A 56,579-nucleotide genomic window follows, 5' to 3' on the forward strand; every position below is an offset into this window, starting at 1 on the left:
TTGGCCAGGGTCAGGGCATAGTGGTCATCCTCGCCGCGGCGCAGGGTCGGGGCCCCCATGTGGATATGGGCCTGCTCGGAAGGGAAGTCGATACGTTCCTCGACCGGGTCCTCGCGCGGCTCCACCGCGGGCAGCGGTTCCACCGCAGGCCCCTGCGGCAGGGCGGCGGAGATGCGTGCCGCCGCAGCCTCGGCCTCACTGCGGCTCAGCCCGCCCGTGATCGCCAGGGCGCCGTTGGCCGTGGTGTAGTGGCGCTCGTAGAACGCGCGGGCATCCGCGGGCTGCAACGCCTCCAGGGTCTCGCGCTCGCCGCCCGGCCAGTTGGCGTAGGGGTGATCGCCATACATCAGCTCGTAGAAACGCCGGGTGGCAACGCTCCCGGGATCCTGGCGCTCGCGCTGCAGCCCCTGCAGGGCCTGGCGCCGGGCTCGATCGAAATCGGCCTCCGGGAAGGCGGGCTCGGCCAGGACTGCGGACATAGTCTCCAGCGCCGCGTCCATCCAGTCCGGCTCGGTCAGGCTACGCAGGCTGACGATGGCCATGTCGCGCAGTGCCGTGGTGCTGAACTGCGCGCCCACCGACTCGAAACCCTCGGCCAGCGCGTCCGCATCCATCTCCGCCGTGCCATGCTGCAGGGCGCTGCTGGTCAACGAGGCCAGGCCATTCTGGTCGCCGTCGCGCGAGGCCCCGCCGTCGAAGGTAAGGCGCAGGTCGACCATCGGCAAATCCGGCGCCGCCACATACAGCACGCGCAGCCCCTCGTCGGTCTCCCACTCCTCGATCTCCACTGCCTGGACCGGCAGCGCCAGCGCCAGCAGCCCGACCAGGGCTACCAGGAATCCCGTTCGCATCATGTTGCCTCCCGTCATTACATGCCCCCCGCGGTATCGCCATAGGGCTCTACCGCACCCGGATCGGGCGGGTCGTCACCATCCAGGGGCTGCGGATCGAGAATGCCGACCGTGCGTCGTTCCGGCACCAGGTACTCGCGCACCACGCGCTGCACATCCTCGGCAGTCACCGCACGCACGCGCTCGACGAAGCGATCGCCTTCCTGCCAGCCGACGCCGATGATCTGCAGCATGCCCAGCTGGAAGGCCTGGGAGCGCACCGAGTCACGCTGATACACCTCGGAGGCGATCACCCGCGCCTGCACCCGTTCCAGTTCGCTGTCGCTGACCGGCTCGTCCTTCAGCCGCTCCACCTGCTCCAGCAGGGCCGCCTCCAGCGTCTCCACATCCGTGGCAGCCGTGGGCACCGCCGCAATCATGAACAGGTCATCCAGCCGGCTGAACGGGCTGTAGCGGGCCGAGGTCGCGCCGGCCAGTTCTTCGCCCCGTACGATCTCGCGGGCAAAGCGCGAGGCCTCACCGGAATCCAGGATCCCGGCCGCCACCATCAGTGCGTAGACATCCACCGGGTCGTCCACGGTATTCAGAACCGGCGCCTTCCAGCCCATCAGCAGGTAGGGTAGCTCTGCGGGGGCCTCGACGATGATGCGGCGTTCGCCCTTTTGCGGCGTCTCGGCGCGCGGCTTCGTCTCCGGGAGATCACCCGCCGGGATGTCCCCAAAATGCTCCCGGGCCGCCTCGATGACCCGCTCGGCATCGACATCGCCGACCACCACGACCACCGCGTTGTTCGGGTGGTAATAGCGGTCATACCACGCCTGATTGTCTTCCAGGGTGTAGGCCTCGATATCGCTCATCCAGCCGATCACCGGATTGCCATACGGATGATTGAGGAAAGCGGTGGCCATCAACTGCTCGCGCACCAGAGAGTTGGGCTGGTCCTCCACGCGCAGACGGCGCTCTTCCTTTACAACGTTCAATTCCGGACGGAACTCGTCTTCCTGCAGCTTCAGGTGCTGCATGCGCTCCGCCTCCATCGCCATCATGGTCTCCCAGTGATCACGCCCGATGATCTGGAAATAACCCGTGTAGTCACGGCCGGTAAAGGCATTCTCGCGCCCGCCCAGACGCGAAACGATGCGCGAAAACTCGCCGGGCTCATACTGCTCGGTCCCGCGAAACATCATGTGCTCCAGCATGTGCGAGATGCCGGTCACGCCGCTGTGCTCGTCGGCCGACCCGACCCGGTACCAGACCATGTTGGCCACCACCGGGGCACGCCGGTCCTCCAGCACCAGGACCGTCAGGCCGTTGTCCAGCGTAGTTTCGACCACCTTCGATTCGATCTCGGGCGTCGCGGCCAGGACCCCGACGGGCCAGGCAAAGACAAACGCCGTAACGAGCACTGTGACCAGGTTTTTACCGCGCATGATTCATGAATCCTCGTGCTAGCATTGGCGAACTCTCTACTTGACCACATCGAGCATGTTCGGTTTCCGCAAAAAGAAGTCCGAAGACCCGGCCACCCCCGACGCGGAGGCACCTGGCAGCGAGCCGGAGAAGCCCGCCCGCGGCGGCTGGTTCCAGCGCCTGCGCAAGGGCCTGGCCAAGACCGGGCAGGTCCTGGGCGGCGACCTGGGGTCGCTGCTCCGGCGCAAGATCGACGACGAACTGTTCGAGGAGCTGGAAGAACGCCTGCTCCTCGCGGACGTGGGCCTGGATGCGACCCAGCGGATCATGGATCGTATCACCCGCGAGGTGAAACGCGGACAACTGGATGATGCCGAGGCCCTGATGGACGCCCTGGAGGCGGCCATGATCGAGATCCTCGAGCCGGTCTCGCGCCCCCTGGAGATCCCGGAGGCCGAACGCCCCTTCTCCATCCTCGTCGTCGGCATCAACGGCGCCGGCAAGACCACCACCATCGGCAAGCTGGCCCACCACCTGCAGGCGGACGATCGCTCCGTGCTGCTGGCGGCCGGCGACACCTTCCGCGCCGCGGCGGTGGAACAACTGCAGACCTGGGGCGAGCGCAATGGCGCTCCGGTGATCGCCCAGGGCACCGGGGCGGATTCCGCCTCGGTGGTCTACGACGGCCTGCAGGCCGCGCAGGCGCGCGGCATCGACGTGATGATTGCCGACACCGCCGGGCGCCTGCACACCCAGACCAACCTGATGGACGAGGTCCGCAAGGTGAAGCGCGTAATGGGCCGGCTGGACGAACACGCCCCGGACGAGGTCCTGCTGGTGGTCGACGGCGGCACCGGCCAGAACGCCCTGAACCAGGCCCGTCAGTTCCACGAGGCCCTGGGCCTGACCGGAATCGTCGTGACCAAGCTGGACGGCACGGCCAAGGGCGGCGTGCTGTTCGCGCTGGCCGAACAGCTGGGCATTCCGGTGCGCTTCATCGGGGTCGGGGAAAAGGCCGAGGATCTACAGGTCTTCGATGCCCGCGCCTTTGTGCGCGCCCTGCTCGGCCGCGATAGCGACTGACGAGCACACCGGATGATTCGTCTGCAACGCGTCACCAAGCGATTCGGCAGCGCGTCCGAGGCGCTCAGTAACGTCAGCCTGCGCGTGGACCCGGGTGCGATGGCCTTCATCACCGGGCCCTCCGGCGCCGGCAAGAGCACCCTGCTGCGCCTGATCGCCGGGCTCGAGCGCCCGACTCGCGGGCGCATCCGGGTCAACGGCCACGACCTCGACCGCCTCTCCAACCGCGCGATTCCGGGGTTTCGCCGCAGTATCGGGCTGGTGTTCCAGGATCATCGCCTGCTGTTCGACCGCCCGGTGTTCGACAACGTCGCCCTGCCGCTGGAGATCCTCGCCTACCGCCGCCCGGAGATGCGCAAACGCGTGCGCGCAGCGCTCGACAAGGTCGGGCTGCTGCACAAGGAGGGGGTCAACCCGCGCACCCTGTCGGCGGGCGAACAACAACGCGTGGGCATTGCCCGGGCCATCGTCCACCGGCCGGTCCTGCTGCTGGCAGACGAGCCCACCGGCAACCTCGATCCGGCGTTGTCGCGCGAGATCCTGCAACTGTTCGACGACTTCAACCGGGTCGGCATGACCGCCCTGATCGCCAGCCATGACCTCGGCCTGGTCGAGCGCATGGGCAAGCCGGTCCTGCACCTGGAAGACGGACGCATCGAGGCCCGTGCGGCCGCGGGGGCCCCGGCATGAAGCCGGGCCGTCGCCTGCAGGACACCGTGCCGGCCTGGCTGGAGGCCCATCGGGATGCCGCCCGGCGCAGCCTGCAGCGCCGCCTGCAGGCCCCGGTTCTGAGCCTGATCAGCATTGCCGTGCTGGGCTTCATCCTCGCCCTGCCGGCCTACCTCTGGGTTCTGCTGGACAACGCCCGCGCCCTGTCCGCCCACGTGGACCATGACCCACGCATCGCCCTCTACCTCGACGGCGTGGAGGCGGCCACGGTCGCGGATCTGGAACGCCACCTGGAGACCGATGCCCGGGTAGAACGCTGGATCTGGATCGATGCCGACGAGGCCCTGGCCCGCTATCGCGAGGGCCTGGCCGACCCGGGCCTGCTGGACTGGCTGGACGAAAACCCGCTGCCGGACGTGGTGGATGTGATCCCCGCGACCGCGGATCCCGAGACGGTTGCGGCGCTCCGCGAGGCGCTTGCGGCCACCGTACCGGGTGCGACGGTGGTCAGCGACGACGACTGGGTGCGGCAGTTGAACAGCCTGCACCAGCTGGGGCTGCGCATCCTGTCGGTGGTGGGCGCCCTGCTGGGGCTGGGGGCGTTGCTGATCCTGGCCCTGGCGACTGCCTCGGAGCTGCGCGAACGCCGGGAAGAGATCGCCATCTCGCGAATCAGCGGGGCTACCCACCGGTTCCTGCGGCGCCCCTCCCTCTACGGCGGCGTGATGACCGGCCTGGGCGGCGGTATTTTCGCCGGCATCCTGCTGCTCATCGGGATCGGCCTGAGCCGGGCGCCACTGGAACAGGCCGCGGCCGCGTTCGATCTCGAATTCGGGCTGTCCCTGCCTGGGGCCACCCATCTCCTGGCCCTGCTCCTGGCCGGACTCCTCCTCGGCTGGCTGGGCGCCCGGCTGGGCAGCGGCCATGCCCTGCGGGATGCCCCTTAGGGAGACGCGTCCCGGACGAAACGTCCGGAACCTTTGCAGGGTTTAGCACTCTTATTCACAGACTGCTAATGTAGAGTCATGAATCGGGAGGAAACACCACGCATGAACCAGGCCCTGACCACTCCACGCATCGACATGCCCGTACCGGTGGGCAACCTCGATCACTACATGCAGGCCGTTGGCCGCATCGAGGTGCTGGACGCCGAGCACGAGCGTGAACTGGCCGTGGCGCTGCACGAGCGCCAGGACCTGGATGCGGCACGCCAGCTGATCCTGCACAACCTGCGGTTCGTGATCCACGTTGCGCGCGGCTACAAGGGGTACGGCCTGCCTCTGGGGGATCTGATCCAGGAAGGCAACGTGGGCCTGATGAAGGCCGTCCGCCGTTTCGACCCGAATCAGGGCGTGCGCCTGGTGTCCTTTGCCGTGCACTGGATTCGCGCCGAGATCCACGAGTTCATCCTGCGCAACTGGCGCATCGTGAAGGTCGCGACCACCAAGGCCCAGCGCAAGCTGTTCTTCAACCTGCGCAGTGCCAAGCAGCGTCTCGGCTGGCTGTCCAATGCCGAGGTCTCCGCCGTGGCGCAGGATCTGGGCGTCTCCGAAAAGGACGTCTGGGAGATGGAACGCCGCCTCTCGAGCCAGGATGCGAGTTTCGACCCGGGCCCCGAAGCCGACGATGAATACGGCTATCAGGCCCCGTCGGAACGCCTGAGCCTGGAGGACCTGAGCGACGACCCCGCCAATGTGACCGAGGACGAGGACTGGGACCGTCATTATCAGGAACGCCTTAGCGAGACCCTGGGCGAACTGGACGAGCGTTCGCGCACCATCCTGATGCGCCGCTACATGGCCGACCAGAAGGCGACACTGCACGAGCTGGCCGCGGAGTACGGCGTTTCGGCCGAGCGCATCCGCCAGATCGAGAACAGCGCGATCAAGCGCATCCGGGCCGCCTTCGACGACTGACGCTTTCGCACCCTCGCGAAACCAGGGCCCCGAACGAAAAAGGCCCCGGCATCAGCCGGGGCCTTTTTGTTGCCGGGTGCAGCGGGACCAAGCCCGGCACCCGGCACGGTTCCATGCCCGATCAGCCGAACAGGATCACCGAGAAGAAGCTAATCCAGGACCAGATGATCAGGCCGACCGTGAACGTCAGCGGAAAGTTGGGGAAAGTAAACCACTCGCGCATCTCGAAGTCCTCGGGAAATTTCAACCAGAATAAGCAAAGGGTAAGCGGGTCCGCAGCGCGGTGCAAGTTCGACCGAGGTCAGCGCTGGGACTTTTTCCGACCCCCACCGGTCGCGTCGGGAGGGGCCTCCTCGCCGGATCCGGTCGGGATACGCGGGTCATCATCGTCCATCAGGATGCGATGCGCCGGGCCCTGAAGATCGTCGTACTGCCCCGAGCGGATGGCCCAGAACAGCACCACGCCCACCACCAGGGCGAACAGCATGGCCAGCGGGATCAACAGGTAGAGGATTGACATGCTTCCAGTGTACCCAGGCGCGCGAACGGCTTAAACCGGGGGTGGCCGTGACGCCGGATCGCGCACGGCCTCTCCGGACGGCACCGACGACTCGGCGCCTGTGTCCATCACGTCGCGCCCCGGACGCAGGCGCAGCGCATTGCCAACCACCAGCAACGAGCTGAGCGACATGCCCAGCGCTGCCAGCCAGGGAGTCAGCAGCCCCGCCGCGGCCACCGGGAGGGCCACCAGGTTGTAGCCGATTGCCCAGGCGATGTTCTGCCGGATCACGCGCCGCGTGTGGCGCGCCTGGTCCAGCGCCTGCGGCAGGTGTTCCAGGCGATCCGAGAGCAGGACCAGGTCGGCCTGATTCTGCGCCAGCTGGGTGCCGCCACCCATCGCCAGCGATACGTCGGCCCCGGCCAGCACCGGGGCATCGTTGATGCCCTCGCCGGCCATCAGGACCACCCGGCCCTCTGCCTGGCGAGCGTGCACATAGGCGAGCTTCCCCTCCGGGGTCAGGCCACCCTCGGCTTCGGCGATGCCCATTTCCGCCGCGAAGGCCTGCGCGGCCTGCGGGCGGTCCCCGGTCAGCAAGACCACCCGCAACCCACGCCGCTGCAGATCGGCGATCACCTTCCGCGCCCCGGGACGCGGAGTGTCGGCCAGCCAGAACAGGGCGACCGGTTGGTCGTCGACCACTAGCCAGACCGGGGTGGCCAGCGGATAGCCCAGGGGTGGCTCCGGGCTGGGCGTACCGCGCTGCGGCAACATCGACGATCCACCAATGGCCACACGGTGGCCCTCTATGTGGCCAACCAGGCCACGCCCGGGGAGGTTGCGAACCTCGCTAGCGACCACCGATGAGGACTTGGCCGGAGCGACCAGGGCGCGTGCCAGGGGGTGCTCGGAATGGGCCTCGAGCGCGGCGGCCCAGTTCAGCCAGTCAGCCCCCTCGGGCGCGGGCTGCAGCTCGGATTGTGCCACCAGACGCGGCATGCCGACGGTCAGGGTTCCGGTCTTGTCGAGACAGACCATATCGACGCGCGGCAAGGTCTCCAGGGCACTGCCGCGCGTAACCAGCAGACCGAGGCGCGACAACGCGCCGGTGGTGGCTGTCAGCGCGACCGGCGTCGCGAGCGCCAGGGCACAGGGGCAGGTGGCGACCAGCATGGCGACCATGACCCAGAGGGCCCGCGTCGGATCGATCCACGCATACCAGACCAGACCCGCCAGCGCCGTCAGGACCAGGACGGCACCCACAAACCAGCCGGTACCGGCCTCGGCGATCCGGGCCATCCGCGGCTTCTCGGTCTGGGCGCGATCGAGCAGCCGCTGGATCGCCGCCAGGGTCGTCTCGGCACCGACGCGCTGGACCTCGATGGCGAGTGGGCCATCGACGTTCACGGTCCCGCCGGTCACGGGATCCCCGATGCGCACCGCGTGCGGCTCGGGCTCGCCGGTCAACAGGGCACGATTGACCGTCGACTCGCCTTCGCACACCACGCCGTCCGTGGGCATGGTCTCGCCCGGGCGAACACGTACCCGATCCCCCGGCACCAGCTCGCCGACCGGGACCGCCTCGACGCGCCCGGCTGCATCCAGACGATTGGCGATGGCGGGAACCAGGCGATCCAGGCGGTCAATGGCATGGCTGGCGTGCTGGCGCGCGATCAGCTCCAGATAGCGGCTGGTGAGCAGGAAGAAGACAAACATCACGACCGATTCGAAATAGACGTGCTCGCCGGTCCCGAGGATGACCGCGTACAGGCTGGCCAGGTAGGTCACGATGATCGCCAGACTCACGGGCACGTCCATCCCCAGCTGGCGATGGCGCAGGTCGCGCCAGGCGCTTTGATAGAACGGGATCGCGGAATACAGGACGACCGGCGTGGTCAGCGCCGCCGCCACCCAGCGCATGAACTGGAGCAGGTCTTCGTGCTCGGTGTCCTCGGCGCCCAGCCAGAGCGCCACGGCCAGCATCATCACCTGCATCATCCCCAGGGCGGCAACGGCGATCCGGCGCAAGGCGAGGCCCCGTTCGCGGGCGATCGCCTGCTCGCGGGTTCCGGGGTCGTAGGGATGGGCGTGGTACCCGATGTCGCGGATCGCCTTGAGGATATCCGACAGGGCAATCCGCTCGGGGTCCCAGACGGCCTGCGCGCGATGGGTGGAGTAATTCACGCGAAAGCTCTCCACGCCCGGAAGGGCCTGGACATGACGCTCGTTCAACCATACGCAGGCCGCACAGGTAATGCCCTCGAGCATCAGGGCGGCCTCACGGCGGTCGCCCTCTGCGCCGGCGGGCGCGACGAACTGTTGCTGGACGCCGGGGTGATCGAACAGTTCGAGCTCGCGGAGCTCGTCGGGGATCAGGGGGCTGCCGGTGTCCGCCGGGGGGGCATCACGGTGATGGTAATAGGCCCCCAGGCCACGCTCGATGATCGCGCTGGCCACGGCCTGGCAGCCGGGGCAGCAGGTGGGTTCCTCGCGGCCCTCGAACGTCACCGGGTAGCAGGCGCCTACCGGTACCTCCAGGCCGCAGTGGAAACAACGGGCCTCGGCCTCGGGCGTTGCCGGGCCCTGCGAGTCGGACGCGAGCGCCACGGCGGGAGCGCGGTGGGCTAACCGGGCTGGGCGCTACGCACGCGCGTGCGTGCCTGTTGCTCCAGAAGCTGCCCATCGTGCTGGACCTGGAAGCGCAGATCCCAGCGCCCCGGTGCCGGCAGCGCCACTTCGACCTGATACATGCCCTCGCCCATCGCCTGCATCTCGAAACCCTGGTCGCGCCGTTCGTCGGCCAGCCACATGAAGAGGCCGCGGATGCTGGCATCGTCGATCGGCTCGCCGTCCGCATCGCGCACCTCGACCTGCAGGGTAGCGGTCTCGCCCTCGGTGGGTCGGTCAACCCAGCCCTGACGCACCTGCCAGCCCTTCTGTCGCTGCTCCTGCAGCTCCGAGACGCGGTGCACGGCGAGCGCTTGCTTGCGGCTCTCCATTCCGGCCACAGTGCCTGGGAAGGCGGAGGTCACGCGCTCGGCCCGGTTCTCCGGCTCCGGCAGGATCGAGCCGATGAACTGCTGCGGCATCCCGTTATGGGCGAGTGTGATCAGGACCGCCTGCACCGAGGCGACCATGGTAAAGAAACCCACCAACACCAACGGGGCCCAGTGCAGGCGCCCAATCTTGGCCTTGCCACCACTTTCGACCTCGGCCTCCTTCTGGGTGAACACGATCCCCAGGCCGTAAGGCACGATGATGTAGAGTGCCAGATGAATGGCGAAGACGTCGGCCCCCTGCCAGGTCAGGATCGAATAGGGGATAAACACGAACAGCATGAGCGCGACCACCACGGCCGAGGTGCTGTAGGCCTTGAACCGCGTGAAGCGGTAGATCAGGGCGAACAGGATGGCCAGTGCCGCACTGCCGATGCCGAGGGTAATGACGAGATTGCTCATATGCTTTTCTTCGTTTCCTGCGTGAACGCAAGCTAGGCGCTTGCGGTGTGCCGCGCGAGTTCCGGCAGCTCGGTTACTGTTTCTTCGCCGGTGGCTGACGGCAACGCTTGCTAGCGGTGACTGAACTGCGAGGTCACCTCGAGCGGTTCGATATGGCCCTCGCGGTCGGTGATCACGAAGCGGAAAGGCTGCGGCGAGGGAGTACCGGCGGGCACGTCGTGGCGCACACGCGCCACGACGGTCAGCCGCTCACCGGGCTCCAGACGGATGCGTTCCACCTGGCCCAGATCCAGTTCGGCGCCCTCCAGCCCCGCCAGGCCGATCTCGAAGTCCAGCTCCCGATCCGCGGTGTTGTTCAGGCGGATCTCGTAGCCGTTCTGGGTGCGACCATCGGACATCTGGACGTAGAGCGGCTGGCGCACCTGGTTGACGTTGGCGTCCACCGGCGGGCGCCCGAGAATACTGCCGACCAGCGCCACGACCACGATCAGCACGGCGGCCCCGTAGCCAAGGGTCTTGCCCCGCAGGACATGGGTCTTCCCGCCCTCCTGCTCGCGCTCGGAGGTATAGGTGATCAGGCCGCGGGGCCAGCCCTGCTTGTCCATGATGGTGTCGCAGGCATCGATACAAAGTGCGCAGTGGATGCACTGGAACTGCAGCCCGTCGCGGATATCGATGCCCGTCGGGCACACCTGCACGCAGTAGCCGCAGTCGATGCAGTCACCCACCCCGGCGGCCTGGCGTTCCTCGCGGGTCTTCAGACCGGCCTTGACCTTGGAGCGCCCGGCGGTACCTTCCCCGCGCGCCTCTTCATACGACACGATCATGGTGTCGCGGTCGAACATCACGCTCTGGAACCGGGCGTAGGGGCACATGAAGGTGCAGACCTGTTCGCGCGCCAATCCGGCAAAGGTGTAGGTCGTGGCCGTCAGGATGCCCGCAGTCAGGTAGGCCGCGTAGACCGCCTGACCGGTAAAGAAGTCGCTCACGATCGAGGGGGCATTCCCCCAGTACAGGATGAAACCGAGGCCGGTGGCAAAGGCCACGAGCAGCCAGGACAGGTGGGTCAACCCATACTTGAACAGCTTTTCGCCAGTCCAGGGCTGCTTGGCCAGGCGCAGGCGGGCGGGCCGTTCACCCTGGATCTTGCGCTCCAGCCACATGAAGACGTCGGTCCACAGAGTCTGGAAGCAGAAATAGCCACAGAACACCCGTCCGGCGACGCCCGTGACGAAAAACAGCAGCAAGGCGGCCACAAGCAGGAAACCGGCCAGCCAGAAGATGTCCTGCGGGTAGACGACCAGATCGAAGATGTGAAACTGCCGGCCCGGGATGTCGAACAAGACCGCCTGATTGGGGCCGTATTCGCGCTCCCAACGAATCCAGGGCAGGCCGAAAAACACACCGTAGGCGAGCAACAGGATGCCGGTCTTCAGATTGCGGAAACGCCCCTTGACCGACCGCGGATGGATCGGGATGCGTGCCTCGTACAACGGCTGGGCCTGGGACATCAAAACCTCCCGGAGTTCAATCCGGCAGAGTGGGGCGGCCGCAAGGCGCGCCCTGGGATCGGGTTCCTTCCAAAAAAGCAGGGGCGCCCTCGGGCGTCAAACAACCCGGCGGGCACCCCTGTAGTTATCGCGGCGAGCGCCCGGCCCCGGGGCTCACCATACGGTCAACAGATTCGCGCTTACTGCCCGCCACCCAACGAATGCACGTAGGCCGTCAGCATCTTGATCTCGGCATCGGACAGACGGTCCCCGAACGCAGGCATCTCGCGCTGGGCGCCGTTGCGAATGAAGTTCGCCACCAGACGCTGGCGCTCGCTATCGCTTTCCGCACCGCGCACGTCCACCAGACCCCAGAGATCATTGGTCAGGTTGGGAGCCCCCTGGGACGCCAGACCCTGGCCATCCATGGCGTGACACTGGAAGCAGCCGCCGTCGGTACCGGTGAAAATGCGTTCGCCGGCGTCCGCTTCACCTTGGTCGACGCTGTAGCCGTTGAGCGACAGCACGTACGCTGCGACCTGGTTGAGCTGGTCGCCGTCGAGGGTGTCGCGGTAGCCCGGCATGTAGCCCAGGCGACCCTGGTGCAGGGTTTCCTCGATCTGCTCCACGGTGCCACCCCACTTCCAGTGGTCGTTGCGCAGGTTCGGGTACTGCCCGACCACGCCGGCACCGCCAACCTGATGGCAGGCGGCACACCAGGTGCCGAAGGAACCCTGGGCGTAGGCGTTGACGAAGCTCATGCTCTCGGCGTCCTGCAGGATGGTTTCGTAATCCTGGGCCGCCACCTGTTCAAGCATCTCGCGCTGACGCACCGCGTAGGTGCCGGTCTGCATGTCCTTGGCCAGCAGCGCACGGGTGTTCCAGTGCATCGTGCGCTCTTCGCCACCCTGCTCGAAGGTGATGGTGTTGAAGCCCTTGGTAAAGCTGTCACCGATCGGCCAGGCCGGGTAGATCAGCCAGTACACCACGGCAAACACGATCGTGGCGTAGAAACCCCACAGCCACCAGCGCGGGAGCGGGTTGTTGTATTCCTGGAGGTTCCCGTCCCAGACGTGCCCAGTGGTCTCGACCTGGTTCGGGTCCTTTTCGCGGTTGTCCTGTGTGCTCATTGCTCGTCACTCTTGGTTTTGTCACGCCGGGCCACGGGCTCCCGATGTGAATCATCGTCATCCAGAGGAATATAGCGATACGTCTCGAACTTCCGGGCGCGCTGACGGTTGGCGAACAGGAAGATCACGACCCCGATAAAGGTGCCCATGAAGAGCAACAGGGCGACCATCTTGCTATTGCCCATGTCCGTGATCCATTCCCACAGTCCCATCATGTTCGCACCCGCTCCTCCTTACCGGAACTCGGCAAAGTGTCCGTCGTCGTATTCGCTGAAGTCGACCATGGTCCCGAGCACCTGGAGATAGGCGACGATTGCATCCATCTCGGTGACCGTCCCGGGGTTGCCGTCGAAGTTCCCCGCCTGGGCCTGGCGAACCAGGTTGTCCTCGGCGTCACGGATATCGAACATCCGGGCGTGTTCTTCGCCGAAGCGCTCGACGTTGGCCTCGTATTCCTCTTCGGTGAGCGAGTACGGCACACCGACCCGCTTCAGCGCGACCATCCGGCGGTCGATATCGGAGTAGTCAAGCGGGGTTTCCGCCAGCCAGGGGTAGCCCGGCATGATCGACTCCGGTACCAGCGACTGCGGATTGATCAGGTGCTGAACCTGCCATTCGTTGGAGTACTTGCCGCCAACTCGGGCGAGGTCCGGACCGGTGCGCTTGGAGCCCCACTGGAACGGATGGTCGTACTGCGACTCGGCCGCCAGCGAGTAGTGGCCGTAGCGCAGCATCTCGTCACGGAACGGACGCACCATCTGCGAGTGGCAGGTGTAGCAGCCCTCGCGAACGTAGATGTCGCGACCACGCTGTTCCAGCGGGGTGTAGGGACGCACGCCGTCCACTTCCTCGATCGTGTCGTCGATGTAGAACAACGGCACGATCTCGACCAGGCCGCCGACGCTGATCACCGCAAGGGTGAGGATGATCAGCAGGCCGGCATTGGTTTCAACGCTTTCATGCTTCATGGATCTATTCTCTCCCTAATCAGGCCGTGCGGGCTTCGGTGGACGCAGCCTGGGCCTCGCGGGCCTCGGCCTTGATGCCCGAGCGAACGGTCATCGCGATGTTGAACGCCATGATCAGCATGCCGGCGAGGAAGAACCCGCCACCGATGGCGCGCACCACGTACGGCTTGTGCAGGAACACCACCGACTCGGTGAAGGTGTAGGCAAGGTTCCCGTACTGGTCGAAGGCACGCAGCATCAGACCCTGACCGATACCGGCCACCCACATCGCGGTGATGTACAGGACGATCCCGATGGTCGCCAGGAAGAAGTGCACGTACACCAGCTTCAGGCTGTACAGGTTCACGTTCCACAGACGCGGCATCAGGTGGTACAGGGAGCCGAAGGTGATCATCGCCACCCAGCCCAGCGCACCGGAATGCACGTGGCCCACGGTCCAGTCGGTGTAGTGCGACAGCGCGTTCACGCTCTTCAGCGACATCATCGGACCTTCGAAGGTCGACATGCCGTAGAACGCCAGCGCGGTGATCAGGAACAGCATGATCGGGTCGGTGCGCAGCTTATCCCAGGCGCCCGACAGGGTCATGATGCCGTTGATCATGCCACCCCAGGAAGGCAGCAGCAGCAGGATGGAGAAGGTCGCCGCCAGGGTGGAGACCCAGTCCGGCAGGGCCGTCCAGTGCAGGTGGTGCGCGCCCACCCACATGTACAGGAAGACCAGCGCCCAGAAATGGATGATGGACAGCTTGTACGAGTAGATCGGACGCCCGGCCTGCTTCGGCACGAAGTAGTACATCATCCCGAGGAAGGCCGCGGTCAGGAAGAAGCCCACCGCATTATGGCCGTACCACCACTGAGTCATCGCATCCTGCACCCCAGAGAAGATGGAGTAGGAATGCGGGTGGAACAGACCCACCGGCACCTGGATGTTGTTGAAGACGTGCAGCAGCGCGGTCGCCAGGATGAAGGCCATGAAGAACCAGTTCGCCACGTAGATGTGCGGCTGGTTCCGGCGCAGCAGGGTCATCAGGAAGACCATGAAGTAAGCCACCCAGACAACCAGGATGATGATGTCGATCTGCCAGTTGAATTCGGCGTACTCGCGGCCCTGGGTGATCCCCATCATGTAGGTGATCACGCCAAGGATCAGTGCCAGGTTCCACCCGTAGAAGGTGAAGCTCGCCATGGAATCACTCCACAAGCGGGTCTGACATGTCCGCTGAACCACGTAATACGAGGTGGCGAACAGCGCGTTACCCCCGAACCCGAAGATCACGGCCGTGGTATGGACCGGACGGAAACGCCCGAAGGTGATCTGCGCGATATCGAAATTCAGGAACGGGAACGCCAGTTGCGAGGCGATCCAGACGCCGGCGGCCATCCCGAACACGCCCCAGAGGACGGCGGCAATGGCAAACCGCTTGATAATCGCGTAGTTGTACTGCTCGGAAGTCGCGACTGACGCTGCGGGTGCGGCACCCGCCGTAGTGGCTGCTTGTGACATGACTTTTCCACCTTGCTGCGGGGAACACGGATGTCCCGATGGTTCGGGGGCGTGAACTCTACCCCATTCCGGGCCCACAAAAAACCAATACCGCCTGTGTCACTCGGATATTGAGTGCGATTGGCGGAACTTTTGACCGCTTCGATAATACATCGGTCATACACCTCCAGGCGAGAGGGCGCCGGGCCGATTCGTTGATCTGGATCAACGAATCGGCTGGACCGGGATCACCCGCCCCGCCGGGCGCGATGGCGGCGGGGCGTCCGGCACCCAGGCATGGCCGTAGACCACCTCCCAGGTTGCCGGAAGGCGACCCTCCACGCCGAAGTCGCGCGCGTAGGCCTCGGCCACCGCAACCAGGCGGCGCGGACCGAACAGTCCGGGCGACCGGCCCGACAGGGCATTGCGCACCCCAACCCCGCGCAGGTCACGAATCAACCCGGTCAGATCCGGGTAGGTCAGGGTCAGGGCCTCCTGGTCCATCACCGGATCGGCAAACCCGGCGCGCACCAGCGCATCGCCAATGTCGTGCATATCCATGAAGGCGTTCACATGCGTCCCCGCCCCACCGTCCACCGTCGCGAAGGCGGCCCGCAGCTCACGCAGGGTGTCAGGACCGAAGGTGGTGAACATCCACAGCCCGCCCGGGCGCAGGATACGCCGCACCTCCATGAAGGCCTGATCCAGGCTGGCGCACCACTGCAGGGCGGAACTGGAAACCGCCAGGTCGAAGGATTGCTCCGCCAGCGGCAGCGCCTCGAGATCGCCGCAGACCACCTGCGGCCGGCGCAGCCAGCGCCCGCGGCGGCGCGCCCGCGCGACCATCTCCGGGGCGAAATCGACCCCGGCCAGGCGGGCTTTGCGGTAGCGGCGGCTCAAGTGGTCCAGGGCCTCGCCGATGCCGCAGCCGAGATCCACAACCTGTTCCGGCTGCATGCGAACCCAGTCCAGCCGCCCCAGCATTCGCTCCTGCACCTCGCGCTGCAGGACTGCGTGCTCCTCGTAGGTGGAGGCCGCCCGCGCGAAGGCCTCGCGGACCCGCGCCTTGTCGAGATCGAAACTGTCGGGTCGGCTCATGCGGATTTCCCTGCGCTGCACTGATTCAAGAACTCGACGACCAAACCGGCCAAGGATTGCGGGCGCGCGAACCACTCCGCGTGGCCGCCCACGCCGCGGACGACCCGACTGGCGGGTCGCAGCCTGTGCAGGTCGTCCGCCACGGCGGCCGGCACCAGCGCATCGCCCGCCTCCAGCCAGGCTGCCGCCGGCGCCTCCAGGCCCGCCCAGACGGACCGAAGATCCGCCGCATCCAGTAGCGCGAGGCCGGCCTCCAGGCCCTCGGGCGAGGCTGGAGCGGCCTGTAACTGCACCACCAGCCGGCGGGCGAGCGAAGCGGCATCCTGGCTGCCACGTGCACAGAGCATCGCCAGACGGCGCTCCAGCCGCCGGCGACCACCCCCGAGGGCTGCACGAAAATCTTCCAGCTCGGCCGGGGGCAGGGCCGCCGGCCAGTCGTCGGCCTTCGCAAAGCGCGGCGAGGCCCCGATCAGCAGCAGCCCCTGGGGCCCCGACCACTGGCGCGCGGCGGCCAGCGCGACCAGACCGCCCAGGGACCAGCCCGCCCACACCGGACACTCGACATCCGCTGGCAGCGAAGCGATCAACGCCGCCGCGGTGCGCTCGGCATCCGCCAGCATCTCGCCATCACCGGCGGCCCCGTGCCCGGGCAGGTCTGGCGCCAGCACTCGTGTCGCACCCGGGAGCGCGGCCCGCAGCGGCGCCCACACCGCGCCGGAGAAGCCCCAGCCATGCAGGAGCACCAGCGTCGGAGCACCGCCCTGCGATTGCGCGGCAGGCACGTCAGCGCCCTGAACGGCGGCCACCGGCTTGCGTATCATGTGCGGTCGAATCCTCTCGCCAATCCGCGCAGGCAGGCTGACCGCTCATGGGCATCACAATCGGCATCATCATCGCGTATCTACTGGGATCGCTTTCCACGGCCATTCTGGTCAGCAAGCTGCTGCGCCTGCCGGACCCGCGCACCACCGGCTCGAAGAACCCCGGCGCCACCAATGTACTGCGATCGGGCGGCAAGACGGCGGCCATCATCACGCTCATCGGGGATGTCGGCAAGGGCTGGCTGCCGGTGTTCGTCGCCCTGCAACTGGACCTGTTCCCCGGCTGGGCGATCGGCCTGATCGGCCTGGCCGCCTTCCTCGGGCACGTGTTCCCGGTGTTCTACCGCTTTCAGGGCGGCAAGGGCGTGGCCACCGCGCTGGGCGTGATGCTCGCCATCAGCCCGCTGGTCGGCGGCCTGGTCCTGCTCACCTGGCTGGTCGTTGCCGCCATCTGGCGCTATTCGTCGCTGGCTGCCCTGGTCGCCGCCGGCATGGCCCCGGTGTACATGGTCCTGCTGGGCATGGACCACTGGATCAGTGCCGCCGTGGCCCTGATGAGCGTGATCCTGTTCATCCGTCACGACAGCAACATCCGCCGCCTGATGCGCGGGGAGGAATCGCGGATCGGCCAGAAGGACAAGGTGCCGGCGGCGCCAAAGGAGTAACCCTTCGGCCTGCGGACGGGTTTACAGCCACATCCGCAGCGCCCTTCATGCCACCGCGGGCGGCGCCAGCTCCGCCAGCGGCCAGCGCGCCCGCGCCGCCACCACCGGCGCCCCGGTTTCCGTCACCTGGCCGGCCTGCAGTCGCCGCAGCCCGGCCAGCGCGATCATCGCCCCATTGTCGGTGCAGAATTCGGGCCGCGGGAAATACACCGGCACCCCCTGACGCTGCGCCATGGCCTTGAGCCCGGCGCGCAATGTCGTATTGGCCGCCACGCCACCGGCGACCACCAGCGCCGGGGCCTCGGTTTGCTCCAGGCCGCGCCGGGTCTTCTCCACCAGGGTGTCGGTCACCGCTTCCTCGAAGGCGCGGGCGACATCCTCCGGCCGGTAGACCTGTTTCTTCAATGCGGTCAGCACCGCGGTCTTCAGACCGGAGAAGCTCATGTCCAGCCCCGGGCGGTCGAGCATCGGGCGCGGCAGGCGCAGGGCGTCCGAGCGCCCCTGCTCGGCCAGACGCGCGAGCGCCGGCCCACCCGGATAGCCCAGCCCCAGCAGCTTGGCGGTCTTGTCGAAGGCCTCGCCCGCGGCATCGTCGATGCTCTCGCCGATCAGGTCGTAGTCGCCCAGGGCACGCGCATGAATCAGCTGGGTATGCCCGCCGGAGACCTGCAGCACCAGGAACGGGAAATCGAGTCCGGTATCCTCCAGAAACGGCGCCAGCAGGTGGCCCTCCAGGTGATGCACGGCCAGCGCCGGGATGCCCCAGCCCCAGGCCAGGGAGCGCGCCACCGAGGCCCCGGTCAGGAGCGCCCCCAGCAACCCCGGCCCACCGGTGTAGACCACCGCATCCAGGTCGTGGCCGTCCACGCCCGCCTCGTCCAGCACCGCGCGTACCAGCGGCAGCAACCGCTGAATATGATCGCGCGAGGCCAGCTCCGGCACCACGCCGCCGTAGACAGCGTGCAGGTCGGTCTGGCTGTACAGCCGGTGCGCAAGCAGGCCCCGGTCCGCGTCGATCAGCGCCACACCCGTCTCGTCGCAGGAAGTCTCGATGCCCAGTACGATCATGGCGCAAGCATGCCGGGTTTCACGGGCCGCACCAAGCAGCCCCTGTGCGTCCGCGCCATTGCGTTGGGGCAAGCGCTCACAGTCGCCCCCGGCGATCCGGGATCCCGTCCAGCGGCAGATGTTCACAATCGCGGCCCAGGGCCATCACCTGAAAACGCTCGCCCATCTCCCCGGGCAGCGTCAGCATGCGCACGGCCTGAGCGGCCTGCATGGTCACACGGGCATCCTCGCCGCTGCCGACGCGCGCCTCGAAACGCCCTGGCAGCCCCGCCCCCAGCAGGAATTCGCCCTGTGCGGCATAGGCCAGAACGTCGAGACCCGCGGCGTCCGCCGCCTCTGCAACCCCGGTGAAATCCACGCTCGCGGTCAGATCCATCAGGCCCGGATGGGCCAGCGGGTCCTGGATCATCTGCTGGCGGTAATACCCCACCAGCGTCCCCTGGTGACGCTCCGGGGCGTAGTAGGCGCTGCGCGGAAAGCCATAGTCCACGATCACGGCGACCCCCTGTTCCAGGAAGTCGGCCAGCGCGGTCACCCACGCGGCCTGGGCCGGGCGCCATTCGGAGAGGTAGCCCTCGGGCCACGGGCCATGCTCGGCCTGGAGCCGCGCCACCGGCTCGGCGAGGCCGGGCGGGGCCGGGCGCTCGGCCAGGCTCAGGGTGCCGGCGGCATCGGTCGTGATCCCGACCTGCCAGACCCGGCCTTCACGCCAGCGGAAGAGCTCCACCGGCAGGGCATCCAGCACCTCGTTGGCCAGCACCACACCGCGCAACGGGGTCTCGGGCAGGGCATCCAGCCACGCCACCCGGGCGTACTCCGCGGGTTCAAGCGCAGCCTCCAGGTGGGCCTGCTGCCGCGCCCGCAGGTCCGGACTGACCTCGACGATCCAGTAGCGCTCCCACGCCACCCCGAGTTCGCGCAGCGTGGTGATCACATCCCCCGCGAGCCGCCCGCTGCCGGCGCCAAATTCGAGCAGTGTGCCGGTGCCGTTCAGATCGTCCCGCAACACCGGGGCCAGCCAGGTCGCGAGGGTCTCGCCGAACAGGGGCGACAGCTCCGGCGCGGTGACGAAATCGCCCCCCTCGCCCAGCTTGTGCGCCCCGTTCACGTAATAGCCAAGCCCCGGCGCATACAGCGCGGCCTGCATGTAATCGACGAACGGAAGGAACCCCTCGCCGGCGACGACACTCTGTTGCAGGGAGGCGTGCAGACGCCGGGCGATATCGGCGGCCACCGGATCGGCCGGGGCGTTTGTGCTAGGTTTCGGCGGCATCATGACGACGAATGGTACCAACCCGGGGGCAGGCGTGGCGCAGGTACAACCCGACAGCATGGACACGACGTCCGGGGAGGCACGGGTGGTGCTGGTCACCGGGGCCGCGCGGCGGGTCGGCGCAACCATCGCGCGCGGGTTGCACGCCGCCGGGTTGCGGGTACTGATCCACTACCGCGGCTCGCGCACGGATGCCGAAGACCTCGTCGCCGAACTGAACGCGGAGCGCCCGGACAGCGCCCGCGCCCTGCAGGCCGACCTCCTCGATCTGGTGGCCATCGAACGCCTGGCGCGCGAGGCCGAGGCGGCCTGGGGCCGCCTGGATTTCCTGGTCAACAACGCCTCGACCTTCTACGCCACCGCCGTGGGCGAGATCACCCCACAGAGCTGGGACGACCTGATCGGGTCCAACCTGAAGGCCCCGACTTTCCTCACCCAGGCCTGCAATCCGGCGTTGCAGCGTCAGCAGGGCGCGGTCGTCAATATCGTCGACATCCATGCGCTGCGCCCGCTCAAGGGCTACCCGGTGTACTCGGCGGCCAAGGCCGGGCTGTGGGCCCTGACCCAGGCCTACGCCCGCGAGCTGGGGCCGGACGTGCGGGTCAACGGTGTCGCCCCCGGCGCGATCCTCGCCCCCGAGGAGGCCGAAAACACGGGCACCCACGAGGCAATGATTGAACGCACCGCACTCAAGCGCGAGGGCACCCCGGAGGACATCGCGCGTACCGTGCGCTTCCTGCTGCTGGACGCGCCCTACATCACCGGCCAGGTGGTCCCGGTGGACGGCGGCCGGTCGGCATCGCAGTAGCCGCGACCCCGTCCCGCCGCGCTACACTGGTCCCAACCGAGCATTTGCGCCAGGAGACTGCAGCATGATCGATTCCAAACGCTTCGACGACCTCGCCCGCCGCATCACCGAAAGCCTGCCGGAGTCGGTACGCCACATGCAGGAGGACGTGCAGCGCCAGGTCCGCTCGTCGCTGCAAAGCGGCTTCGAACGCATGGACCTGGTGACGCGCGAGGACTTCGACATCCAGGTGGCCCTGCTGGAACGCACCCGCGAACGCCTGGCGGAGCTGGAGGCGCGGGTCGCCGCGCTGGAAGCCCGCCCGAGCGACGAATCCGGGCAGTAACCACCACCTGAATCCACCCGCCGGGCACGGATGCCGGGCGGCAGAACGGAGGGGCACGGATGCCCGTCACTATCGCCTACGCCCGCGCCATCGACGGCATTCACGCCCCGCTGGTCACCATCGAGACCCACCTGGCCAACGGGCTGCCCGCCTTCCAGATCGTGGGCCTGCCCGAGGCCGCGGTGCGCGAAAGCCGTGATCGCGTGCGCGCGGCGATCCAGACCAGCGGCTTCGAGTTTCCACGGCGCCGCATCACCGTCAACCTGGCCCCCGCCGACCTGCCCAAGGACGGCGGCCGCTTCGATCTCGGCATTGCGCTGGGCATCCTGGCCGCCAGCCAGCAGATCCCGGTGGCAGGGCTGGCCCGGCACGAGTTCCTTGGCGAACTGGGACTGGACGGCACCTTGCGCCCGGTGGGTGGCACCCTGGCTGCCGGACTTGCGGCAGCCGACGCCGAGCGGGCGCTGGTGGTGAACCCGGAGGATGGGGCGGAGGCGGCCCTCGCCAGCCGCGCCCGGGTCCTCACCGGCTCGCACCTGAGCGCCGTCTGCGCCGCGCTGGCGGGGCGCGAGGCCCTGGTGCCGGCACAACCGCCCGAGCCGTCCGCACCCGCGCACCCCGACCTCGCCGACGTGCGCGGCCAGCACCAGGCGCGCCGGGCTCTGGAGATCGCCGCCGCCGGCGGGCATCACCTGCTGATGGTCGGCCCACCCGGGAGCGGCAAATCCATGCTGGCCGCGCGCATCCCCGGCATCCTGCCGCCAATGGACGAGGCCGAAGCCCTGGAGACCGCGGCCATCCACAGCCTGCGCGGCAGTTCGCACCTGCGCCAGGACTGGCGCGCGCGTCCGTTTCGGTCCCCGCACCACACCGCCTCGGGCGTCGCGCTGGTCGGTGGCGGCAGTACACCACGCCCCGGCGAGATCTCGCTCGCGCACCAGGGCGTATTGTTCCTCGACGAACTCACCGAATTCAGCCGCTCGGTGCTCGACGTACTGCGCGAACCGCTGGAGAGTGGCGTCATCCACATCTCGCGCGCGGCCCGCCAGGCCGAGTTTCCGGCCCGCTTCCAGCTGGTCGGTGCGATGAACCCCTGCCCACAGGGCTTCGATTGCGACCTCGCCGAACGCTGCGAATGCACCCCGGAGCAGCGGGCCCGCCACCGCAAGCGCCTTTCCGCACCGTTACTCGACCGGATTGACCTGGCCATCGAGGTCCCGCGCATCCCACCCGGGGACCTGGCCGGATCGGCCGACGCATCCGAAGACTCGGCCTCCGTGGCGAAACGCGTCGCGCGGGCCCGCAAGGTGCAGCGCGAGCGCCAGAACGGACTGAACAGCGCACTCGATGGCTCAGCCCTGGACCGGTACGCCGTCCTCGGCACGGCTGACCGGGAGCTGCTGGACAAGGCTGCGGAACGCTTCCGGCTCTCCGCGCGGGCCTACCACCGGATCCTGCGGGTGGCGCGCTCCATAGCCGATCTCAACGACGCCAAGGCGATCGCGACCCAGCACCTGACCGAGGCTCTGAGCTATCGCGCCCTGGACCACTGGCGCACGCAATAGGAGGCGCCAAAAGAGAAACCCCGCCCAGGCGATACCTGGGCGGGGTTTTGTACTGCCGTTCCTACGGGGACGATCAGTCTTCGAAGGTGGCCACGTAGACGGCCAGGTCGGCGATGTCCTCGTCCGACAGGTTGGCCGCATTCGGCGTCATCAGCGCGGTCTGGTCGCCAACGGTCTCGCCGGCGCGGTAACGCACCAGCTTGTCGGCAATGTACTCGGCATCACGACCGGCCAGCTTCGGGAACACCGGGGTACCCTGACCCTGGGCACCGTGGCAGGCAACACAGGTGTTGTAACGCGACTGACCGCGCTCCGCATCACCATCTTCAACCGCGATGGCGGCAACCGCTTCGGCCTCTTCTTCGGCCGCCGCTTCGCCAGTCTCGGTAGTGGCGACCGGCTCTTCGCCCCCGGCAGCGTCTTCGGCGGCGGAATCGCCATTGCCGTTATCACTGCCTTCGTAGTCGTGATCGACCCCGGCCTCGTCCAGCATGTAGGCGACCACGTCGCGCATCTGCTCGTCGCTCAGGCTGGGATCGCCACCGCGCGCCGGCATGGCGCCGATGCCGTTGATCGAGTTGGCGAACAGGGTGTCCAGGCCCTTGTCGTTCAGGCGATTGCTCCACTCGTCGGTGTCGTCTTTGAGCGGGGCGCCGGAAACACCAGTGTCATGGCAGGCCGCGCAGACGTTCGAGTAGAGGTCGCCCGGGGTCAGGTCCGCGGCTTCCTCGGCGCTATCCACCTGGCCGGACACCACCTGACCGATCGGCGCGATGCGCTGGGCGACGCGCTCGTCACTCACGGTGTCGGGCTGGGACACCTGCATGCCGGCAAGCCAGCCGGCCAGGTGCGACACCAGGAAAAGGACCGTACCCAGCAAGGCCAGGGACGCAATAAACAGCAACACCTTGTTCCCGGTGTCCATCTTGATCGGTTGATTTCCCACTTCTCTCCCTCCGAGATCCCGGCCTTGAGCGGCCATGTGGTGTGCTATTCGAAAGCCCTCGCGCATCAAGCGCAAATCGGGCGCAGAGTATAGGGCATCATGCAAACCACGACCACAAACCGAGTGTGGCGGTCAAATATGGCTGGACGCGTCAAAGCTCGCGCCCGTATCATTGCAGATCTTGCGCCCGTAGCTCAGCTGGATAGAGTACTGCCCTCCGAAGGCAGGGGTCGCAGGTTCGAATCCTGCCGGGCGCGCCATCATGACGACAAAGAAGGGCCCATTGTATGGGCCCTTCTTCGTTATGCGGATGGATCCCGGGGCCGGACGCCCCTTCTCCAGCCGAGGCCCGCTGAACGGGACAACCGATCCGCCCCACCCGGACAACCCCCAGTCTCTGCACATCGCAGACGACCGGCTTGCGCTCGCACAGCCCGATCAGACAACAGGCCCCACGGCCGCAGCCGGCAGCTCGACCTGCTGACACTGGCTCATGATCTGCATGAGAACGATCACGCGCTCTTCTCCGGTACGGGCGAGAAACAAGGCCTCGCGCCCCTGGAACGGCCCATCCGTGATGGTGACCGGCTGCTGCGGGGCGAAGTCACTGTCACGGGTAAGATCGAGACAGCCGCTCTCGGGGTCCAGGCGCAGGCGGATCCCCTCGATGACCGGCTCGGGAACCGGCACCGGGCTGGAGCCAAAGCGCACCAAACCAAGCACGCCGCGCGTAGAGCGAATTGGGGCCCAGTTTTCTGCGACCTCGCAAAGCTGTGCGAAGAGGTAGCGCGGAAACAGGGACTCGGTGACGGCGGTGCGGCGCCCCCCGCGGCGAATGGGCCGGCGGATCAGCGGCCGGAACGTGCGATACCCCTGGCGGTCGAGATTCGCCTCGGCGCGGGCTTCTTCCCGGGGTTTGCATTGAATGGTGTACCAGTGTTTCAAAGGGACCTCGTCGCAGCAGTGCACCGGCAATGGCGCACCACCCATAGCATCAGCTCGCTCTAATGATAGGCCGACTGGCAGCAAACGTGCGTAGTTGCATCACGAAACTGGATGCACAGGGTTGCCGGGGCGATCGGCTACTGCCTTGATCTGGATCAAATTCGACAGCCCGGGGCAGCGCTAGCTTCAGAGGTGCAACGAGACCTCAGGAGAACCCTCATGCTGACCGAAATCATGTTCCAGTCGCCCATCGGCATTCTGACCATCATCACCCTGCTGGGGATCGTGGCCTTCTTTGGCTACGTGGGCTATTACATCATCCACGGCATGCGCCAGGACAAGCAGCGCGAGTAAGACATCCGCGCCCGCCGGCCAGCGGCCACCACGGCCGCCCATGAAAACGCCCGCGCAAGGCGGGCGTTCGATGTGCCACTTCAGCCAGCGGGGCTCAGGTGTGCTGGTCCCCATGGTACAAGCGCACGACGTGCCGGGCCTCGGCGAAGAACAGCCAGCGCTCCATGACCACACCCACCAGAGCCGCGACCAGGCCGAGCCAGGCCACGATGGCCGGCACGCCGGACAGGATCGCGGCGAACACCAGGATCGGGGTACCGAACGCGAGCAGGAACACGCCCATCTTCAGGGTGTCGGTGGTGTTCTTGCCTGCATCGTAGCCAAACTCGTCGGTCAGGAAGGTACCGGCGGTATGCCCGGTATCCAGCAAGCGCACGGTCGCGCGGTTGAAGGTGGTGGCGGTGTTGATGGTCGGGCCGGTCACGCGGGAGATCCAGAAGTAGTAGATCCCCTTGAGGACGCCGGCGATCAGCAGCAGCACGATGGCCACGCCCGCATGCATCGCGGTGGCGTTGCCGAACACACTGGCAATGGCGGCGAAGGCGACGGCACCGGTGGCCACACCCAGAAGGATGTAGTTGGCCGGGGTCAGCGCGGTGTTCCACTGGCGGATGGTCTTCAGGCAGCCGTAGATCATCCCTGTGGAGAACAGCGTGACCACCGCCAGCACGGCGGCGATGGCGCCAGCCACTGCGGCCAACGGACCGACCTCGTGGCCCTGCAGCAGCACGCCGAGGCCATAGATCGCGGCGAACGGGTAGAACAGCACGGCAAATACCGCTTCGCGCGAGAGCCAGGAGGTCTTGAAGCGCATAAAGGAACGCCAGGCGTTCTTCTTGTTCGCCAGGTGGCCGGTGGACAGCATGAGCCCGACGGTGATCATGCCCAGGGCCGCAACCCCGTGCGCGATCAGCTCGCCATGGCTCATGGCCGGGCCGATGCCCGCGAGATGGAAGGCCACCAGCAGCAGGAACAGGCCGTAGCCCGCTCCGGAGATGACAGTAAACAGAATGACGGAAAACGCCGGATGCATGGTTTTCTCTCCCCGATCGGGCGCGCTTAGCGCGCCACCATCTTGTTGACCCAGTCCTTCACCGAGGTGATCAGCGTGTTGGCACGCACGTCGTCGGTGGGGATGGAACGGGTGATCCGCGGCGGCAGATAGGTGTTGACCGGCTTGTAGCCAAGCTCGGGCATCTGCTTCACGCCGCCACGCTCGCGGACCAGGCGGCTCACCTCGGAGGCGTCGTCATCGAAGTCGCCGAAGAAACGCGCGTGCGCCGGGCAGGTGATCACGCAGGCGGGCTGACGCTCTTCCGGCGGCAGCTGCTCGTCGTAGATGCGGTCCACGCAAAGCGTGCACTTCTTCATCACGCCGTCTTCGCGGTCGAGCTCGCGAGCGCCGTACGGGCAGGCCCAGGCGCAGTAGTTGCAGCCCATGCACTTGTCCTGATCGACCAGCACGATGCCGTCTTCCGGGCGCTTGTAGGAGGCGCCGGTCGGGCAGACATTCACGCAGTCGGCATGCTCGCAGTGCATGCAGGACATCGGGATGTTGACGGTCTTGTTGTTGGGGTAGTCCCCGACCTCGTAGTGGCGGATGCGGTTGAACCACACGCCGCTCGGGTCCTCGCCGTAGGGGCGATAGTCGGTCAGCGGACCCGTGGTGCCGCTGGTGTTCCACTGCTTGCAGGCCACCGCGCAGGCGTGGCAGCCCACGCAGGTGTCCATGTCGATTACGAGTCCAAGTCGCATGGTTGGTACTCCCTCAAATCGTTCGTGCGGGCAAGCCCCGCGATGGCCGTGAGGCCGTCGCGGAACCGGGCCGGATCAGTTTTTCTCGTCGTCCAGCGAACCGCGCGTGAGCACGTCGCGGATGTCGCGGTTCAGGTGCACGGGCTTGTGCGCGTGGTAGCGCAACTGGTCCGGCGATTCGGACATGCCCGGCGTGGCCTTCACCTCGTCGAACTGCGGCCAGGCGCTCTGCTCGTCGGGACCGGCCGGGGTGATCTTGACCTTGAGGTCGTACCACGCGGCCTGCCCGGTGACCGGGTCGGAGTTGGTGATGTTGTCGATCGGGTCGCCCTTCTTCGGGAGCAGCTCGCTGATCAGGTGATTCATCAGGAAGCCCTTCTGCGACTCGTTCGCCTCCGGCTTCAGGCCCCAGGCGCCCTTCTGCTTGCCGATGGCGTTCCAGGTCCAGACGGTGCTGGGCTCGCAGCCCTCGATCAGCTTGACCTGCGCGCGAATCTTGCCGTTGTGCGACTCCAGCCACACCCAGGACAGATCCTCGATGCCCATGGACTCCGCCTTCTGACGGTTCATGTACAGGTAGTTCTGGGCGCAGATCTGGCGCAGCCAGGCGTTCTGCGAATCCCAGGAGTGGTACATGAACATCGGACGCTGGTTGACCGCGTAGAACGGGTACTCGTCCTCGTCGATCCGGGTCTGCTCCAGCGGCTTGTGCCAGATGGGCAGCGGATCGAAGTACTGGGTCAGCCGGTCCTTGTGCTCCTGCTTGGTCGGTTGCGGGCCGTCGTACAGGCCCTGGCCGGCCAGCTTGAAGCGCTGCTGGGTCTCGGAGTAGATCTCGATCGTGATCGGATCGGTCTTGCCTACCCAGCCGGCGTGCTTGGCCAGCTCCAGGTAGTCCTTGTTGGCGTAGCGGTAGAACTGCTGATTCGGCGCCAGGTGGTACAGGAAGAACCCCTGGTTCTCGATGTACGCCTCCCACTGCTTCGGGTTCGGCTCGCCGCGCAGGTGGCTCTTGCCGTCCTTGCCGCGATAGCCGGACAGGAAGCCGATGCCCGGCTCCTTCTCGAAGTTGACGATGAAGTCCTTGTAGTCCGAGAACTTGCGGCTGCCATCGTCCTTGGTGAACGCCGGGAACTTCAGGCGCCCGGCCAGCTCGACCATGACCTCCTGCCACGGCCGCACGTTGCGATCGGGCTCGAGGATCGGGTGGCGGATGGAGTCCGCCGCCGCGGCCGGCTCGGAGATCGGGCGGTCGAGCATGGAGATGGTGTCGTAGCGTTCCAGATAGGTGGTATCCGGCAGCACCAGGTCGGCGAAGCTGACCATCTCGGAATTGAACGCATCCGAGACCACCAGGAACGGGATCTTGTACTCGCCGTTCTCGTCCTTGGACCGCAGCATGTCCATCACTTCGGCGGTGTTCATCGTGGAGTTCCACGACATGTTCGCCATGAAGAAGATCAGGGTGTCGATCGGGTACGGGTCGGCGTTGACCGCGTTGGTCACCACCATGTGCATCATGCCGTGGTTGGACACCGGCGCATCCCAGGAGAAGGCCTTGTCGATGCGCAGCGGGTTGCCGTCGTCATCGATGACCAGATCCTCCGGCGCGGTCGGGAAACCGAGCGGCGGGCTCTTCAGCGGGGTGTTCGGGGCGCATTCCTTGGCCGGCTTGATGCCCGGCGGGATGTGCTTCGGATATGGCGGCTTGGCCAGGTGACCGCCGGGGCAGTCCACCGAGCCCAGCATGATCTGCAGCAGGTGGATCGCGCGGCAGGTCTGGAATCCATTGGAGTGCGCGGAGATGCCGCGCATCGCGTGCATGGACACCGGACGCCCGAACACCTTGTCGTGCTTGCGGCCCCAGGAGTCGGTCCACTCGATGTCGAGCTCGATGGTCTCCTTGAACGCGACGTGGGCCATCTCCAGCGCCAGGCGCTCGGTCTGCTCGGCCGGGATGCCGGTCACCGCGGCGGTATTCTCCGGGGAATACTCGTCCGCCAGGTAACGTTCGGCCAGCAGGGTCATCACGGTCTTGACCGGGCGGCCGTCCGGGGCGGTGTACTCACCGAACAGGGCCGGCTTGATGTCGACCTGGCTGCCGTCGACGAAGGCCTCCTTCTCCAGTTCCCAGACCTGCGGGTTGCCGGCCTCGTCACGCAGGATCAGGCCGTCGCCCTTCTGGCCCGGGGTCTGTACCACCAGCTGGGTGGCGTTGGTGTAGCGCACCAGGAAGTCCCAGTCGAACTGGTCGTTCTTCAGCAGCACGTGCAGCATCGACAGCGCGAACAGGCCGTCGGTGCCGGGCTTGATGCCCACCCACTCGTCGGCGATCGCCTGGTAGCCGGTGCGCACCGGGTTGATCGCGACGAACTTGCCGCCGCTGCGCTTGAGCTTTTCCAGCCCGATCTTGATCGGGTTGGAGGCATGGTCTTCCGCCACACCCCAGAGCATGTGGTACTTGGTGCGATCCCAGTCGGGGTCGCCGAATTCCCAGAAGGCGAAGCCAGTGGTATACAGGCCGCCGGCGGCCATGTTCACCGAGCAGAAGCCACCGTGGGCCGCCCAGTTGTAGGTACCGAACTGGGTTGCCCACAGGCCGGTCAGGGCCTGCATCTGGTCACGGCCGGTGAAGAACGCCAGCTTGCGCGGGTCGGTCTCGCGGATCTTCTGCAGGCGCGCGGACAGGGTGTCCAGCGCCTCGTCCCAGGAGATCGGCTCGAACTCGCCAGCACCGCGCTCGGTGCCCGGCTTGCGGCGCATCGGCTGGTGCAGGCGCGCCGGGGACTGCTGCTTCATGATCCCCGCGTTGCCCTTGGCGCAGAGCACACCCTTGTTGATCGGGTGGTGCCGATTCCCCTGGATGTAGCGGACCTTGTTGTCCTGGACGGTAACCTTGATACCACAACGACAGGCGCACATGTAGCAGGTGGTGTACTTGATCTCCTGCTCGCCGTGCTTTTCGAATTCGGGCAACGCGCTCATGGGGGCGACCTCGTGATCTCGGTTCAGTTATGCATCGCGCATTGTGGACGGAGCGGACACATTCTGCCAACGAGTCTTTTCTATTTGCGGATAAACCAGAATTATCGGGTGAAGATTTTTTTTATTGTGGCGCGAATCCACAGATGATTTGCACGTTCATGTGGCAAAGACGGCAAAATGATCTACGATGTGTACCACGGAACATATCGCCCCACTCGACGTCACAGGCCCGCCAATGGAACACGCCGACACCCCCACGGAAGGAAACGCCCTGATCGACGCCTTCGGTCGCCGCATCGAATACGTGCGCCTCTCGGTCACCGATCGCTGCGATCTGCGCTGTTTCTACTGCATGCCCAAGGGCTTTCGCGACTTCGAGGAGCCGGAACACTGGCTCAGCTTCGAGGAGATCGAGCGCGTTATGGGCGCCTTCGGTCGCCTCGGCACCCGCCGTGTGCGCCTGACCGGCGGCGAGCCCCTGGTGCGCAAGAACCTCCCGGATCTGGCCGCGCGCCTGAATGCCCTGCCCGGCATCGACGATATCTCGCTGTCCACCAACGCCACGCGCATGGCGCGCCATGCGCAGGAGCTGAAGGATGCTGGCGTCGACCGGATCAACGTCAGCCTCGATTCGCTCAAGCCCGAGGTCTTCAAGGAGATCACCGGCGGCAAGCTGGAGAAGGTGCTGGACGGGCTGATGGCCTCCAAGGCCGCGGGCCTCGCCCCAATCAAGATCAACATGGTCGTGATGGGCGGGATCAACGAGCCGGAGGTCGAGGACATGGTCGACTTCTGCATCGAGCACGGCTTCACCCTGCGCTTCATCGAGACCATGCCGATGGGCGACACGGGCCGCCAGGCGAAAGAGGGCCATTACGTGAACCTGCAGGATGTGCGTGCCCGCCTGGAGCCGCGTTACAACCTAGTGCCCGGCGTGATGCCCGGGGGTGGCCCGGCGCGCTACATGCAGATCCCGGATACCGATGTGCGCATCGGCTTCATCACCCCGATCTCGCAGCACTTCTGCGATACCTGCAACCGCGTGCGCCTGTCGGTGGACGGCACCATCTACACCTGCCTCGGCAACGACCACAGCCTGAACCTGCGCCCCTACCTGCGCGAGGGCTGCACCGATTCGGAACTGGAGGACCTGGTGGTACAGGCCATCAACCTGAAGCCGGAACGCCACGAATTCTCCGAGCGCCCGGAGAAAGTCCTGCGCTTCATGTCCATGACCGGGGGCTGACGCCCGACCAGCCGTCATCGCGAGAGCATGCCGCAGGAACGAGAAAGGCCCGCTGAAAGCGGGCCTTCTGCATGCCGGGAGGGCTGCGAGCCGCTTCAGTCGACGGCGCCTTCCGGCGGCAGCTTTTCCTTCATCGAGTCGGACAGCGGCACGTCGTGCACCACCAGCACCGGCAGGCGCGCATTGCGCACCAGCCACTCGGTGGCAGAACCGGAGAGCATGTTGGAGATCTGGCTGCGCCCACGGGTCCCCATCACGATCATGTCCGCACCCCACTCTTCGGCGTGGCGGGAAATTTCCTCGGGGGCGCTGCCCACGGCGATGGCGACGTCGTCGTCTGCCTCGGCCCACTCCTGCATCTGGGCACGCACCTTCTCCTCCGCAGCATTGCGCATGTCCTTCGCGTTCAGCGGCGACGAGCCCGCACCACTGAACGCACCGGCAGAGCTGGGACCGGCCACGTCCGACGGCTTCATCACATAGAGCAACCGCTTCTTCGCCCCCGGGCAGTGCTGGCGGGCAATCGCCAGGGCCGAGGCCGAAGCGGGCGAGAAGTCGATGGCGATGATGACGCGCTGCAGCATGGGGATCCCCTTTGTGATCGCATGAAACCGACCCGGCGTACGCGCCCGGGGTCATGAAAACTTCAGAACTCGACTACATAGAGTGGTACAATTTCGCGCCTTTCCTGAGCGGTTCTCAGTCTGTACTGGCACCGAACCGCTTGCAACCGCGCCATCCACTGGTGGCAACCGGGCCCGGCTACTTCCCGGGGAAACGCCGATCCAACCCTTCGCGTGGATCCGCGCCTCCCAAAGTCTCTGGTACCTGTTCGTTCACCCGTTGATCCCGACCCGGGTCGGCTTCGGCGCGCACCGGTATTGGGGAACGCAACGTGCAGCAGACCATACAAGACTTCCTGTCCCGCCAGCGCAAGGTCTGGTTCTTCAATGTCCGCGGCGACCTGATCGCCGGGATCGTGGTCGCACTGGCCCTGATCCCCGAGGCGATCGCCTTCTCCATCATTGCCGGCGTCGATCCGAGCGTGGGCCTGTACGCCTCGTTCACCATGGCCGTGGTGATCGCCTTCGCCGGCGGGCGGCCCGGAATGATCTCGGCGGCAACCGGGGCGATGGCCCTGCTCACGGTCACGCTGGTGGCCGAGCACGGGCTGCAGTATCTGCTGGCGGCCACCATCCTGACCGGGCTCATCCAGCTCCTGTTCTCGTGGGCCAAGCTCGCGCGCTACATGATGTTCATACCGCGCACCGTGCTGGTCGGCTTCGTCAACGCACTGGCGATCCTGATCTTTCTCTCCCAGGTGCCCTACCTGGTCGATGGCGACACCACCATGTGGGCGCTGGTCGCGGCCGGCCTGATCATCCTCTACGGCCTGCCGATGATCCCGGGCTACCCGAAGCTCCTGCCGCCACCGCTGGTCGCGATCATCGCGCTAACCGCCGTCGTCTACTACATGGGCATGCCCACGCTGGAAGTCGGCGACATGGGCGACCTGCCCTCCGGCCTGCCGGTGTTCCTGTTCCCGGACATCCCGCGGAACCTGGAGACCCTGCAGATCATCTTCCCGACCGCCTTCGCGCTGGCGATCGTTGGTCTGCTGGAGTCGCTGCTGACGGCCTCGATCCTCGATGACCTGACCGACACCCCCTCCGGCAAGAACCGCGAGGCCCAGGGCCAGGGCATCGCCAACATCGTCACCGGCTTCTTCGGCGGCATGGCCGGCTGCGCGATGATTGGCCAGTCGGTCATCAACATCAAGTCCGGCGGTCTCGGTCGGCTGTCGACCCTGTCGGCCGGCCTGTTCCTGCTGTTCTTCATCCTGGTGCTGGGCGATCTGGTCTCGATCATCCCGATGGCCGCACTGGTCGCGGTGATGATCATGGTCTCCATCGCCACCTTCGATTGGGGCTCGCTGACCACGCTGCACAAGTTGCCGCGCACCGATGCCGTGGTGCTGATCGTGACCGTCGCGGTCACCGTGATCACCCACGACCTGTCGATGGGCGTGTTCGCCGGCGTGCTGCTCGCCGCGATCTTCTTCGCACGCAAGATGGTCAAGGCGGTGGAAGTGAAGAGTGACCTGTCGGAGGACGGCAAGACCCGCATCTACACTGTGCGGGGCCAGCTGTTCTTCGTCGCCGTGGACAAGTTCATCGACAGCTTCGACTATCGCGAGCGCATCCATAACGTGGAGATCGACCTGACCCGCGCCTCGCTGTGGGACAGCTCGGCCGTGGCCGCGATCGACAAGGTGGTCGGCAAGTTCCGCCGTAACGGCATGGAGGTCGACGTGAAGGCCCCGCACGGCGAGAGCGGCGAACTCCACGACAAGCTCGCCCTGCACGACAAGGGCGCCGACCTGGGGCCGGGCGGGCACTAATCCCGCCGTTCGCCTTCGGCACCGTCATTGCGAGGAGCCGAAGGCGACGCGGCAACCTCCATCCGGAACCACCGGCTCCCGACTCGGTGCCAGCTTTGGGAGGTTGCCACGGCCCCTGCGGGGCCTCGCAATGACGGTGCCAGGGGCGGCGCCCGGGAGCCAGAGAAATTGGACCTCGTGCCCGAGCGTGGCAGGCTAGGCACATGATGAATCTGCGCCGGCCGGCACCCCCGACCGATCCCAGGGCCGAACGCGAGCGCATTCGGCGCGCCCTGATGTGGCCCATGCTCGGAGCCGGCATCCTGATCGCGATCCATGCGCTGCAGGAGCTGACCGGCGGTGACTGGTCACGCCTGGGCATCCTCCCGCGCGACGCGGTCGGGGTGCTGGGCATCATCACCTCGCCGCTGATCCACGGCTCCTGGGGCCACCTGCTGGCCAATGTCCCGACCCTCTGGGTGCTGGGCATGCTGACCCTCTACGGCTTTCCCCAGGCCACGCGCACGGCGGTGCCGCTGATCTGGCTGATGGGTGGACTGGGCGTGTGGCTGTTTGCCCGCGAGGGGCTGCACATCGGGGCGTCCGGCCTTACCCACGGTCTGATGTTCTTCGCGGTCGTGATCGGGATTCGCCGCCGCGATGCGCTGTCCATCGCGCTCGCCATCATCATCCTGTTCCTTTACGGAAGCATGCTGTGGGGCGTGTTCCCCAGTGGTCCCAAGGTGTCCTTCGAGGCACACCTGTTCGGCGCGGTGGTGGGCGCGGTCTGTGGCGGGTTCCTGTACCGGCGTGACCCGTTACCCCCGGCGCGCCGATCCTCCTGGGAGGACGACGACGAGACCGACCCGGAGACCCTGCGCAAGATCGAGCAGGGGCGGTTGGACGAGATCGAGCCAAGACAGCCGCCGGAGGAACCGGGGCGACGTGATTAGTCGGACACGTGTGTTGATGCGGTTCGCTACGCTCAGCGCATCCTACGATGATGCTTCCGGACCCGCAGATCGTAGGGTGCCGTGAGCGCAGCGAACCGCACCGCCCCCCTCTCACTGTCCGAAATACATCCGCACCCCCGCCATCAAGGTCAGACCCGGCGCTGGCTCGTAGTAGCGGCCGCCCGCCGCATTGATCCGGATGTTGTCGACATTGTCCGCATCCAGCAGGTTGTTGGCGGCGACGAAGGCCTCGGCACGGGTATCGCCCTGCTGCCAGAACCGGCCGGCGCGCAGGTTCAGCGTCGTCTGCGGCCCCACCTTCTCCGTGTTCGCGTTGTCCGCGTAACGCGACCCCACGTGCAGCGCGTCCACGGTCACGAACCAGGGGCCGTCGCGCCAGTCGGCCTCGACGAACAACTGCTCGCGCGGCAGCCCCGGCATCCGGTTGCCGTCATGGCGAACTCCCTCGGCATCCTCGAACTCGCGAAAACGGAAACGATTGAGGCTTGCAGCGGCGCTCAGGGTCCACTGTGGGTTCAACCGCCAGTCTGCGCTTAGCTCAACGCCATCGCGGGCCGTGCGCCCGGCGTTGGTATAGAACGTCCGGTCGCCCTGACCTTCAAGCTGGTACGGCGACAGCTCGTCGCGCACCCGGGTAGCGTAGACCGAGGCCTCCCAGGAGAGCTGCGGATTCTCGCGCCGGATACCGACCTCGATACTGCGCGCCCGTTGTGGGTCCACCTCGGGGTTGAAGCCGCCTCCGCCCTCCGGATTGGCAAACTCGGTGAAGGTCGGGGTCTCGAAGTTGGTCGCCACATTCACGTAGGCGCGATACTCGGGCCGGAAGTGCCAGATCAGCCCGGCCATGCCGCTGGTCTCGTCAAAGGTCCGCCGGCCCGATCGGTCCGTGACGTCATTACCGTCGTCAAACCGCTCGGCGAAGTGATCGTCGATGGACATGCGAATACGATCGTGACGGGCGCCGGCCACCAGGTTCCAGTCCGACCCGAGTGCGGTATCGGTCTGGACAAATACCCCGCGAGAGCGCGCCTGTTCACGCTGATCCAACGTCAGGTCGCCGATCGAAGGCGTGCCACCCGGGCAGTTCGCGGCTCCCTGAATGTCGGTACAGCGCCGGGTCCGGTCGTCGCGCTGCTCCTCCAGATCAACACCGGTCAGCACGCGGGTCGGCCCGATATCGCGCTCGTACTGGGCATTGACTCCAAAGAAATCGCGCTCGTAGGCGACGCGGGAATCCCCGGGGAAGGGCAACTGCTGCGCATAGTCGCGCTGGGTCCAGAAGCCACCCAGACGCAGCTCACCCCCGGCCAGGGGCTGTTCCCATTGCAGGCCCGTGGTCAGCTGTTCAGCGGACTGGGTGCTGTCCAGCGCCGTGGACAGCGGGGCCGCGGCACGCCGGTCCTCGCGCATCTCCTCGCGGGTCAGGCCGCCGGGGTCATCGGTGCGCGGCGCATCCAGGTAGCGCAGGTGAAAGTTGAGGGTGCCGGCTTCCAGTTCCGAGGCGGTGTGCAGGCGCAGATAGCGCTTCTCGGCGGTGGACTGTTCGCGGTAGCCGTCGATGGCGAAATCATGTGCGGTCAGGGAATAGCGGTGGGTCCCATGGTTCTGCTCCGCCACCGCTTCGGCGCGCCGATAACCGTAGCTGCCCATCAGCACGCCGCCGCCGAAGCCGCGCGGATCCCGCCCGTCGCGGGTGCGCGCAGCGATCACGCCGCCGGAGGCATTGCCGTACAACGCCGCGCTGGGCCCGCGCAGCACCTCGATGTCGCGCAGATTCAGCAGGTCGATCGCATCCACCTGCGACTGCCCGTCCGGCGTGGTCTCGGGGATCCCGTCCTGCAGGATGCGCAGTCCACGCACCCCGAACGGGGCGCGCGAACCGAACCCGCGGATCGAGATTCGCGCATCCTGGGCAAAGTTGTAGCGGTTCTGCGCGAACAGCCCCGGCACACGGTTGAGCGCCTCGTCCAGCTGCAGGCCCTGGCGCCCCTCGGTGGCCTGGCGCTCGTCGACCCGGCTGACCGCCGCCGGCAGATCCGCCAGCGGGGTCGCCAGGCGCGGCGCCGTCACCGTGATCTCGACCGGATCGAGCCTCGGCGGCGCCTCATCCTCCGCCCATGCCGGGGCGAGCCCCAAGCCTGCCAGGGGAAGCACCAGGACGGCCCCGCTGAATGCGCCACGGGCATCCCGGCCACTCGCACTGAGCAACCGCTTCGGCACGCTGCCGTTACTCCCGGAGAATCAGCCGTTCGGTCAGGAGCTCGCCATGGCCGAGGAAGGCGTCATACAACGCGCGGCTGCGCTCCGCCAGAGGAGAACCCTCTTCCCAGGCGCCGGGCCGATCGAACGCTTCCCCGATGCGGTAGCCATTGCCAACGGCCTGCACGAAGGCCGCGACCGACCGCGTGGTCACCCGGGGGTCTATGACGCGCCCATCGGCGTAACTGAGGGCCGCGGGGATCGTCCCGTCCTCCAGCTGGTAGTCCAGCGCACCCAACAACAACCGGTCGATCGCACGCCCCACCTGGCCTTCCAGCTCCGGGGTGCGCTCGCCGATCAGGCCCGCGGTGCCCTCACGCTCGCGCAGTAGCGAGAAGCCGCCAGTCAGCTGATGTACAAAACGCCACTGCGCCGCGGTATCCACGTAATCGGCGGCTGCTCGGGCATTGCCGTCCTCGAATTTCAGCCGGGCCGGAAGGCCCCAGTCGCGCATCGGGCCATGGCCCGCCATTACCGCACCGGCAATGGCTGCGGCGCGATCCGCCAGGGTCGCGGCGCGTTCGGCATCCGCCGAGTCACCGTACAGGTACAGCATCTCGTAGAGCGCCTTGTGGCCGCGCAACATCGCTCCGATCTGGTCCAGCGACCACTCCGCGCCCTGGTCAAGCTGATAGATGCCGGCCTCCGCGTCCCATGCCGCCTCCGCAGCCTCGGCCATGGCCCGGGCGACCTCCACCAGATCCTCGCGCGAGTGGCCCAGCCAGCCCTCCAGCGCGGCACGCTCCATCTTACCCATATCCTCTGCGCCACCCGGTTTGTCCTGGCGCACCCAGGCGTACGTCGCGGCATGCAGCGCGTCCAGCCCGTAGGCGAAGCCGTCGGCTTCGGAACCATTCGCCGCATGCATGACCCCGTCGGCGTGGCGCTCGTTGACGACATGGCTGGTGAGGATCGAGATCAATGGCGAGGGCGTATGCGTCAGCTCGTCGTACAGACCGAGATGCTCGAAACGCCCGGCGCTGTGATGCATGTGATAGAGGTAGGCCGCATCGGCATAGACCTCCGGGGCCGCCTCGTCATCACCCCCTGCATGCGCCCGGATGCGACCGTCGTCGACCAGCCGGCCGTGCACGGTATCCAGCAGCTCCAGCCAGGTCTGGCCGACGGACTGCATGGGATCCTCCGACAGATCCGGCCGGTAGCCCTCATGGCCCAGCTCGCTGTCGCGCATCAGGCGGCCCTTGACGGTCAGCGCCCCCAACACCATGAACGCATCCTCGGCGGCCATGCCCTTGGCATGCACCAGGACCCGCTCGTCCGCATCCAGCCCCTGCGCCACACCCACCGGGGTGGCCTGGGCGTTCGCCATACCCGCCAGTGTGAACGCCACGACCGTGGCCAGCGCCTTTACGGATGTCGTCATGATCTTCTTCCCCTGATGTGTGTTCGACATTCGGGCAGATCGTGTCGCCCATGCCTGAGCAGACCGGGCACGCTTCGACCGGTTCCCCCGGATAGCCGTTGCGTCTACACAACAGTGTTGCCTTTTCACGCGATCTTCATCGCAGCTTAACCGGGGCGTCACCCGGCCTCCCCATGCTTGTGCCCTGTCGAGAGGCACTCGCGTCTCGCCAACGTTCAAACGCAAATAGGGGAGAAATCCATGAACCGCAAGCACCTGCTGACCAGCCTGATCGCCTCCGGCCTGGTCGTCCCGGCCCTGGCCGCCGCCGACTGGACGCTGTACGGCCGCGCCCACCTGTCCGCCGACATCCTTGACGACGGCGCCGACTACAACGAATTCAACGTCTCGAGCAAGTCCAGCCGCCTGGGCTTCAAGGGCGAGCGCGAGTTCCGCGAGCAGCTGGTCGGGATGTTCCAGATCGAACAGCAAGTGGACTTCGATACCGACGACGACAAAGAACTCGGCTTCGCGACCCGCGACACCTTCGTCGGCCTGCGCGGCGACCAGTGGGGCATGCTGCGCGTCGGCAAGTTTGATACCCCGTTCAAGCGCGCCCGTGGGCCCGCCAACTTCTTTGGCGACCAGGTCGGCGACATGCGCAACCTGACGCGTACCAATGCTCACGGCCGCTACGACGAGCGCTTCAACAACAGCATCCATTACCAGACCCCCAGCTTCGGCGGCCTGACCTGGAACATTCAGTACTCCAACGAGACCAGTGATGCCACCACCGGGGATGGCGCGGAGAACAAGGCCTACTCCACCTCGCTAAACCTCAGCATGGGCGATCTGACCGGTGCCCTGGCCTACGAAAAGCAGGAAAACGGAGCCAACGATCCGGATGCCTGGCGCCTGGCCGTCGGCTATCGCATCACCCCCGCCTTCCGCGTCGGCGCCTTCTACCAGAACTCTGAAGTCGACAACACCCGCACGGTTGGCGGCAACCTGGTGACTCCGGACATCGAGGCGGATGTGTACGGCCTTGGCGGGCAGTTCCGCCTGACCCCGAGCATGTACCTGAACGGTCACGTCTTCCAGCTGGATTCCGACCTGGACGATGCCGACGCCACCATGTATGCCCTGGGTCTCGAATACCGCCTGGATAGCGATCTGCGCTTCTACGGCAACATCGCCATGGTCGACAACGACGACACCTCGGCCCTGACCCCGTGGGGTGCGGCGCGCTCCGCCCGTCCGGGCGGCACCGAAGGCGAGAACGCCACGGCGCTGTCCATCGGCATGCGTTACGACTTCTAAGTCGCGGCAGCAGCCCGCGCCCTGAAGCCCGGGAGAGCTGGGTACGGGCTGCACACAAAAAACCCCCGCCGGGGCGTAATCCGGCGGGGGTTTCTCGTTCAGCACAGGCTTGATGACTAGCGGGTTACGCGCCAGCCACTGCTGCCTTCTACCATACGAATCTCGTCGACAATCTCTTCCGTATTCCCGCGTCCGTCACTGAGCGTGGCCTCGATCGTGCAATCATAGGCTCGGCCTCCGTCCACTTCGGCACAGTCGCGACTGTGCACGTCAAAGCTGACATCCCCCGCGGGCATGCCCATTTGCGCCATCTCCTGAGCCATCTGGTCCGTGGCCGCCTGCAGCGCCTGCTCCACATCACCGGTCGACGGACCACCGGAACAACCCGCCAGCAGAAGGCCGATCCCTGCGGTGGCCAGCATCATCTTTGTCTTCATCGTTCACTCCTCCTTGTGCATTGCGGGACACACCGGACGTGCGCCCCGAATCCGTCCATACCTAGTTCAGCATCTGTTCCGCCAGCGCGGCATAGATCACCTGGTTCGCCTCGTCACGGCCTTCGCCGCGGAAGCGAACAAAATCGACATTGTCGTGCTCCGGGTTGACCGGGACCCGCTCGTAATCGGCATATCCATCGTCGAGTTCGACCTGGAACAGGGTCAGGATGGTTTCCATCCTCCGGGTGATGCCACGCTGGCGATGCTGGGTAACGAGGATCGCCGTGCCTCGGCGCGCGCCCAGCGGGAATACGTGGTCATCGCTCATCTCGCCGATCGGCTGCACGTGCTCACCCATCGCGTCCGCGAGCAGCGCCCGGGCGTAGGCCCGCTGGGCAGAGCTCAGCGCGTTGCGCTCGTTCGTGTGACCGCCAGAAAACATCGTTCGGTTGTCCAGCTGCTGAGTCTGATGGTCCAGCGAGGTTGCGCGGCGGTCGAGCCGCACCTCTTCATTGCGCAGATCGCGACGGGTGCCGTAACGGTTTTCCGCGACGACGAACCGGTCATTCAGCGCATCGCGGGCCTCGTCGAGATCGCCGCGCAGGGTCCCGTCGGGCGCGCGGCGCCCGAAGCGGGCCCGAATGCCGAGCGTCTCGTCCAGCTCGTAGTAATCGAGCAGGCCAGAGACGAGGATCGGGTCCAGGCGCTCCTGCACGGTGTCATCACCCCTGTACGGGCGTGAGGAGACCATCACGCAAACCCCGTGCGACTCGCGCGCATCGACCACCAATGGGTTGTCAGTATCTGCACAGGCACGGCTATTGTCGGCCTCCCAGGAACGCCACGAATAGCCGTTGAACTGGCTGAGCGCGCGGATCGGGAGCTCGTGCTCCATGATGGCTTCGTTCATCGCCGCGAGGATGGAATCCGCGACCTCCTCCTGCCTGGCCTCGAGGGCCTCAATTTTGGCCTCCAGGGCCTCCACCACCTCGCGCTCGTCTGCGACGAAGGCGTCGATCCCCGCGAGCTCCTCATCCAGCGCCTCGCGCTCGGCCGCCAGCTCCGTGTGCGCCTGTTCCAGCTCTGCCCGGGCCTCGGCCTGTTCGCTCTCGAAGGCTTCGCGGGTTGAACGGCGCTTGTCGATTAACGTCACGTAGGCCCGCTCGAGCTCGGCCGCCGCCTCGCCCTCGTACATCAGCGCCAGGTCGGCAGGCTCGTTCGGCTCTTCATCCAGTCGTTCGGAGAGCTCGTCCAGGTGTTCACCGAGCGGTTGCACGGCTGCGGCGGCGTCGGGGGACAACATGAACGACCAGCCCGCGTCGAGACTGCCGAGGACTTGCTGCCGGAACTCGGCCTGTTCGGCGATCGAGAGATCGCCGAGATCGAACTCGGCTTCGTCGGGATAGGGGGAGCTGCAACCCGTGGCGAGCGCCAGGGCAACGGCGGGCAGGACGCCCGCGAACAATACGCGGTTCATGAACGGAATCCTTTGCTGGGACCTCGGCTATCCGTGCCGGGGATTGGGGCGAGCCTAGCCGGCCCGGCGCGCAGCGGTCAATGCCGGCGGGCGACGGGCCGGTAATGCCCCAGGTTCAGTCGCGCAGGTGCTGGTTGACGAAGCGGGTGACGCGGATCATGGCGTCGCGCGATGCGAGGTCGTCGGCGAAGGTGCGGTTGTTGCCGTTGCGGAAGTCGAAGCCGCGGCCCACGCCGGGGTATTCGATCCAGTGCACTTCGCCCCCGCGGCTTGCGAGACCGTCGGCGGCCATGCGCGCGGTACGGTGACGCTGATACTGCTCCTCGTCCCCGATCAGGATCATCATCGGGATCTCGAGCTCGTTGACCTCGTTGGCGTAGCGATACACCTGGTGCGGCTCGCCCAGGTTCGGGTCCTGCAGGTGCGGGTAGTAGCCGGCCCAGCAGGCGACATCCTCGACCTGGCGCTCGAAGGTGACGGCGACTTTGAGCGCCTTGTAGCCGCCACGGGTGATGGACACCAGACAGGCGCGGTCACCCACGATGTCGTCGCGTTCCAGCAGCACGTCCAGACCGCTGTTCAGATCGCCTTCCAGCTCGTAATCATGGTCCAGCGGATGACTCTCCATAAAGCGGCCGGTGTACAGATCCGGCGCCAGCACGACGAAACCGCGCGCGGCCAGGCGCTTCACGTGCAGTTCGGCCAGATCGTCCAGGCCGCGCCGGCCATGGGTCCAGAGGATTGCGGGATAGTCCTCACCGTCCGCCGGACGGGCGACCATCGCTGGAATGCCGATGCCATCGCGCTCGTATTCGATGCGTTCGATCGCCACCTCGTGGTTTTCGAGATCGGCGTACATGACCCCGTCCTCCCACCAGTTGTCGTCCCACCACCAGTTGTCGGAACCGGTGGTTTCATCGGCCGCCAGCGGGGCCGAGATCAGGGCCGTGGCGGCCAGCAGACAGAAAGAACGCAGCACTGGAAACATCGGAAACCTCTCGTGGTGGACGTACGGACGCGATCGCCCTCGAAAGACGGACGGCGCGGGTGCTTTCTTCCGAGGGTAGTGCAATCCCGCAGGCCGTGCCCATCCCGCCAGTTTGGGATCATGCGCCGCCGGGAAACCCCAGCTGGCGCCAGGCCTCGTAGACCACCACCGCGACGGCATTGGAGAGGTTGAGGCTGCGGCTGCCCTCGCGCATCGGGAGACGCAGGCGATGCTCCGGCGGCAGGGTCTCCAGGACCGACTCCGGCAGACCGCGCGTCTCCGGGCCGAACAACAAGGCATCGCCATCACGGAAGGTCGGGGCGTCGTAGCGGGCCTGCCCGCGCGTGGTCATGGCGAACACCCGGCCAGGCTGCACCGATTCCCGCCACTGGTCGAGGCTGTCATACTCTTGCACCCGGGCCAGCTCGTGATAGTCGAGCCCGGCGCGGCGCGCCCGCGCACTGTCCAGCTCGAAGCCGAGCGGGTGGATCAGGTGCAGCGCCGCCCCGGTATTGGCCGCCAGACGAATGATATTGCCCGTGTTCGGCGGGATCTCCGGTTCATAGAGGACGATGTGAAGCATGAGTGATTCGCGCACCGATCCGCGGCTGGCCCTGGAATTCTGCGGCCTGCATTTGAACACGCCGCTGGTGCTGCTGTCCGGCTGTGTCGGCTTTGGCGAGGAATACACCCGCGTGGCGGGTTTCTCCAATCGCGATGCCGGGGCCATCTGCCTGAAGGGCACCACGGGCGCCGCACGGCTGGGCAATGCCCCGCACCGCGTCTACGAAACCCCGGACGGCATGCTCAACGCCATCGGCCTGCAGAACCCCGGGGTCGACCACGTGGTGGACCACACCCTGCCGCAGCTGGACTTCGACGAGACGCGCTTCTTCGCCAACGTCTCGGGCTCCACCCTCGAGGAGTACATCGAGGTCACCCGGCGCTTCGACGACTCGCCCATCGACGCCATCGAGATCAACATCTCCTGCCCCAACGTGAAGGAAGGCGGCGTCGCCTTCGGCAATGACCCGGACATGTCCGCGCGGGTGGTCGAGGCCTGCCGCAAGGTCACCTCCAAGCCGCTGATCACCAAGCTCTCGCCCAACCAGACGGACATCGCCGAGAATGCCCGGCGCTGCATCGAGGCCGGCACCGACGCCTTTGCGGTCATCAACACCCTGATGGGGATGGCAGTGGACGTGGAAAACCGACGCGCGGTCATCGGCAACAACCAGGGCGGCCTGTCCGGCCCGGCGATCAAGCCGATCGCGCTGCTGAAGGTGCAGCAGGTCTATCAGGTGGCCGCGCCGCACAACGTGCCGATCATCGGCCAGGGCGGCGTGATGAATGCCACCGACGCGCTGGAATTCCTGATCGCCGGCGCCAGCACCGTGGGCGTGGGCACGGGCCTGTTCTACGACGCACTGTGCCTGCCGAAGATCCTGCACGGCATCAGCGACTACATGGACCGCCACGGCTACACCCACGTGCGCGACCTGACCGGCACCCTGCAACTGAACGGTGCCGTCTCCGCCTGCGCCCCGCCTGCTCCGCAGGATCCCACCACCTGAAAGGCCGGTTCACTAAAGAGCCTGTTGACCACGAAGGACACGGAGAAAGGCGCCAATTTTTCAGAGGGGTAGGATGCGTTGAGCCATGCGAAACGCATCGGGGCCGAGCCACCCCGTGTGGCCGATGCGTTTCGCATGGCTCATCTGCATCCTACCCGTAACAAGACGATCCCTGGTTTTCTCCGTGTCCTCCGTGATCTCTGGGGTTAAATCGCCCTTGCCCTTCTTCGTGCCTTCGCGGTGAAAAGACCTACTCGTCGTCGAGGCCGAGTTCCTGGATCTTGCGGGTGAGGGTGTTGCGGCCCCACCCAAGCAGGGCGGCCGCCTGCTGGCGGTGACCACCGGTCGCGTTCAGGGCCTCGCGGATCACCGTGCGTTCCATCTGCGGCAGGACCGAGCCCAGCAGGTCGTGATCGCCGCGCTGCCAGTGCTGGCGGGCGACCTGGGCGAGTTCGGCGGTCCAGTCCCGCGGCCCGGCAGCGACACGGACCGGGGCACTCCCGGGCTCGGCACGGCTCTCGGTCGGCTGGTGCAACTCGGCCGGCAGGTCATCCAGGTGCACCTCGCGGCCCGACGCCATCACGGTGAGCCAGCGGCAAGTGTTTTCCAGCTGGCGGACGTTCCCCGGCCACGGCAGGCGCTGCAGCTCCGCGACCACCTCGGGGCGCATGGTCTTGGCCTCCACCCCCAGTTCCTGAGCGACCTCGGCCATGAAGTGCTGTACCAGCAACGGGATATCCTCCGGCCGCTCGCGCAGGGAGGGCACGTGGATGCGGATCACGTTCAGGCGGTGGAACAGATCCTCGCGGAACAAGCCCGCGCGGACGCGTTCTTCCAGGTCCTGGTGGGTCGCGGCGATGATGCGCACGTCCACCCGGATCGGGGTATGGCCGCCCACACGGTAGAACGTGCCATCGGACAGCACCCGCAACAGACGCGTCTGCAGGTCGAACGGCATATCGCCGATCTCGTCGAGGAACAGGGTCCCGCCGTCGGCCTGCTCGAAGCGGCCCTTGCGACTCTGGTTGGCCCCGGTGAACGCGCCGCGTTCGTGACCGAACAGCTCGCTTTCCAGGAGATCCTTGGGGATGGCTGCGGTGTTCAGCGCGATCAACGGCTGGTCGGCGCGCGGGCTGTGCTGGTGCAGGGCCCGCGCGACCAGCTCCTTGCCGGTACCGGACTCGCCATTGATCAGCACGGTGATATTGCTGCGCGAGAGCCGCCCGATGGCACGGAACATCTCCTGCATGGCCGGGGCCTCGCCGATGATCGGGGTCTCCTCGATCTCGGGACCGGCGGGGCCGTTCTCCTGCCCGGCACGGCGCGCCTCCAGCGCGCGTTGCACCAGGGCCACGGCCTCGTCCACGTCGAACGGCTTGGGCAGGTACTCGAAGGCCCCGGTCTGGTAAGCGCCCACCGCGCTCTCCAGATCGGAGAAGGCGGTCATGATGATGACCGGCGGCGGATCCGGGCGGGTCTGCATGCGGGCGAGGAAATCCAGCCCGTTCAGGCCCGGCATGCGGATGTCGGCGACGATGGTGTCCGGGACCGGATCCCGCTCGAGCGCCGCCCAGGCAGCGTCCGCGGTCTCGAAGCCGCGCACGGCGATCGCGTGACGCTGGAGGGCGCGTTCCAGCACCCAGCGAATCGAGTCGTCGTCGTCAATGATCCAGACGATGGGTTCCATCAGTGCGTCTCCTCCCGGCCCTGGGGGGAATCAATAGGAAGCAGGATGTCGAATGAGGTCGCCCCCGGGCGCGAATGGCATTCGATCAAGCCGTCATGCAGCTGGATCAGGCTCTGGGCAATCGGCAGCCCCAGCCCGGTGCCCTCGGCGCGCCCGGTGACCATCGGGAAAAAGATGCGTTCGCGGATCTCCTCCGGGATGCCGGGGCCGTTGTCGCGCACACTCAGTTTGGCCACCAGCCGGTGGCGCTTCCCGGAGATCGTGTACTGGCGCAGGATCCGCGAGCTCAGGGTGATCTGCCCCCCGTCTTCCAGTGCATGCACCGCGTTCTGCACCAGGTTGAGGATGGCCTGCACCAGCATGTCGCGATCCGCCTGCACGTCGGGAATACTGGGGTCGTAGTCGCCGCGGATCTTCAGCCCCAGCGGCAGTTGCACGCTGACCAGGCCCCGGACGTGCTCCAGGACCTCGTGCAGATTGACGGCCTCGCGCCGCGGCATGTTGTTCGGCCCCAGCATGCGGTCGACCAGGCTGCGCAGGCGGTCCGCCTCGCGAATGATGATCTGGGTGTATTCCTTGAGGCCCGAGTCGTCCAGCTCGCTGGCGAGCAACTGCGCCGCGCCGCGCAGCCCGCCCAACGGGTTCTTGATCTCGTGGGCCAGCCCGCGCGTCACTGCACGGGTGATCGCCTGCTGCTTCTGCAACTGTTCCTCGCGGCTGATGCGCTCGTGGCGGTCGATGGCGTTCAGTTCGAACAGCAGCTGGCCTGGCCGCTCGCCGGCGGCGTGCAGTGGCGTGATGATCACGTCGGCCAGGAAGCTGTCGGCTCGGAGGGGCTCCATCTGACGGGCACGCAGCGTGATCGGCTGATCCAGGGTCAGCGCCGAACGCAGGCGGTTGGCCAGATTCCGGTCCAACTTGAGCCATTGCCCCAGTCCGTGACCGACGATGCGTTCGCGGCTAAGCCCGAGCAGGACCTCGGCCGCACTGTTCAGGCTCAGCAGGCGCAGTTCCGCATCGGTCACCAGCACGGCCGTGGAGAGGTCGTCCCACCAGGGCGGGGTGGTCATACCGGGATTGGCAGCGGGCGTAGTCATCGAAAGGCCTCAAGCAGGAATCGCGCCAAGCGAAAATCGCCGGGCGGGACGCTGAAGCCGAGGGCTGCGTCACACCAGAAGCCTGGCCGCCGACACCCTTGAAACCGAAACGCCCCAGAGTGGTGCAATAATAGCACCAATCTGGGGCGTCAACCGCACCACTTCGGTGCGCTATGCGAGTGCCGGCGTCAATTCGGGCCAGGCGTCACCGGCTGCGGCGCCCGGGGAGCCTGCGGTGCCTGCGGTGCTCCGCCCGACGGAAACTGCTGGGGCCGTTGCTGCTGTTGCTGACTGCGCGGGATGGCCATGCGCAGCACGTTGAACTCGATGGTATCGCTGGCGCCCAGTTCCTGACCCGACTCGTCCACGACCCGCGCCTGCAGGGTATAGGCACCGCGGTTCAGGCCCTGGAAGGTCGCGCTCGTCGAGGCCCCCTCGCCGGCAGCCTCCCCGTCCAGCAACCAGACCACACGGTGACCGGCATCGGCGTCAAGCGCCGGTTCAATCTCGAGCTCCGCGGTCACATTGCCATCGTTCGCCCGCACGCCCTCGCTATCCCCCGGCCGCGCGATAGCGACCCGCTGGTAGGCACCCTCCGCTTCGGGCTGACCGCGCGGGCGCACGGGGCGCTCGAGGATCTCACGCGCGCCCTCCAGCGGCACGCCCCGCATCGGCTCACGCACATCGACCGATTCGCTACGGCTCCCCTCGGGGGGGCGGTCGCCGAAGTGGACATTGCCTTGATCGTCGGTCCAGCGATAGACGTCGGCACTCAGGAGCGCAGGGGCGAGAAGGGCGGCCAGGGGCAACGCCAGCCAGACAGCGATTCGGAACATGGGCTTTCCTCCTTGGAAGGCACGGATCCACGACCCCGCCTCGTTGTGTTTGCGAACGACTGGCCCAGGCACCCCATACGTCAGTGCGGGCCGACTGGGCCCTCAAGCCGCGGCGCGAACCCAGATACCCTGCAAGCGAGCCGCTTCTGCCTGAAGGGCTGCCAGCCGTTCGCGCTCGGCGCGCCCATCGGCCCCGGCCTCCAGTGCGGCAAGCCAGTCGTCCAGCGCAGCCAGGCGCAGCAGGGTTGGCGCCGCCCCTCGCTCGATGGCGGTCAACGGCCGCCGTCCGTTATATCCGGACAGCAACGCCCGGTAGCCCTCGGCATCCGGCCGCCCCGCGTCATCCACGGCGACCGCCAGGGCGAGCCGTGCGACCTGCCAGAAGGCCGGCACCGGCGCGGGTGGGAGGACCAGATCGGCCAGGCCGGCGCCCTCCGGATAGATGCGAACCGTCTGCCAGACGCTTCCCGCCAGCGGCAGGTCCTCGAAACGGTACAGCCCCTGATGGTGCAGCTCGGTATCCAGGATCGTCCGCGATTCGGCATCCAGCGAAGACGTGATTGTGTCCGCACGCTCACGCATCCTCTGCTGCAGCACGCCGCGGCGGTAGCCGTCTCCAGCGGGCAGGGCGCCGGCCGTGTGGCGGCCCTGCCAGTCGGCCGCGCGCTCGCCCAGGGCCTCCAGGCTGCCAGGCCCCTCGGCCGCGACCGTGCCCTGAATGGCCTGGCCACGCTCGAGCACCAGGACCACCTGCCCGGCCGCATCATCCTTACCCCGGCCGATCACGCGGCCACAGCCAGCAGGGACCTCGGCGACGGCCTGCTCCAGGGCCGGCGCCGCGGCGGCCGGCAGGCGCAGGCACTGCACCGGCCGGCCGTCGAGTTCCGGCCCCTCGGGACCGACCGTCAGTGCCAGATCGGCAAGCTCGCCGCAGCGCTGAATTTCGGATTCATTCATTACCATCGGAAAATCACCCAGGACGGGGGTACAAAGTCGGGATCCAGCTCGTTGCGGCGACCATCCAGCGTGCCATCGCCGGTGGTATCAATCAGGTAGTAGGTCGGGCCGACCGCGGGCGTAACCTCGACCATGACCAGCTCGCCCCCCATGCGGTACTCGCGCCGCGTCTCGCCATCGCGCTCGATAATGATGATGTCGGCTGCTTCCAGGGAGCGCTGCTCGCGGGCGCGCTCGTCCAGCACCGGAGGCGACGGGTCGGCAGCCTCGTCCAGTTCCGGCGGCGGCGGGGCATCCCCCCACTCGCGGTCTTCCTGCGCCAGCGCCGAACCGGGCACCAGCAGCAGGGCCGCCAGCAGCGACAGGGGCAGGCTCAGGCGGGTCGGGGTCATCGTCACAGCTCCATCAGTCGTTTCTTTTCTTCCGCGGACGGCTCGAAGCTGCGCGTCTCGTAGTGCTCGAAAATCGCGCTCACCACATCCTCCGGCGAATCTACCAACGAGTATAGCTGCAGGTCCTCCTCGTCGATGGTGCCCTGTTCCACCAGGGTATCCTGGAACCAGTCGAGCAGCCCCTTCCAGAACTCGCTGCCCACGAGGACCACGGGAATACGTCGGGTCTTGCCGGTCTGCACCAGCGTCAGGATCTCCGCCAGCTCGTCCAGTGTGCCAAAGCCGCCCGGCAGGACCACGTAGGCGGATGCATACTTCACGAACATCACCTTGCGCGAAAAGAAGTGGCGAAAGCCGAGCCCGATGTCCTGATAGGGATTGGAACTTTGCTCGTGGGGCAGCTGGATGTTCAGGCCGATGCTGGGCGAGTGCCCGGCGAAGGCGCCCTTGTTGGCCGCCTCCATGATGCCCGGCCCGCCACCGCTGACCACCGCAAAGCCGGCATCCGACAACTGGCGCGCGGTCGTCTCGCCCAGCTGGTAATAGCGATGTTCCGGGGGAAAGCGTGCAGAACCAAAGATGCTGACCGAGGGCTTGATGTGCGCCAGGCGCTCGAAGCCCTCCACGAACTCCGCCATGATCTGGAAGATCTTCCAGCTTTCGCGGGTCAGGGCAGAGTCATCAATCGGACGCAGGCCCGGGTGTTCGGCACGTTCACGGTTGTTCATGCGGAGGGTTCCTCGGATGGAGACTCAAGCGTAACGGGCGCCCCGCGTCCATACAAACGTATCCATACAAATGGCCCGCACGAATGGGCGCCTCACGGCCAGCCCTGTAGAATGGCGCGCGTTCCCTGTCCGGATTCCGCCTGCATGTCGCAACCGCCCCTCGTCCTGGTCGACGGCTCCTCCTACCTGTTCCGCGCGTTCCACGCCCTGCCGCCACTGACCGCGCCGGATGGCGCCCCGACCGGCGCGATGATTGGTGTGGCCAACATGCTGCGCAAGCTGCGCGCGGACTACGGGCCGGAGCACATGGCGGTGGTGTTCGACGCCAAGGGCAAGACCTTCCGCGACGACATCTACCCCGAATACAAGGCCACCCGCCCCCCGATGCCGGATGAGCTGGCGGCCCAGATCGAGCCCCTGCACGAGCTGGTCCGGGCGATGGGCCTGCCGCTGCTGTGCGTCGGGGGCGTCGAGGCCGACGACGTGATCGCGACCCTGGCCGACCAGGCGGCACGCGCCGGCCACGCGGTGGTGATTTCCACCGGCGACAAGGATCTCGCCCAGCTGGTGGATGACCGCATCACGCTGGTGAACACCATGAGCGGCGTCACCCTGGACCCGGACGGCGTGCGGGAGAAGTTCGGCGTCGCCCCGGAGCAGATCGTCGATTATCTCGCGCTCATGGGCGACAGCGTCGACAACATCCCGGGCGTCGACAAGGTCGGCCCGAAGACCGCGGCCAAGTGGATCGCGAAGTACGGCGACCTCGACACCATCCTCGAGCAGGCCGACGACATCGGCGGCAAGATCGGCGAGAACCTGCGCGCGGCCACCGACCGGTTGCCGACCTCGCGCGAGCTGATCACGGTCAAGCGCGATGTCCCGCTGGATGTCGGCCCCGACGACCTCGCGATCCAGGAGCCGGACCATGACCGCCTACTGGAGATGGTGCGCCGCTACGGCTTCACTCGCTGGCGCGCGGAACTGGAGGGCGGCAACGGCGATACCGCCGCCGACAACCCCGGACCCGCGCAGACGAAGGGCGACTACCAGACCGTTCGCGAAGAGGCCGATTTCGCTGGGCTACTGGAGCGCCTGGACAAGGCCGAGCGCGTGGCCTTCGACACCGAGACCACCAGCCTGGATGCGATGCGTGCCGAACTGGTCGGCATGTCGTTCGCGTTCGAGCCGGGTACCGCGTACTACCTTCCGCTCGCCCATACCGGGCCGGATGCGGACCCGCAGCTGCCGTTCGACACGACGCTGGAACGCCTGAAGCCGTGGCTGGAGTCCCCGGACCACGGCAAGCTCGGCCATCACCTGAAGTACGACCGCAACGTGCTGGGCAATCACGGCATCACCCTGCGCGGGATCCAGGACGACACCCTGCTCGAATCCTTCTGCCTGGACGCCGGCGCCAACCGCCACGACCTGGACTCCCTGGCCGAGCGCCACCTGGACTACAAGACTACGCACTACGAGGACGTGGCCGGCAAGGGCGCGAAGCAGATCCCGTTCGCCGAGGTGGATATCGGCATCGCCACCGATTACGCCGGCGAGGATGCCGACATCTGCCTGCAACTGGATGCGGTGTTCCAGCCGCGCCTGAAGGAAGCGGAAGGCCCGGCCTTCGTCTACCGCGAGATCGAGATGCCGCTGGTCCCGGTCCTGGCGGATATCGAGCGTGCAGGCGTGAAGGTCGACCCGGACCAGCTCGGCGCGCAGAGCCAGGCGCTGCTGACCGAGATGGAACGTATCGAGCGCGAGGCCTTCGAGGAGGCTGGTGGCGAGTTCAACCTCGGCTCGCCCAAGCAGATCCAGGAGATCCTGTTCGAACGCCTGGGGCTGCCGGTGCTGCGGCGCACGCCCAAGGGCCAGCCCTCGACCGCCGAGGACGTGCTGGAACAGATGGCGGGTGACTACGCCCTGCCACGCCTGATCCTGGAACACCGCGGGCTGTCCAAGCTGCGCAGCACCTATACCGAGACCCTGCCCCGGCGCATCCACCCCAAGACCGGGCGGGTGCATACGTCCTATCACCAGTCGGGTGCGGCCACCGGGCGCCTGTCGTCGTCGGAGCCAAACCTGCAGAACATCCCGGTGCGCACCGAGGCCGGGCGGCGCATCCGCCAGGCCTTCATCGCCGAGGCGTGCCACCAGCTGCTGGCGGCCGACTACTCGCAGATCGAGCTGCGCATCATGGCCCACCTGTCGCAGGACGCGGGCCTGCTGCGCGCCTTCGCCGAGGGGCAGGACATCCACCGCGCGACCGCCGCCGAGGTCTTTGGCACAGAGCCAGACCAGGTCTCGAACGACCAGCGCCGGGCGGCCAAGGCGATCAACTTCGGCTTGATCTACGGCATGTCCGCCTGGGGGCTGGCGCGCAACCTCGGCATCGAGCAGGGCGAGGCGCGCGAATACATCGACCGCTACTTCAATCGCTATCCCGGCGTGCACGACTATATGGAGAAGGCGCGCGCCAGCGGGCGCGAGAACGGCTATGTCGAGACGCTGTTCGGTCGCCGCCTGTACCTGCCGGATATCAACAGTCGCAACGGCGCCCGGCGCCAGCAGTCCGAGCGCGTCGCGATCAACGCCCCGATGCAGGGCACGGCCGCCGACATCATCAAGCGCGCGATGGTACGGGTCGCGAACGACCTGTCAGAGGCGCGAATCGATGCCCGCATGATCATGCAGGTACACGATGAACTCGTATTCGAAGTCGCCGACGACGCACTGGATGCGTTGACCGACCTCGTGCGCCAGGCCATGAGCGGCGCCGCCGATCTCGACGTGGAGCTGGTGGTGGATATCGGCGTCGGCGCCAACTGGGACGATGCGCACTAAATGACGGACGCGCCCGCCATGCGCTTCAATCGGGTCGCCCCCTGGCTGGTCGCGATCCTGTTGCTGGCTACGGCCTGGGTGCTGGCTGATCGCTATCTGGACACCGGCGGTTCGGGCGACGTCACGATTCTCCAGCCGGGCGAGTGCGATCTGAACGTCGCCCCCTGCACCGCCACCCATCCGGCAGGCGGCACGCTCACCCTCGAGATCGCGCCGCGCCCGGTGCCGATGCTGCAACCCCTGGCCCTGACCCTGGATCTGGATGCGACCGCGCGGACCCACTTGGGCGACCCGGAGGCCCTGGAACTGGACCTGGCCGGGGTGGAGATGTACATGGGTTTTCAGCGCCCGCGACTGGAACATACCGGCGACGGCCGCTACGCCGGCGAGACGACGCTGCCCATCTGCACCACCGAGGCCATGACCTGGGCCGCCACCGTCATGCCCGCGGGCGACCCCGATGCGGCCCGGGTCCAGTTCCGCTTCGTCACCCGCCGCAGCCACAGCGACACACCCTGAGGGAGATCGACATGCAGCGCATTCCGCTGAGCAGCCTGTTATGGGCGCTGGCCGTGCTGGCGGCCGGCGCCCTGCTCGTCTTCGTGATGCTCCGCCCGGCACCGCCGCCCGTACCCCAGGGGGCCGACCACGAACGCCTGCCGGTGGCGGATGCGGTATCCGGCGGGCCGATCGAACTGCCGGTATCCACCGAGGGCAACCGGTTCCGGCTCGCGGACCTGGAAGGGCAATACGTCTGGGTGTACTTCGGCTACACCGCCTGCCCGGATGCCTGCCCCACCAGCCTGGGCTGGATCAGCGCCGCGCTGGATCGCCTGCCCCCGGAACTGGAGGACAAGGTCGCCGCGGTACTGGTGAGCGTCGACCCGGAACGCGACGACGCCCAGCGCCTGGAAACCTACGTCGGCCACTTCCACCCGGCCATCCAGGCCGCCACGGGTTCCCACGAGGAGCTACGCCCCATCACCGAACGCTACGGGGTGTTCTACGAACGCACCGAGATCGACTCGGCCATGGGGTATGTGGTGGATCACAGCTCGTCCACCTACCTGATCGGGCCCGAAGGCGAACTCCTGGAGATCCACCCGCACGGGACATCGGCAAGCGAGCTGGTGGCTACCTTGCAGGCCCGAATAGAGGGCCATGAGGGCCGCGAATAAGTTCGCCCCTTTCACGCAGGACGCCTGTGTGAGGCCGGGGCAATCGATTCTGTGAAAAAATTCGCAATCCAGACGGATCCGGCCGGAACTTTGCCCGGACGACGCTTTCTCACTTCATAAGCGCTCTAGCCCAGCGCGGCCCGCTTCTCTCCCTGAGCGGGCACTAGGCCTCTCCACCCCCTGTAGAGGCCGAAATTAGCCCCGGTCCCACCCCAAGGCCGGGGCTTCTTTTTGTCCAAGCCTCCTGACCCAACGCCTGACACCCGGCCCCATGCCCGTGGCTCAACCGGACTCGTGGTCAACCAGCCAGTCGCCGAGCAGGCCGCGCAAATCGTCCACGCCCTGGTTTTTCAGGGAAGAAAAGGTCTGCAGCGTCGCCTCCACGCCCATGACCTCGAGCTCGCCATGGGCCTTGCGCAGCTGCCGATCGGCCTCCTGGCGCGAGAGCTTGTCCGCCTTGGTCAACACACAGTGCAGGCGGCAGCGCTCCAGCGGGACCCACTCCAGCAGCTGGCGATCCAGGTCCGTCAGCGGGCGGCGGATATCCATGATCAGCACCAGCCCGATCAGGTTTTGGCGCGTCCGCAGATATGCCCCCAGCAACTGGTCCCACTCGGCCCGCTTGCCGGCCGAGACCTTGGCAAAGCCGTAACCCGGCAAGTCCACCAGCCGCCAGTGCTCGGCCGGCGGCAGGCTGAACAGGTTGATCTCCTGGGTGCGTCCCGGTGTGCGCCCGACCCGCGCCAGTGCCTTGCGCCCGCACAGGGCATTCAGGGCACTCGACTTACCGGCATTGGAACGCCCGGCAAAGGCGATCTCGACGCCGGCATCCTCGGGGAGCTGGGATAGCTGAGCCACCCCGCGCATGAAGGCGGTCTCGCGGAATCGGGGTTGCATGGGGGGATACAGTCCTTGGCCGAGTGCGGGGCTCGGTTTATTTTTGAGTACAAATTAGCATTGTGCTATAAACTGCGCCCCTTATGTTGATCGCCCTACCATGGGGCACAAGGAACGGGTCGAGACCCGGCACGCATTTACAAGCAGGAGATTCTCCATCATGAACCACAAGCTTTCCGCTCTCTTTGCTGCCCTGTCCGTATCCCTGCTGCTCCCGCTGTCGGCGGCCCAGGCGGGCGATCCTCAGCGCGGCCAGGAACTCTCCCAGTCCTGCGCGGCTTGCCACCAGGCTGACGGCAACAGCGTCAACCCGGAATGGCCCAAGCTCGCCGGCCAGCACCCGAAGTACACCACCAAGCAGCTGCAGGATTACAAGTCCGAGCGCCGCGTGAACAGCCTGATGCTGGGCCAAGTCGCCAACCTGGACGAGCAGGACATGCGCGACCTTGCGGCGTTCTACGCCGAACAGAGCATCAGCAGCGGCACCGCCGACGAAGAAGTCGTCGAGCGCGGCGAACAGATCTACCGCGGCGGCATCCCGTCGCAGAATGTCGCCGCCTGCATCGCCTGCCACGGCCCCAACGGCAACGGCAATCCGGAAGCGATGTTCCCGGCCGTCGCCGGCCAGCACGCGCAGTACAGCGCCGACCAGCTGCGCTACTTCCGCAGCGGCGATCGCGCCAACGACAACGGTCGCATGATGCGCAACGTCGCGCGCAACATGTCGGATTCCGACATCGAGGCCGTGTCCCAGTACATGGCCGGCCTGCAGACCGGTAACTGATCCGGTCCGCAGTTGCGCCGCGCAGGATCGGCGGCGAAGCGACCCAGGGAAGGGGCGGCCTCGGCCGCCCCTTTTTGTTGGGCGCAAGAAAAACACGCTTTGCGGGAATGCCTTCGTAGCCGCTTGCGTCATGGTGGGGCACGACCGAACTCCTCGGCACGCCATCGGTCCACCCAGTGCTCGCGGAACGCCCGTGCAGTTTGTCTTGGAAATTGAACCCCCTCGGGTTGCTTCGCATAGTCGCCAGGGTTAAAGCAGGTTTCAGAATGTCGAATATCGATCAGGCCGCAGACGCCAGCCCGTCCTCCGCATCTCGCCAGAAAGCCGCCCGCAAGCCGCGGCGTAGCCGCATCCTTGTGGATTTCATGGGCTCGATGACCCTCGCGATCACCTTGTTGGTGGCGCTCGCGATTGCGTCGGTCATCGGCACTGTCCTGGTACAGAACGAACCCTATACCGAGTACCTGATGGACTACGGTCCGTTCTGGCACGAGATCTTTGCCGGCATGGGGCTGTACCAGGTCTATTCGGCCACCTGGTTCCTCCTGGTCGTCGCCTTCCTGGTGATCTCCACGTCATTCTGCGTCTACCGCCAGACCCCTGGATTGATCAAGGATCTGCGTCGCTACAACACACAGGTCAAGGAAAAGTCGCTGCGCTCGTTCAATGCCAGCGCCGAGGCGGACCTGGATCAACCGCAGGATGAATTCCTGCAGCATACCCACCGCGTACTCAAGGCCCAGGGGTTCCGGGCCCGCGAGAAGAGCACCGACGGCCAGACCGTCATTGCCGCGATGCGCGGGCGCTGGAATCGCCTGGGCTACCTGCTGACCCATGTCGGTATTGTCGTCATCTGTGTCGGTGCCCTGGCCGATGGCACGACCCTGCTCAAGATCAACGAATGGCTGGGGAACCTGGAGATCGAGACCCGCAGCGTGCCGATCTCCGAGGTCCCCCGCTCAGCCTGGATCCCGGACTGGAACCCGTCCTTCCGCGGTTCGGTGGAGATCCCCGAGGGCGCCTCGGCCAACGTGGTCTTCCTGCCGATGCGGGAGGGCTATTTCGTCCAGGAACTGCCGTTCCGCATCGAACTGGAGGAGTTCCGCATTGAGCGCTTTTCCACCGGCGCCGAGAGCTCCTACGAATCGGACCTGATCATCCACGATCCGAACCGCGACGAGCCGCTGCGGCATACGATCTCGGTCAACTATCCGCTGATCTACAACGGCTACGCCATCTTCCAGGCCAGTTTTGCCGACGGCGGCACCCGCCTGGACATCGACGCCATCCCGCTGGGTCCCGAGGCGCTGCAAGCGCTCGAAGTCCCCGGCCGCGTGTTCCAGGAGATGGACATCCCGACCCCGGATGGCGATACCCGTACCATCGAGTTCACCAACTTCCAGCTGGAGAACGTGGTCCCGCTCCTGAATGAAGAAGGCGTGCGCGAAAACCGGCACATGGGCCCGAGCTTCGACTTCCGCCTGATGGATCGCACCGGCCATGGCCTGTACTACCGCAACTACCAGCGCCCGGCCCTGCAGGAAGGAGCGATGTATTTCCTGAGCGGCGTGCGCGAGAGCCCGGCCGACGAGT

General features: G+C 66.7%; 52 protein-coding genes and 1 tRNA gene (2 of these 53 running past the window's edge). 20 read left to right on the forward strand and 33 right to left on the reverse strand.

Annotation, left to right across the window (positions count from 1 at the left end):
- Both F618_RS0100270 and F618_RS0100275 read right to left on the reverse strand, forming a co-directional pair.
- A protein-coding gene (locus tag F618_RS0100270; protein WP_018175978.1) for a pitrilysin family protein crosses the window boundary here: on the reverse strand, nt 1–854 show its 5' portion. It extends 451 nt beyond the left edge of the window; 854 of the gene's 1,305 nt are visible here — the first part of the coding sequence; the start codon lies at nt 852–854; the stop codon falls past the left edge of the window.
- 14 nt (nt 855–868) lie between these two features.
- Nucleotides 869–2,281, reverse strand: a complete 1,413-nt coding sequence (locus tag F618_RS0100275) for a pitrilysin family protein (RefSeq protein ID WP_018168914.1) — start codon at nt 2,279–2,281, stop codon at nt 869–871.
- Nucleotides 2,282–2,336: 55 nt separating this feature from the next.
- Here F618_RS0100275 and ftsY point away from each other — a divergent pair, with 55 nt between their 5' ends.
- From ftsY to rpoH, 4 genes are all read left to right on the forward strand, one after another.
- A complete protein-coding gene (ftsY, locus tag F618_RS0100280) occupies nt 2,337–3,344 on the forward strand; it encodes a signal recognition particle-docking protein FtsY (RefSeq protein WP_018168913.1) in 1,008 nt (335 codons plus the stop codon).
- 12 nt (nt 3,345–3,356) lie between these two features.
- Nucleotides 3,357–4,034, forward strand: coding sequence for a cell division ATP-binding protein FtsE (gene ftsE, locus F618_RS0100285; protein ID WP_018145094.1), 678 nt, complete (start codon nt 3,357–3,359; stop codon nt 4,032–4,034).
- The gene (locus F618_RS0100290; RefSeq protein WP_019567463.1) at nt 4,031–4,960 is read left to right on the forward strand and encodes an ABC transporter permease; all 930 of its coding nucleotides are present in this window, start codon (nt 4,031–4,033) and stop codon (nt 4,958–4,960) included. Before ftsE ends, F618_RS0100290 begins: the two co-directional genes overlap by 4 nt.
- 102 nt (nt 4,961–5,062) lie before the next feature.
- The gene (gene rpoH / locus F618_RS0100295) at nt 5,063–5,929 is read left to right on the forward strand and encodes an RNA polymerase sigma factor RpoH (protein ID WP_018145092.1); all 867 of its coding nucleotides are present in this window, start codon (nt 5,063–5,065) and stop codon (nt 5,927–5,929) included.
- Between the two features lie 301 nt (nt 5,930–6,230).
- On the opposite strand, the gene ccoS is transcribed toward rpoH, so the two are convergent.
- The 10 genes from ccoS to F618_RS0100350 all read right to left on the reverse strand — a co-directional run bounded on the left by ccoS (nt 6,231) and on the right by F618_RS0100350 (nt 16,876).
- Entirely contained in the window at nt 6,231–6,449 is a 219-nt protein-coding gene (gene ccoS, locus F618_RS0100305; RefSeq protein WP_018937415.1) for a cbb3-type cytochrome oxidase assembly protein CcoS, read from the reverse strand.
- Nucleotides 6,450–6,479: 30 nt separating this feature from the next.
- Complete coding sequence (locus F618_RS0100310; RefSeq protein ID WP_019567464.1) at nt 6,480–9,035, reverse strand: heavy metal translocating P-type ATPase; 2,556 nt, start codon at nt 9,033–9,035, stop codon at nt 6,480–6,482.
- Nucleotides 9,036–9,052: 17 nt separating this feature from the next.
- Nucleotides 9,053–9,886 (reverse strand): FixH family protein, encoded by an 834-nt coding sequence (locus tag F618_RS0100315; protein ID WP_018168910.1) that lies wholly within the window; start codon nt 9,884–9,886, stop codon nt 9,053–9,055.
- Nucleotides 9,887–9,996: 110 nt separating this feature from the next.
- Nucleotides 9,997–11,397, reverse strand: coding sequence for a cytochrome c oxidase accessory protein CcoG (gene ccoG / locus F618_RS0100320; RefSeq protein ID WP_018937417.1), 1,401 nt, complete (start codon nt 11,395–11,397; stop codon nt 9,997–9,999).
- A 179-nt stretch (nt 11,398–11,576) separates the two neighbouring features.
- The gene (gene ccoP, locus F618_RS0100325; protein ID WP_018937418.1) at nt 11,577–12,506 is read right to left on the reverse strand and encodes a cytochrome-c oxidase, cbb3-type subunit III; all 930 of its coding nucleotides are present in this window, start codon (nt 12,504–12,506) and stop codon (nt 11,577–11,579) included.
- A complete protein-coding gene (locus F618_RS0100330) occupies nt 12,503–12,721 on the reverse strand; it encodes a cbb3-type cytochrome c oxidase subunit 3 (protein ID WP_018145085.1) in 219 nt (72 codons plus the stop codon). The genes ccoP and F618_RS0100330 overlap by 4 nt, the downstream gene beginning before the upstream one ends.
- Before the next feature lie 18 nt (nt 12,722–12,739).
- A complete protein-coding gene (gene ccoO / locus F618_RS0100335; RefSeq protein ID WP_018937419.1) occupies nt 12,740–13,474 on the reverse strand; it encodes a cytochrome-c oxidase, cbb3-type subunit II in 735 nt (244 codons plus the stop codon).
- A 19-nt stretch (nt 13,475–13,493) separates the two neighbouring features.
- A complete protein-coding gene (ccoN, locus tag F618_RS0100340) occupies nt 13,494–14,978 on the reverse strand; it encodes a cytochrome-c oxidase, cbb3-type subunit I (protein ID WP_018168906.1) in 1,485 nt (494 codons plus the stop codon).
- A 204-nt stretch (nt 14,979–15,182) separates the two neighbouring features.
- Nucleotides 15,183–16,055 (reverse strand): malonyl-ACP O-methyltransferase BioC, encoded by an 873-nt coding sequence (gene bioC / locus F618_RS0100345; RefSeq protein WP_018168905.1) that lies wholly within the window; start codon nt 16,053–16,055, stop codon nt 15,183–15,185.
- A complete protein-coding gene (locus F618_RS0100350; RefSeq protein ID WP_019563097.1) occupies nt 16,052–16,876 on the reverse strand; it encodes an alpha/beta fold hydrolase in 825 nt (274 codons plus the stop codon). Before F618_RS0100350 ends, bioC begins: the two co-directional genes overlap by 4 nt.
- A gap of 47 nt (nt 16,877–16,923) precedes the next feature.
- On the opposite strand from F618_RS0100350, the gene plsY reads away from it, so the two are divergent.
- A complete protein-coding gene (plsY, locus tag F618_RS0100355) occupies nt 16,924–17,541 on the forward strand; it encodes a glycerol-3-phosphate 1-O-acyltransferase PlsY (protein ID WP_019567465.1) in 618 nt (205 codons plus the stop codon).
- A gap of 45 nt (nt 17,542–17,586) precedes the next feature.
- On the opposite strand, the gene tsaD is transcribed toward plsY, so the two are convergent.
- Both tsaD and F618_RS0100365 read right to left on the reverse strand, forming a co-directional pair.
- Complete coding sequence (gene tsaD / locus F618_RS0100360) at nt 17,587–18,609, reverse strand: tRNA (adenosine(37)-N6)-threonylcarbamoyltransferase complex transferase subunit TsaD (RefSeq protein WP_018937422.1); 1,023 nt, start codon at nt 18,607–18,609, stop codon at nt 17,587–17,589.
- A gap of 76 nt (nt 18,610–18,685) precedes the next feature.
- Nucleotides 18,686–19,885: a class I SAM-dependent methyltransferase gene (locus F618_RS0100365; RefSeq protein WP_038039532.1), complete on the reverse strand. Its 1,200-nt coding sequence runs from the start codon at nt 19,883–19,885 to the stop codon at nt 18,686–18,688.
- Between the two features lie 82 nt (nt 19,886–19,967).
- Here F618_RS0100365 and F618_RS0100370 point away from each other — a divergent pair, with 82 nt between their 5' ends.
- From F618_RS0100370 to F618_RS0100380, 3 genes are all read left to right on the forward strand, one after another.
- A complete protein-coding gene (locus F618_RS0100370) occupies nt 19,968–20,690 on the forward strand; it encodes a pteridine reductase (protein ID WP_026287886.1) in 723 nt (240 codons plus the stop codon).
- A 64-nt stretch (nt 20,691–20,754) separates the two neighbouring features.
- A complete protein-coding gene (locus tag F618_RS0100375) occupies nt 20,755–21,015 on the forward strand; it encodes an accessory factor UbiK family protein (RefSeq protein ID WP_018168899.1) in 261 nt (86 codons plus the stop codon).
- Nucleotides 21,016–21,074: 59 nt separating this feature from the next.
- Entirely contained in the window at nt 21,075–22,580 is a 1,506-nt protein-coding gene (locus F618_RS0100380) for a YifB family Mg chelatase-like AAA ATPase (protein ID WP_019567466.1), read from the forward strand.
- 73 nt (nt 22,581–22,653) lie between these two features.
- Here F618_RS0100380 and F618_RS0100385 read toward each other — a convergent pair whose 3' ends face one another.
- Nucleotides 22,654–23,526: a c-type cytochrome gene (locus F618_RS0100385; RefSeq protein ID WP_019563101.1), complete on the reverse strand. Its 873-nt coding sequence runs from the start codon at nt 23,524–23,526 to the stop codon at nt 22,654–22,656.
- 183 nt (nt 23,527–23,709) lie between these two features.
- Between F618_RS0100385 and F618_RS0100390 the strand changes: the two genes are divergently transcribed.
- Nucleotides 23,710–23,786, forward strand: a tRNA-Arg gene (locus F618_RS0100390).
- A 178-nt stretch (nt 23,787–23,964) separates the two neighbouring features.
- On the opposite strand, the gene rfaH is transcribed toward F618_RS0100390, so the two are convergent.
- Nucleotides 23,965–24,516 carry a transcription/translation regulatory transformer protein RfaH gene (rfaH, locus tag F618_RS0100395; protein ID WP_018950939.1) on the reverse strand — a complete coding sequence of 184 codons (552 nt, stop codon included), beginning with the start codon at nt 24,514–24,516 and terminating at the stop codon, nt 23,965–23,967.
- Nucleotides 24,517–24,690: 174 nt separating this feature from the next.
- On the opposite strand from rfaH, the gene F618_RS16510 reads away from it, so the two are divergent.
- Nucleotides 24,691–24,825: a hypothetical protein gene (locus tag F618_RS16510; protein ID WP_018937428.1), complete on the forward strand. Its 135-nt coding sequence runs from the start codon at nt 24,691–24,693 to the stop codon at nt 24,823–24,825.
- Nucleotides 24,826–24,919: 94 nt separating this feature from the next.
- Here the strand turns inward: F618_RS16510 and F618_RS0100405 are convergent, their stop codons facing one another.
- From F618_RS0100405 to F618_RS0100415, 3 genes are all read right to left on the reverse strand, one after another.
- Complete coding sequence (locus F618_RS0100405) at nt 24,920–25,858, reverse strand: DmsC/YnfH family molybdoenzyme membrane anchor subunit (RefSeq protein WP_019567468.1); 939 nt, start codon at nt 25,856–25,858, stop codon at nt 24,920–24,922.
- 26 nt (nt 25,859–25,884) lie between these two features.
- Nucleotides 25,885–26,580 carry a 4Fe-4S dicluster domain-containing protein gene (locus tag F618_RS0100410; protein WP_038032074.1) on the reverse strand — a complete coding sequence of 232 codons (696 nt, stop codon included), beginning with the start codon at nt 26,578–26,580 and terminating at the stop codon, nt 25,885–25,887.
- A 75-nt stretch (nt 26,581–26,655) separates the two neighbouring features.
- Nucleotides 26,656–29,565, reverse strand: a complete 2,910-nt coding sequence (locus F618_RS0100415; RefSeq protein WP_019567469.1) for a molybdopterin oxidoreductase family protein — start codon at nt 29,563–29,565, stop codon at nt 26,656–26,658.
- A 235-nt stretch (nt 29,566–29,800) separates the two neighbouring features.
- Between F618_RS0100415 and moaA the strand changes: the two genes are divergently transcribed.
- A complete protein-coding gene (gene moaA, locus F618_RS0100420) occupies nt 29,801–30,811 on the forward strand; it encodes a GTP 3',8-cyclase MoaA (protein ID WP_018168892.1) in 1,011 nt (336 codons plus the stop codon).
- Nucleotides 30,812–30,906: 95 nt separating this feature from the next.
- Here moaA and F618_RS0100425 read toward each other — a convergent pair whose 3' ends face one another.
- Complete coding sequence (locus F618_RS0100425; protein ID WP_018145067.1) at nt 30,907–31,395, reverse strand: universal stress protein; 489 nt, start codon at nt 31,393–31,395, stop codon at nt 30,907–30,909.
- A gap of 311 nt (nt 31,396–31,706) precedes the next feature.
- Between F618_RS0100425 and F618_RS0100430 the strand changes: the two genes are divergently transcribed.
- Both F618_RS0100430 and F618_RS0100435 read left to right on the forward strand, forming a co-directional pair.
- Nucleotides 31,707–33,212: a SulP family inorganic anion transporter gene (locus F618_RS0100430; protein WP_019567470.1), complete on the forward strand. Its 1,506-nt coding sequence runs from the start codon at nt 31,707–31,709 to the stop codon at nt 33,210–33,212.
- Nucleotides 33,213–33,415: 203 nt separating this feature from the next.
- On the forward strand, nt 33,416–34,144 hold the full coding sequence (locus tag F618_RS0100435) for a rhomboid family intramembrane serine protease (RefSeq protein ID WP_018948200.1): 729 nt from the start codon (nt 33,416–33,418) through the stop codon (nt 34,142–34,144).
- 111 nt (nt 34,145–34,255) lie between these two features.
- Here the strand turns inward: F618_RS0100435 and F618_RS0100440 are convergent, their stop codons facing one another.
- Together F618_RS0100440 and F618_RS0100445 are read right to left on the reverse strand one after the other, a co-directional pair.
- Nucleotides 34,256–36,319 carry a TonB-dependent receptor family protein gene (locus F618_RS0100440; RefSeq protein ID WP_369772984.1) on the reverse strand — a complete coding sequence of 688 codons (2,064 nt, stop codon included), beginning with the start codon at nt 36,317–36,319 and terminating at the stop codon, nt 34,256–34,258.
- Between the two features lie 73 nt (nt 36,320–36,392).
- Entirely contained in the window at nt 36,393–37,838 is a 1,446-nt protein-coding gene (locus F618_RS0100445; RefSeq protein ID WP_019567472.1) for a hypothetical protein, read from the reverse strand.
- Nucleotides 37,839–38,048: 210 nt separating this feature from the next.
- On the opposite strand from F618_RS0100445, the gene F618_RS0100450 reads away from it, so the two are divergent.
- The gene (locus F618_RS0100450; protein ID WP_019567473.1) at nt 38,049–39,107 is read left to right on the forward strand and encodes a porin; all 1,059 of its coding nucleotides are present in this window, start codon (nt 38,049–38,051) and stop codon (nt 39,105–39,107) included.
- 116 nt (nt 39,108–39,223) lie between these two features.
- On the opposite strand, the gene F618_RS0100455 is transcribed toward F618_RS0100450, so the two are convergent.
- From F618_RS0100455 to F618_RS0100470, 4 genes are all read right to left on the reverse strand, one after another.
- A complete protein-coding gene (locus F618_RS0100455) occupies nt 39,224–39,544 on the reverse strand; it encodes a hypothetical protein (RefSeq protein ID WP_019563106.1) in 321 nt (106 codons plus the stop codon).
- A gap of 61 nt (nt 39,545–39,605) precedes the next feature.
- The gene (locus tag F618_RS0100460; RefSeq protein WP_019563107.1) at nt 39,606–41,021 is read right to left on the reverse strand and encodes a hypothetical protein; all 1,416 of its coding nucleotides are present in this window, start codon (nt 41,019–41,021) and stop codon (nt 39,606–39,608) included.
- 115 nt (nt 41,022–41,136) lie between these two features.
- Nucleotides 41,137–42,009, reverse strand: a complete 873-nt coding sequence (locus F618_RS0100465; protein WP_019567474.1) for a dienelactone hydrolase family protein — start codon at nt 42,007–42,009, stop codon at nt 41,137–41,139.
- Nucleotides 42,010–42,127: 118 nt separating this feature from the next.
- Nucleotides 42,128–42,592 (reverse strand): tRNA (cytidine(34)-2'-O)-methyltransferase, encoded by a 465-nt coding sequence (locus F618_RS0100470; protein WP_018937435.1) that lies wholly within the window; start codon nt 42,590–42,592, stop codon nt 42,128–42,130.
- On the opposite strand from F618_RS0100470, the gene F618_RS0100475 reads away from it, so the two are divergent.
- Nucleotides 42,591–43,583 (forward strand): dihydroorotate dehydrogenase, encoded by a 993-nt coding sequence (locus F618_RS0100475; RefSeq protein ID WP_018937436.1) that lies wholly within the window; start codon nt 42,591–42,593, stop codon nt 43,581–43,583. The genes F618_RS0100470 and F618_RS0100475 overlap by 2 nt on opposite strands.
- 250 nt (nt 43,584–43,833) lie before the next feature.
- On the opposite strand, the gene ntrC is transcribed toward F618_RS0100475, so the two are convergent.
- From ntrC to F618_RS0100505, 6 genes are all read right to left on the reverse strand, one after another.
- Nucleotides 43,834–45,270, reverse strand: a complete 1,437-nt coding sequence (gene ntrC, locus F618_RS0100480) for a nitrogen regulation protein NR(I) (protein ID WP_018145059.1) — start codon at nt 45,268–45,270, stop codon at nt 43,834–43,836.
- A complete protein-coding gene (gene glnL / locus F618_RS0100485) occupies nt 45,270–46,367 on the reverse strand; it encodes a nitrogen regulation protein NR(II) (RefSeq protein ID WP_018937437.1) in 1,098 nt (365 codons plus the stop codon). The genes ntrC and glnL overlap by 1 nt, the downstream gene beginning before the upstream one ends.
- A gap of 188 nt (nt 46,368–46,555) precedes the next feature.
- Complete coding sequence (locus F618_RS0100490; protein WP_019567475.1) at nt 46,556–47,203, reverse strand: DUF4124 domain-containing protein; 648 nt, start codon at nt 47,201–47,203, stop codon at nt 46,556–46,558.
- Between the two features lie 102 nt (nt 47,204–47,305).
- Entirely contained in the window at nt 47,306–48,160 is an 855-nt protein-coding gene (locus tag F618_RS0100495; protein ID WP_019567476.1) for a hypothetical protein, read from the reverse strand.
- Nucleotides 48,160–48,552 carry a DUF2782 domain-containing protein gene (locus F618_RS0100500; protein WP_019567477.1) on the reverse strand — a complete coding sequence of 131 codons (393 nt, stop codon included), beginning with the start codon at nt 48,550–48,552 and terminating at the stop codon, nt 48,160–48,162. Before F618_RS0100500 ends, F618_RS0100495 begins: the two co-directional genes overlap by 1 nt.
- A gap of 2 nt (nt 48,553–48,554) precedes the next feature.
- Nucleotides 48,555–49,280, reverse strand: coding sequence for a TIGR00730 family Rossman fold protein (locus F618_RS0100505; protein WP_018950930.1), 726 nt, complete (start codon nt 49,278–49,280; stop codon nt 48,555–48,557).
- Nucleotides 49,281–49,424: 144 nt separating this feature from the next.
- Here F618_RS0100505 and polA point away from each other — a divergent pair, with 144 nt between their 5' ends.
- From polA to F618_RS0100520, 3 genes are read left to right on the forward strand one after another with little or no spacing between them, the layout of a single operon-like run.
- Nucleotides 49,425–52,127 carry a DNA polymerase I gene (gene polA / locus F618_RS0100510; RefSeq protein ID WP_019567478.1) on the forward strand — a complete coding sequence of 901 codons (2,703 nt, stop codon included), beginning with the start codon at nt 49,425–49,427 and terminating at the stop codon, nt 52,125–52,127.
- Entirely contained in the window at nt 52,128–52,646 is a 519-nt protein-coding gene (locus tag F618_RS0100515; protein WP_018950928.1) for a hypothetical protein, read from the forward strand.
- Between the two features lie 11 nt (nt 52,647–52,657).
- Nucleotides 52,658–53,305, forward strand: coding sequence for an SCO family protein (locus F618_RS0100520; RefSeq protein WP_018950927.1), 648 nt, complete (start codon nt 52,658–52,660; stop codon nt 53,303–53,305).
- A gap of 282 nt (nt 53,306–53,587) precedes the next feature.
- On the opposite strand, the gene yihA is transcribed toward F618_RS0100520, so the two are convergent.
- Complete coding sequence (gene yihA / locus F618_RS0100525) at nt 53,588–54,202, reverse strand: ribosome biogenesis GTP-binding protein YihA/YsxC (protein ID WP_018950926.1); 615 nt, start codon at nt 54,200–54,202, stop codon at nt 53,588–53,590.
- Nucleotides 54,203–54,362: 160 nt separating this feature from the next.
- Here yihA and F618_RS0100530 point away from each other — a divergent pair, with 160 nt between their 5' ends.
- Both F618_RS0100530 and F618_RS0100535 read left to right on the forward strand, forming a co-directional pair.
- Nucleotides 54,363–54,986, forward strand: coding sequence for a cytochrome c (locus F618_RS0100530; RefSeq protein ID WP_018950925.1), 624 nt, complete (start codon nt 54,363–54,365; stop codon nt 54,984–54,986).
- A gap of 266 nt (nt 54,987–55,252) precedes the next feature.
- Nucleotides 55,253–56,579: the 5' portion of a cytochrome c biogenesis protein ResB gene (locus F618_RS0100535; RefSeq protein WP_018950924.1), read on the forward strand. The gene runs 746 nt beyond the window's last position; only the first 1,327 of its 2,073 coding nucleotides appear in the window; it begins with the start codon at nt 55,253–55,255; its stop codon lies beyond the right edge, outside the window.

It is taken from the genome of Thioalkalivibrio sp. ALMg13-2 (assembly GCF_000381185.1).
Lineage (GTDB): Bacteria > Pseudomonadota > Gammaproteobacteria > Ectothiorhodospirales > Ectothiorhodospiraceae > Thioalkalivibrio > Thioalkalivibrio versutus.

What these genes read in the sequence shown, in the direction of transcription:
- F618_RS0100330 (WP_018145085.1), bottom strand. Translation starts at nt 12,721, where the DNA reads ATGATGGGACTGTGGGAATGGATCACGGACATGGGCAATAGCAAGATG.
- ccoS (WP_018937415.1), bottom strand. Translation starts at nt 6,449, where the DNA reads ATGTCAATCCTCTACCTGTTGATCCCGCTGGCCATGCTGTTCGCCCTG.
- F618_RS0100350 (WP_019563097.1), bottom strand. Translation starts at nt 16,876, where the DNA reads ATGATACGCAAGCCGGTGGCCGCCGTTCAGGGCGCTGACGTGCCTGCC.
- F618_RS0100500 (WP_019567477.1), bottom strand. Translation starts at nt 48,552, where the DNA reads ATGACCCCGACCCGCCTGAGCCTGCCCCTGTCGCTGCTGGCGGCCCTG.
- F618_RS0100505 (WP_018950930.1), bottom strand. Translation starts at nt 49,280, where the DNA reads ATGAACAACCGTGAACGTGCCGAACACCCGGGCCTGCGTCCGATTGAT.
- F618_RS0100455 (WP_019563106.1), bottom strand. Translation starts at nt 39,544, where the DNA reads ATGAAGACAAAGATGATGCTGGCCACCGCAGGGATCGGCCTTCTGCTG.
- F618_RS16510 (WP_018937428.1), top strand. Translation starts at nt 24,691, where the DNA reads ATGCTGACCGAAATCATGTTCCAGTCGCCCATCGGCATTCTGACCATC.
- ftsE (WP_018145094.1), top strand. Translation starts at nt 3,357, where the DNA reads ATGATTCGTCTGCAACGCGTCACCAAGCGATTCGGCAGCGCGTCCGAG.
- tsaD (WP_018937422.1), bottom strand. Translation starts at nt 18,609, where the DNA reads ATGATCGTACTGGGCATCGAGACTTCCTGCGACGAGACGGGTGTGGCG.
- F618_RS0100515 (WP_018950928.1), top strand. Translation starts at nt 52,128, where the DNA reads ATGACGGACGCGCCCGCCATGCGCTTCAATCGGGTCGCCCCCTGGCTG.
- F618_RS0100425 (WP_018145067.1), bottom strand. Translation starts at nt 31,395, where the DNA reads ATGCTGCAGCGCGTCATCATCGCCATCGACTTCTCGCCCGCTTCGGCC.
- plsY (WP_019567465.1), top strand. Translation starts at nt 16,924, where the DNA reads ATGGGCATCACAATCGGCATCATCATCGCGTATCTACTGGGATCGCTT.
- F618_RS0100410 (WP_038032074.1), bottom strand. Translation starts at nt 26,580, where the DNA reads ATGCGACTTGGACTCGTAATCGACATGGACACCTGCGTGGGCTGCCAC.
- yihA (WP_018950926.1), bottom strand. Translation starts at nt 54,202, where the DNA reads ATGCAACCCCGATTCCGCGAGACCGCCTTCATGCGCGGGGTGGCTCAG.
- F618_RS0100465 (WP_019567474.1), bottom strand. Translation starts at nt 42,009, where the DNA reads ATGTTTCCAGTGCTGCGTTCTTTCTGTCTGCTGGCCGCCACGGCCCTG.
- F618_RS0100315 (WP_018168910.1), bottom strand. Translation starts at nt 9,886, where the DNA reads ATGAGCAATCTCGTCATTACCCTCGGCATCGGCAGTGCGGCACTGGCC.
- F618_RS0100405 (WP_019567468.1), bottom strand. Translation starts at nt 25,858, where the DNA reads ATGCATCCGGCGTTTTCCGTCATTCTGTTTACTGTCATCTCCGGAGCG.
- F618_RS0100470 (WP_018937435.1), bottom strand. Translation starts at nt 42,592, where the DNA reads ATGCTTCACATCGTCCTCTATGAACCGGAGATCCCGCCGAACACGGGC.
- F618_RS0100435 (WP_018948200.1), top strand. Translation starts at nt 33,416, where the DNA reads ATGATGAATCTGCGCCGGCCGGCACCCCCGACCGATCCCAGGGCCGAA.
- F618_RS0100495 (WP_019567476.1), bottom strand. Translation starts at nt 48,160, where the DNA reads ATGAATGAATCCGAAATTCAGCGCTGCGGCGAGCTTGCCGATCTGGCA.
- ccoG (WP_018937417.1), bottom strand. Translation starts at nt 11,397, where the DNA reads ATGTCCCAGGCCCAGCCGTTGTACGAGGCACGCATCCCGATCCATCCG.
- F618_RS0100275 (WP_018168914.1), bottom strand. Translation starts at nt 2,281, where the DNA reads ATGCGCGGTAAAAACCTGGTCACAGTGCTCGTTACGGCGTTTGTCTTT.
- ftsY (WP_018168913.1), top strand. Translation starts at nt 2,337, where the DNA reads ATGTTCGGTTTCCGCAAAAAGAAGTCCGAAGACCCGGCCACCCCCGAC.
- rpoH (WP_018145092.1), top strand. Translation starts at nt 5,063, where the DNA reads ATGAACCAGGCCCTGACCACTCCACGCATCGACATGCCCGTACCGGTG.
- bioC (WP_018168905.1), bottom strand. Translation starts at nt 16,055, where the DNA reads ATGAGCCGACCCGACAGTTTCGATCTCGACAAGGCGCGGGTCCGCGAG.
- F618_RS0100530 (WP_018950925.1), top strand. Translation starts at nt 54,363, where the DNA reads ATGAACCACAAGCTTTCCGCTCTCTTTGCTGCCCTGTCCGTATCCCTG.
- F618_RS0100290 (WP_019567463.1), top strand. Translation starts at nt 4,031, where the DNA reads ATGAAGCCGGGCCGTCGCCTGCAGGACACCGTGCCGGCCTGGCTGGAG.
- moaA (WP_018168892.1), top strand. Translation starts at nt 29,801, where the DNA reads ATGGAACACGCCGACACCCCCACGGAAGGAAACGCCCTGATCGACGCC.
- F618_RS0100460 (WP_019563107.1), bottom strand. Translation starts at nt 41,021, where the DNA reads ATGAACCGCGTATTGTTCGCGGGCGTCCTGCCCGCCGTTGCCCTGGCG.
- F618_RS0100375 (WP_018168899.1), top strand. Translation starts at nt 20,755, where the DNA reads ATGATCGATTCCAAACGCTTCGACGACCTCGCCCGCCGCATCACCGAA.
- F618_RS0100380 (WP_019567466.1), top strand. Translation starts at nt 21,075, where the DNA reads ATGCCCGTCACTATCGCCTACGCCCGCGCCATCGACGGCATTCACGCC.
- ccoO (WP_018937419.1), bottom strand. Translation starts at nt 13,474, where the DNA reads ATGAAGCATGAAAGCGTTGAAACCAATGCCGGCCTGCTGATCATCCTC.
- ntrC (WP_018145059.1), bottom strand. Translation starts at nt 45,270, where the DNA reads ATGGAACCCATCGTCTGGATCATTGACGACGACGACTCGATTCGCTGG.
- ccoN (WP_018168906.1), bottom strand. Translation starts at nt 14,978, where the DNA reads ATGTCACAAGCAGCCACTACGGCGGGTGCCGCACCCGCAGCGTCAGTC.
- glnL (WP_018937437.1), bottom strand. Translation starts at nt 46,367, where the DNA reads ATGACTACGCCCGCTGCCAATCCCGGTATGACCACCCCGCCCTGGTGG.
- F618_RS0100415 (WP_019567469.1), bottom strand. Translation starts at nt 29,565, where the DNA reads ATGAGCGCGTTGCCCGAATTCGAAAAGCACGGCGAGCAGGAGATCAAG.
- F618_RS0100490 (WP_019567475.1), bottom strand. Translation starts at nt 47,203, where the DNA reads ATGTTCCGAATCGCTGTCTGGCTGGCGTTGCCCCTGGCCGCCCTTCTC.
- F618_RS0100450 (WP_019567473.1), top strand. Translation starts at nt 38,049, where the DNA reads ATGAACCGCAAGCACCTGCTGACCAGCCTGATCGCCTCCGGCCTGGTC.
- polA (WP_019567478.1), top strand. Translation starts at nt 49,425, where the DNA reads ATGTCGCAACCGCCCCTCGTCCTGGTCGACGGCTCCTCCTACCTGTTC.
- F618_RS0100445 (WP_019567472.1), bottom strand. Translation starts at nt 37,838, where the DNA reads ATGTCGAACACACATCAGGGGAAGAAGATCATGACGACATCCGTAAAG.
- F618_RS0100520 (WP_018950927.1), top strand. Translation starts at nt 52,658, where the DNA reads ATGCAGCGCATTCCGCTGAGCAGCCTGTTATGGGCGCTGGCCGTGCTG.
- rfaH (WP_018950939.1), bottom strand. Translation starts at nt 24,516, where the DNA reads ATGGGTGGTGCGCCATTGCCGGTGCACTGCTGCGACGAGGTCCCTTTG.
- ccoP (WP_018937418.1), bottom strand. Translation starts at nt 12,506, where the DNA reads ATGAGCACACAGGACAACCGCGAAAAGGACCCGAACCAGGTCGAGACC.
- F618_RS0100365 (WP_038039532.1), bottom strand. Translation starts at nt 19,885, where the DNA reads ATGATGCCGCCGAAACCTAGCACAAACGCCCCGGCCGATCCGGTGGCC.
- F618_RS0100475 (WP_018937436.1), top strand. Translation starts at nt 42,591, where the DNA reads ATGAGTGATTCGCGCACCGATCCGCGGCTGGCCCTGGAATTCTGCGGC.